The sequence below is a fragment of the Brucella thiophenivorans genome (assembly GCF_002252445.1).
GTDB classification, from domain to species: domain Bacteria; phylum Pseudomonadota; class Alphaproteobacteria; order Rhizobiales; family Rhizobiaceae; genus Brucella; species Brucella thiophenivorans.
Map to the genome: position 1 here is coordinate 57,672 of NZ_NNRJ01000052.1, position 57,671 is coordinate 115,342.

Sequence of the window (57,671 nt, forward strand, 5' to 3'; positions counted from 1 at the left end):
GGCTCCGGGCGGCATCGTTGAACTTTGGAACCGCGCTTTCAACCGAAAGCGGGCAAAATCCGAAGGCAGTGTCACAGCAACCACATCTTCAGAGGCAAACCAATGACAGCTCAGACGACTACGCCGCTGTTGCTAAGGGCTGAAGGTCTCAAGCTCCGTTTTGGCGGCATCATTGCCGCCGATGGGATCAACCTTTCGCTTTACGAAGGTGAGCATCTGGCAATTATCGGTCCCAATGGGGCGGGGAAAACCACGTTCCTCAATATCTGCACCGGTTATCTGCGCCCGCAGGCGGGGTCGGTGGTGTTTGAAGGCAAGGAAATTACAGCGCAAAAGCCGCGTTCGATCACGCGTCTCGGCATCGCACGTGCGTTTCAGATCCCGCAACTCTTTGCCGAACAGACGGTTCTGGAAAACATGCTGCTTGCGGCCTCGGTTCGCGAACGGCATTGGAACCTTCTCAGATCGCTTTATGCGATCCCTGAGCGCGGCGAAATGGAAGCGCTTCTGGAACTGGTTGGCTGCGCCGATATTCGTGACCGTTTGGCCAGCGAGCTGCCGGAAGGCAAGCGTAAGCTTGTGGATATAGCAATCGCACTTGCGCTGAAACCACGCGTGCTCCTCATGGATGAGCCGACTTCCGGTGTCGCCTCTGCCGACAAATTTGCGGTGATGGAAACACTCATGAACGCATTGCACAAAGCCAAAGTCAGTTCGGTCTTTGTGGAACACGATATGGAAATGGTCTCGCGATACGCAACCCGTGTTGCCGTCTGGGCACAAGGCGTCATCCAGACGACTGGTGACCCTAAAAGCGTACTCAATGATCCAGAAGTCATTCGCAATGTGATCGGAGGCTGACGATGCTTGTTTTCAAAAACGTAGACGCCTCAATTGGTAACATTCCCATTCTGCGCAACATCAATTTTAGTCTTGATGCTGCGGAGTCTGTGGCATTGGTTGGGCGCAATGGCGCCGGCAAAACCACGCTGTTACGCACACTCATGGGCTTTACCCGTTCCACCGGTGAAATCAGCTTCGAAGGTAATGATCTTTCGAAAGTTGCACCCTATAAGCGGCCATCTTTGGGGATCGGTTATGCGCCGGAAGACCGGCGCTTATTCTCCCGGTTCACGATCACCGAAAATATTCTGCTTCCGGCGCAAGTGGCACAATTAAGTGCAGCAGAAACCAGGCAGCGGCTGGAACGCATTTATCTCGTCATGCCGGAACTTGAAACGCTTGGCCCACGGCCTGCAGGTTCCGTGTCTGGCGGTCAGGGTAAAATGGTGGCTCTCGGACGCGCGCTGATGCTGTCTACAAAATTGCTGCTGCTGGACGAACCGTTTCAAGGGTTGGCACCTGTTCTGGCAAACCGCTACGCCGAGGCACTGGGCAAGCTGCGCGAAATAGACCCCACTCTGGCTATCATCATCACTGAATCCAATCCCCATTTGCTGCGTAATTTTGCGTCTCGCACCATCACCGTGGAGCGCGGACAAATCGACAGCGACATTGCATTCGAAAGGAACGTCGCGTGAGTTTTCATTACCCTCGTGCTAGCAAAATTCTCCCCGCCAAAGGCTGCTTCATCAACAATCGCTGGGAGAAGGTTTCCAGCGGCAAAACAGTGGATGTTGTCGCGCCTGCTGAAGGCATTGTGTTTGCCGAAATTTCTGCATCCGGAGCGGAAGATGTCGATCGTGCGGTGAAAGCCGCGCGCGCAGCATTTGAAGGCGGTGCATGGTCAAAACTGACTGCAACTGAACGTGGTCGGTTATTGTCAAAGCTTGGTGAGGCCATTCTTGCAAATGCCGATGAACTTGCGGAGCTTGAAGCGCGCGATTGCGGCAAACCTATCAAGCAAGCACGCGCAGATATTGATGCATCGGCACGATATTTTGAATTTTACGGCGGTGCCGCCGACAAGGTTCATGGCGAACAAATTCCGTTCCTCAAAGGCTATTTTGTAACGGGAGAGCGCGAGCCTCTTGGTGTGACAGGCCATATTATTCCATGGAATTATCCTGCACAGATGATCGGTCGTACACTTGGACCAGCGCTTGCAATGGGCAATGCAACTGTTCTGAAACCTGCGGAAGATGCATGTCTGACACCATTGCGCATCGCAGAGCTCGCCGCAGAAGTAGGCTTCCCTGAAGGTGCTATCAATGTCGTTCCCGGTCTGGGGCATGAGGCTGGATCAGCACTGTCCGAACATCCGGGGATTGATTTCATCGCTTTCACAGGTTCGCCACAGGTTGGCGTGCTGATCCAGACGGCTGCTGCCAAAAATCATATTGGCTGCGTACTGGAACTGGGCGGTAAAAGCCCACAGATCGTTTTCGAAGACGCAGACCTTAAAGCATGTGTTCCTGTTCTGGTGGCGGCCATCATCCAGAATGCCGGTCAGACATGTTCCGCCGGTGCACGTCTTTTGGTCCAGAAATCCATATGGGATAAGGTTATCCCACTTGTCGCGGAACGCTTCAAAGCGCTTCGTGCGGGCGCACCGCATGACAATCCTGATTTAGGGCCGGTCATCAACGCGAAACAGAAAGACCGTGTCGAAACCTTCTTCACGCGTGCGGAGACTGAAGGCGTTCCAATGCTTGCTCAGGGCAAACGTCATGAGAATGCGCCGAAAGACGGTTTCTATGTATTGCCAACGCTCTATGGCCCTGTCGCACGAGACAACCAACTGGCTTGCGACGAGGTGTTTGGACCGGTGCTTGCAGCCATGCCATTTGATGATGAAGCCGACGCAATCGCGCTTGCCAATGCCACTGAATACGGTCTGGTGGCGGGCGTATGGACACGAGATACCTCTCGCGCTGTGCGCGTAGCACGCAAGGTCCGCGCTGGTCAGGTCTATATCAATGCTTATGGCGCAGGCGGCGGCATTGAACTGCCTTTCGGTGGCGTCAAGAAATCTGGCCACGGGCGGGAAAAGGGCTTTGAAGCACTCTATGAATTCTCTGCCCTGAAGACACTTGTGATCAAACACGACTGAGGAATAACAATGACCAATCCTAAGGGGCGACTTGACGGCAAAATAGCGATTGTTACCGGTGCAGGCGGTGGTTTTGGCGAAGGGATTGCCAAGCTTTTCGCCGATGAAGGCGCGAAAGTTGGTGTGCTAGATCTGCGTGCCGATGCTGCCGAACGCGTAGCGTCAGAAATTGGAGCGAGCGCCATTGCACTCACGGCAGATGTGACATCCCGCGAGCAAATTGAACAAGCGGTCAATAAAATGGTCGATGCTTTCGGCACGCCTGATGTTTTTGTCAATAATGCAGGCTGGACCCACCGTAACAAGCCGATGCTGGACGTAACGGAAGAAGAGTTTGATCGCGTTTACGCTATTAACGTAAAATCGATCTATCATATTTCGAATGTCATCGTACCATTGATGCGCGAAAATGGTGGAGGCTCGATTGTAAACATCGGCTCCGTTGCGGGTATCAGACCCCGCCCGGGTCTGACCTGGTATAATTCGACCAAGGGCGCGGTCAATATCCTGTCGCAATCAATGGCGGTTGAACTTGCGCCGGATAAAATCCGCGTCAATGCGATTTGTCCGGTTATGGGTGAAACGGGGTTGCTGGAATCGTTTATGGGTCAACCGGACACGCCGGAAAACAGAGCAAAATTTGTCTCGACAATCCCACTGGGACGCATGTCGCGACCAGATGATATTGCGCGTGCAACCCTTTATCTCTCATCAGACGACGCCGCCTTCATCACCGGGGTTCTGCTTCCAGTTGATGGTGGACGCACCGTCTGACCCTGATAAGATCGTCGCTCAATACGACTTGCAATATGGAACAAGCTTGATGAAAACCCGCGCTGCCGTTCTCAGACATTCTCCCGTTTCGGCCCCTTATGCCCAGACCCGCCCTCTCATCATTGAAGATGTCGAACTGGACGAACCCGGACCAGAAGAACTGCTGATCAAGATCGGTGCCGCGGGTCTTTGTCATTCTGACCTGTCGGTTATCAATGGCAACCGCCCACGACAGACCCCGATGGTGCTGGGGCACGAAGCTGCCGGAACTGTGATCAAGGTAGGTTCTGCAATCAGGGATCTTGCGGAAGGTGACCGGGTTGTCATGACTTTCCAGCCCACATGCGGCCATTGTCTTCCCTGTGCGGAAGGCCGTGCTGCATTGTGTATTCCGGGAGCGGTTGCAAACGGCAATGGCGTGCTGATGTCAGGTGCAATCCGTATCCACGACTTTGCAGATGGCGAAGATATTTATCATCATTGCGGTGTCTCAGCCTATGCAGAATATGCCGTGATTTCGCGCAATTCCGTCGTGAAGGTTGATGCTGATCTTCCATTTGCTGAACTGGCACTTTTTGGTTGTGCAGTGCAAACCGGTGTCGGCGCAATTATCAACACCTGCAAGGTGCAGCCGGGGCAAAGTGTTGCAATTGTTGGCCTGGGCGGCGTTGGCCTTGCTGCTTTATTGGGTGCGGTTGCAGCGGGTGCCACTGAAATCATCGCCATCGATTTATCGAGTGAAAAGCTGGCAATTGCCGCTGAGCTCGGTGCAACCAAAACCTATCTTGCGAGCGAAGCGGGTATCGTTGAAAAAATCCGCTCCGATACGCGTGGCGGCGTTGATCATGCGGTGGAACTTGCGGGGGCCGTGCCAGCTTTCGAACTCGCTTACAAAATCACCAAACGCGGCGGCCAGACTGTGACCGCAGGTCTTGCAGCGCCAAATTCGGAATTCAAAATACCAGCCGTTAATCTGGTGGGAGACGAGCGCACCGTTAAAGGCAGCTATATGGGCTCTTGCGTGCCTCAGCGCGATATTCCCCGTTATATTGCGCTTTATAAGGCTGGGAAACTGCCCGTAAACAAGCTCTTGACCGGCGTTCTGACACTTGATGAGATCAATGAGGGTTTTGACCTTCTTGATCAGGGAAAAGCGATTAGGCAAGTGATTGTCTTTGACTAAACACTTTTTAATTAACCGGAAGAACGGGTGAGCAAATCGCTGTTAAAAGCAGCATCCAATTGGCACATAAAATCTTCCGCACAACACATATGGTCTTCCATGATCTTGGCCGCAGCTTGTTTATCATGGCGCTTGAAAGCCTCAACCAATGCGATATGGCTTGCCACATTATGATCGCCGAACAGCTCATGCTCCTTCAGGCTTTGAGACCGGAAACTCACCAGATCACGCAAAAGACTATTGAGAAAGCGGCAGATAAAAATCAGCAGCGGATTATCGGAAGCATCACATAAAATGTCATGAAATTCCGTCTCAGCAGAACGCCCGACGGCGCGGTTGCCATCTCGATTGGCATTGACACAGATGTCGATATTCTCTTCCAGTTTGCGATAATCATCATCTGTCAGTTTGCCCATCACACTCTGTGCTAATGCCACTTCTATAGATTTTCGCACTTCATAGACATTTTGAAATGTCAGTGTCTGAAAATGCATATATTGACGAAGCTGTTGCATCGCAATTTCAAGTGAAGACGGCTGAATTTCCGGCCCTCCGTTGGGGCCGGATTGCATGGCGATCAAGCCTTCAACTTCAAGTGCCTTTAAGGCTTCTCTGATAGTGCCTTTAGCGCAGCCATAATGCTCCATCAGTGCTTTTTCATTTGGCAAACGGTCACCGGGAACCATCTTTTCGCCAGCGATAGTTCGACGTAAATCCTCGGCAATCTGATCCGAGAGTTTTATGCGTTTGAACTTAACCGCCTTATCAATTTTGCCTGACATCTGATACATATTTTATCCCGTCACTGCCAGACGGCCTCATCATCCAGAGGGTAAATGGGCCTTGCTAATTTTTTGAACGAAAACAATTGGTAATTGGAACTGGTTACACCACCGCTCGCACATTCAACAACAGCTAAAGCGTGAGGTTCGAATACTGGGCGACAATACATGCGCGACTTTAATATCAGATAATCGGCTTGCAAAGCGTCAATATTGGCGCAGTTGAATACACCCAGATCCCATGGCTCATGCGGCAATTCTGAAATCAGAATTGTAGCTTCGTTCGTTTTAAATGCAACACTACGCCCCATATGGCATAACTGGCCTGTATAAATCGGCCCCGAGACAACATAATCACCATCACTGAGAGCTGTCACGGTTCCTGTCAGCTCAAGAGGCGGGTTTGGCAGAATGAAGTCATCCGCAGAGATTTTGTTGCCAAGTTTGATCGTGGTTTGTGCGCCGACGCCTGCCTTAAACAACTGATCAACAACATCAGGATCACTGAATGGACCTGCCACAATATTGGTAAGTCCCGCTTCAACGGAAGCTTGTAAAACATCCATATTTTCGCATGTACCGCCCGACATACAGTTGTCGCCATGATCAAGCATCAGGATGTAGCCCGACGAATGCTTATGACGTTCTCTCTCAGCTTCACTAACCGATGTTTCGAGCGGCGTTTCAGTATATAAAAACTCGTCACGACGCTGCCATGCAACGCCGGCAATTTCAGCCGCAACGGCTTGCGCCTGATCACTATTATCCGCAACCACTACGATGGAGAGGCCCGTTTCTTTTAAGTCAGCGATCGGAAATCCACCAAAAACCGTTACAGCATGAATGCCTTCACGTTTCTCAGCTTCCTTCGCCAGATTAATGACATCCGTCATCGCACAATCTTCATTGGTATTCATGCGTAATGTTGCCGCCAGCATCGGCGGGTGACTGAGCGCTTGTTGAGGCTTCAAACCATCATCCAACATCTTGTCGATGACGCGGGTGACATGCTCGCCGGTCGCAAACATATCAATATGCGGATAGGTTTTAAAACCAACGATACAATCGCAATTATCGAGAATAGTCTGCGTGATGTTGCCATGTAGATCAAGAGCCACACCAATCGGAGTGATCGGCGCAAGAGCCCGTACACGGCGCAACAACTCGCCCTCGCCATCATCATAAGAGCGCGTCACCATCGCACCGTGCAGATCAAGCAAAATAAGGTCGCAACCCTTTGCTACACCCTCGGTGATTGCACCACAAAGATGCTCGAACGCCTCATCCTCGACCGGTCCGCTCGGATTGGCGGTTGCGGCCAGGGGCACAATAATCTCCGCATTCTTCCGTATTGCATAATCATAAAATGCTCCCAACGCCGTATTGGAGCCATGGGCAAATTGCGCAGCATCGGCAGCAAAATGTGGGTTGAAGGAATTTAAATCTGTCACGACAGGTGAAAAGCTATTGGTCTCGTGGTTGAGACGAGCAATCAGAATTCGCATTTGTTATCCTCAAACCGCGCTTTGCTGTTCTGCGATTTTGCGGTCATAATGCATCACAGCATCAAGCAAAACCTGGACACCGGCCGTGCACTCTGTCGAGCTCGTAGCCTCTGCCTCATTGTGGCTCAAGCCACCTTCACTCGGCACAAAGATCATGGTTGTCGGCGCAATTGTTGCGGTGTGCGCTGCATCATGTCCCGCACCCGAAATCAGATCCATACTGCTATACCCGTGTTTGTCGGCAGCATGGCGAACAGATCCGATACAATCAGAATTGAACACAACAGCATCGTTTCTTGAAATGCATTCGAGCGAACCATCAAGAGCGTTCAATTCTTTTTGCTGATCGAAAATTTCAAAAATGCGAGCTTCCATTTCGTCCAGTACGGCATCATCGGGATGACGGATATCAACGGTAAAATGCACCTCACCCGGAATAACATTGGAGGAGTTCGGTGTAATTTCCATAAAGCCAATTGTGCCGACAGCGTGGGGCGCATGCTCGTGAGCAAGATCATCAACAAAAGAAATGAGACGAGCTGCACCAAGCAAAGCATTGCGGCGCATGCTCATCGGTGTTGATCCTGTATGCGCAGCACAACCGATGAGACGGCCCTCATACCAGCGCATCCCTTGAACGCCTTGAACAACGCCGATCAGCTTTTCTTGTGCTTCAAGAATTGGCCCCTGTTCGATATGCAATTCAAACATAGCGCCAAAACCAGTCTCTTGCCTCGTCGCCTCTCCGCGATAGCCGATGTCATCCAGCGCATTGCCGAATTTAATGCCCTCCACATCTTCACGATTATCGGCGTAATGACGGCTGTAAACGCCCGCATAAACGCCTGAGCCCAGCATGGCAGGTGCAAAGCGCGAGCCTTCTTCATTCGTCCAGTTGACCAGCATTAACGGTGCTTCAGTGACATAACCACTTTGATCAAGTGTACGCAGCACTTCCAATGCGCCAAGAACCCCCAAAACTCCATCGAATTTACCGCCGGTCGGCTGTGTATCCAGATGGCTGCCCATTGCAATCGGAGCGAGTGCGTTGTTCCGCCCTTCGCGAAGGGCAAACATATTACCGACTTCATCAATTTTAACGCTCATGCCCAGTTTTCCACATTGAGCTGTCAACCAGTCACGTACCTTTTTATCATGCTCGGTCAGCGTCAAGCGTGCCACGCCACCATTCGGGAGACCGCCAATTTTGGCGGTTTCCATCAGGCTGTTCCATAAGCGGTTTTCATCGACAATCATGTTAGACATTAAAAGTGCGCCTCCTTCGGCAGACACGGCATGTTAATTCGCTTTAACGCCCAGATAGCGGTCTCGCGCATCAGTATCAGCAATAAATTCCTGTGCAGTTCCGTGGTAAACAATGCGTCCCAATTCCAGAATGTAGTGACGATCAGCAAGTACCGTACAGACGGCCAGATTTTGCTCGATCAATAGAATGGGAACACCGGCAGCACGGATTTTCTTGATCTGCTCAACAATTTCCTCAACTATGACGGGCGCCAAACCTTCAACCGGTTCATCCAACATCAAAAGCTTTGGATTATTGAGCAGTGCGCGAGCGATTGAAAGCATCTGCTGCTCACCGCCCGATAGCTGACTACCACCATTTTTCCGGCGTTCTTCCAGCCGCGGAAAAATGCGGTAAATATCAGCCATCGACCAAGGTGAATTTTTACGTTGGGAAATTTGAAGATTTTCTTCAACCGTTAGCATGCTAAAGATACCCCGGTCTTCGGGAACCATCGCCAGACCTTGCTGGGAGATTTTATAAGCAGGCAATCCGGCCATATTTTTGCCTGCAACCATCACACGGCCTTTTGCGGGCGTCAGCAATCCACTGATGGATTTCAGAGTTGAGCTTTTGCCAGCACCATTTCGGCCAAGAAGAGTGACAATTTCACCTGCATTCACTTCCAGTGAAACACCCTGCACAATGTGGCTTTTACCATAATAGCTATGAATATTTTCCACTTGAAGAAAAGCACTCATGCGATATCTCCTGTGATCATATTGCCCAGATAAGCCCTTTGTACTTCCGGATCTTCACGCACGAAGGCAGGGGGTCCTTCTACCAGCTTCCGACCCGCGCGCATTACTGTCACGGTGTCGCTGATATTCATCACAATGCCCATGTTATGCTCAATAAACAGCACTGTATGATCACGTCCCAGATCTTTAATTAGGCGCTTCATTTCCTCAATATCATCGATACCCATGCCCGATGTCGGTTCATCCATCAGGATGACGAGCGGTTTCGAGGCCATTGCCATTCCAACTTCCAACCGTCTTTGCTGGCCATGGGAAAGCTCACCTGCCGCCCTTGAGCGCACATGGGCAAGATTCAGGCGTTCCATCACATGTTCAGCCGTCTCAAGCGCTTCAATATTGCTATCTGCACTCCGCCAAGGTGCAAGTGCCTGCCATGGGGTTTTGCCTTGAGCCGCAAGACGCAGGTTTTCGAAAACATCCAATGTCGGGAACAGGCTGGTAACCTGAAAAGAACGGGCAACCCCAAGCTGGACGCGCTCCTCAGCGGACGCAGAGGTAATGTCCTTGCCATAAAGATGGATCGAACCGGATGAAGCCTTTACACGACCGGTGAGTGCATGAAAAAGTGTGGTTTTCCCTGCACCATTTGGCCCGATAATGGAGTGGACACTGTTAGCCTTGATCGAAAGGTCTACATCTGCAAGAGCAACGAATTTACCATATGTGATACCGACGCCTTTTGTTTCCAAGGCAATTTTGGCTGAGAAATTTGTTGGATGAATTGCACTCATATCACTTCTCCTCCGCGGCTTCCGGTTTCGCGGTCTCTCCGCGTTTAGATGAGAGCGCTGCAACCAATTTTTCTAACAACCCCCAGAGACCTTTTTGAGCAAAAAGCGAAACAACGATCAGCGCCAGTCCGAGTAAAAGCAACCATCGCGGCCAGATTACCGACAGCCAGTCAGCCAATAGCAAGTAACTCGCAGCGCCGATAACAGAGGCGATCAAACTCGTGCTGCCGCCAATAATGGTCATAATCAAAATGACTTCACTGGTGTGGTGTTCAATATTGGTCAGCGGAGCCACACCAATTAGCATGGCATGCAGTGCACCAGCCAAAGCTGTGACGGCACCAGAAATTGCAAAAGCCGCGACTTTAAACGCTTTGATCGGATAACCAACAGCAATTGCGCGTTCTTCATTTTCACGAATTGCAATCAACGTCCGGCCGAAGGTTGATTGAATGACGCGCAAAAGCAACGCAAAGACGACAAGAAAGATGATCGCAACATAGACATAATATGACCAAGGTGATGATAGTGTCTCACCTGCAAAACTTGGGCGTGGCACATCCAGAAGACCATTATCACCACCGGTAATATCGCTGAATGTATAGGCCAAAAAGAAGAAAAGCTGCGAGAAGGCAAGCGTCAGCATAACAAAGTAGACACCTTGCCTGCGAATGGCAAACCAGCCAACGAGCGCTGCCAGGGCTGCGCCGCCGACAACTGCCAGTGGCAGCATTACGCCGGCAGGAATACCGGTGCGAGTGAGCAAAATACCGGCAATATAACTACCAGAGCCAAAGAAAATGCCCTGTCCGAAAGATAAAAGCCCGGTATAGCCCAGCAACAGATTACAAGCTGTAACCGCGAGTGCAAAAATCAAGATTTCCGTTGCCAAAATACCGGATTTCATAAGAAGCGGCATGACAAGGACGGCGACCACAGCAAGTAGAAACTGAAAATAGGGATTGTTCAGGGTTTTCATGATTTATGCTCTCCCGAACAGGCCGCGCGGCATTGAAATGATAATAAGCGCCATGCCCAGATAAATTATCAGTCGTGCACCTTCAGGCCAGATCGTGGCCATCATACTTTGGAGCACGCCAACCAGAATGCCGGCAACCAATGCCCCTGTGTAACTGCCCATCCCGCCGATTACGACGACAACAAAGGCAATGCCGAGCGCATCGATGCCCATAAACGGTTCAACACCACGGATTGGCGCGACCAAGGCACCGGCAAGGCCGGCGAGGCCTGCACCAAGGGCAAAAATAGCCGTATTGATACGCAAGGTGTTATATCCGAGCAGCGCCATGTTGTCGGAGGATTCAGAGCCTGCGCGTACAATCGCGCCAAGTCTTGTTCCTTCTAGCAACCACCACAAAAGAGCGGCCAGAATGGCTGTGAAAACGATCACGAAAATACGATATTGAGGGTAGATAAAGTCGCCCCAGATGAACACACCGCTTAACGCAGCTGGTGCCGCAACACTGCCTCCCAAGGGGCCCCAGATAATGATAACTATTTCCTGTATGGCGAGTGCCATACCAACCGTTACCAAGATGTGGAATGTATGTGGTAATTTATAAATACGCCGCAGCAACACTGCTTCCGTTATTGCTGCCAGTGCTGCCACAGTCACCGTTGCAATGGGCATTGCCACCCAAAAGCTGAAACCACGTTCAACCAGATCATAGGCCAGATAGGCGCCCAATAGATAAAATGCACCATGGGCAAAGTTTACAAACTGCAATAGTCCGAAAATAACGCTAAGCCCAACAGCGAGCAGGAAATAAAGCATACCCAGCCCGATGCCGTTCAGCATCTGGAACAAATAAATCACCAGAGTTCTCCTGAAGGTAAGAAGCAAGCACGGGCATGCCTGGATGCCCGTACATGTGAGCTGTATCAGGTCAAATAAACCCTTAAGGCTTAGCCCATTTTACAACCGGCAGCCTCGGGATCGAGGAATGATTTGCCTGATGATACGACATCAGCATAATCAATATTATCCTTCATCGCCGATTTAGCCTTACCCCTCAGCAGGTAATAATCTTTGATAACCTGATGATCGCCAGAACGGATAAGCTCTTCACCCGTGATGCCGTCATATTTCATGTCATTGAGCACTTTGGCGATGGCATCGCCGTCAGTGCTGCCTGCCTGAACCGCAGCATCAATCAGCAGTTTGGTCATCAGATATGAACCTGCGAGCGAATAGTTCGGAGCCTCACCGTATTTGGCCTGCGTCAGCTCGGCCAATACCTTATTCTCTGGTGCATCCACACCGTGCCAATATTGCGCACCGAAATAGACATCTTCACTTAAGTCAGGTCCTAAACCTTGAAATTGTTCTAGACCGGATGCCCATGCCACAACAATTTTCATACGATCTTTCAGGCCGAAGCTGATCGCCTGACGCAGCGTGTCGGAGGACTGCGCGCCAAAGTTAAGGATCAGCAACGCATCCGGCTTTGCCCCAATCGCATTGGTGAGATATCCGCTGAACTCTTTTTCCGTCAAAGAGTGATAACTGTTGCCGACATGTTCAGCACCCTTTTCCGCAAAGACGTTTTTAGCCGCATTGAGCAAGCCATCACCAAACACATATTGCGGAGTGATAGTGTACCAGCGCTTCACTTCAGGCATCTGTTCGATGATAGGGCGAACAGTCTGCTCAATCGCTCCATAAGTCGGCACACTCCAACGATAAGTTCCGGCGTTGCAATCAACACCTGTTAACTCGTCAGCACCAGCGGTAGTGAAAAGTGTGGCTTTTGCTTTGGTCGCCTCTTTGCCCATTGCGAGCGATTCAGACGAAAGAATACCGCCTGCAAACAGCTTGATACCATTTTGTTCAATGGCATCCTGCATTTTGCGAACAGCAGTGGCAGGCTTGCCTTCAGTGTCTAAATCGAATGTTTTGACTTTGATACCATGATTCTTTTCCGCCTCTTCTGCTGCCAGAATAGCTCCCATCGAGGCATATTTTCCATTGGCCGCAAATGGTCCGGAAATAGGTACAGGAATACCAATATTGATTGTCTCGTTTGCGGCCCAAGCGCTGCGAATGAGACCTGGCATAGCCAACGTGGTTCCAGCCAAAGCAGAATAAGTCAAGAATTGACGTCTTGATATCATACCAAATTGTCCCCTTTTATAACATCCCTTTAATAGAGATCGTTATAACTATACGCATAGATTATTGTAACTGTCTATAGGGAGAAGAAAGACCTTGGTTTTGAATATAAATAATTGAATTTATTATATTAATTATGTTTCTTCCAAATGAATTTTTGGATCTAGTTTAGTGTGCGCAGCATGGAAAACACATTTCATATAGCAAGATTCTTGAATGTTTTAAGGTCACTGATAACCCAGAGACCACCCCATTATGCAGGCGTTTTTGGAGGCAATGTCGCTCAAAGTTGGCCAAAGATGACACGAGCCAGATTATTTCAGGCGAAGTTAGAGAATTGCTTTTGCAGCGCTGCGCGTGGATCAAACTGCGCACGCTTGATCATTCCGAAAAGGCGTTAAGCTCCGCCGCATAATCGCTGCCGTCGAGTAGATATGTCTGTTTTGCTAAAAAATGTACGATTGTCTGAAGTCAGCACTCTTGGGACAGATTTAGGTCGCGTGGACAAAGGAGGATTTCTGGTTCATCATAACTTTCATGGATTGAAGATGAACAAGACATCCGGGACATCGGAAGACGCGGCGGACAAGCTTGTCAAGAACATCCTTCGCAAGACCCGTCAAACCTATTCGGCAGAGGAAAAAATCTGCATCGTTCTGGCGGGTATTCGAGGAGAGGAAAGCATCTCTGTGTTGTACCGCCGCGAAGTCATCGCCGAAAGCCTTTATTACAGTTGGTCGAAGGAGTTCCTGGAAGCGGGCAAGCGTCGGCTCTGAGGGGCGACACGGCACGGCAAGCTACGTCGCCGGAAGTAAAGGACCTTCGCTCTGAAGCTTTGTCGTTGAGGGACAAGATCAAGAAACTGACAATCCGCCAACGCCGCTTGCAACAAAAAAACAAGTGGCATAATCAGTCAAACAAACGAACCAGAGCCTCCAATACTCAAGCCGCTCTGATGTCCAATTTTATATAACGACGGACACCCCCGCCCCGCCAGCTCTTCCGCGTAAAATCTGTCCCATAATGCATCCCTCCAAGCTTGGGAATATAGTGCACCATCAAAACCTGGGATCAAACACCTAGAAAACGAGCGATGCATTTCGCGGATCATGGTGAGTGGACTATCCATTATCTCAAATGACCTTCATCGGTTTCCGGCAATGCTCCTGATAAAGGCCCCAAATTTAGAGGTTCCTCTTTTACGGTAATGAATTTCAAGGAAAAAAGGACGCTCGTTCTAACTCAATAAAACTGAGAGCCGCTCTAAACTTTATAGCTCGATTGGCACCGTCACCACGACCTTCAGCCCCGGATTATTGTTTAATTCTTCGAGTTCGCCACCAAGACCAATGACGATTGCGTTGAGCATCTTGCTGCCAAAACCACTGCGGTCTCGCGTCTTTCCACCGCCATTATCAGCCACGATCAGTCGCGCCTGATTAAAGTGCTGGTCCAGTATCACCTCGGTCGGACCGGGCGCACCATCGTAAGCGTATTTATTCGCATTGGTGACCAGTTCTGAATAAACCAACCCGATATTGATAGCCCGATCTGCATTGATTAACACATGCGAGAGCTTGCTCGTATGGCGACTTCTCCATTCCTCACCCATGGACTGAAACAGTTCATTCGATAGTTCTTCGAGGTATCGGGCGAGATCGACCGATCCAACATAATTATCGGAATAAAGACGCCGATGCACCAAAGCCACCGCGGCAATACGACTGCGCGCGTCGGTAAGATATTGGATAACAGTCGGATCAGTGATTTCCCGCATCTGCATGCCAAGAAATGTGGAAACAAGCTGAAGACTGTTCTGGACCCGATGATTAATTTCCTTCATGAGGAAATCCTTCTGTTCCAGAAGCTTGTCTTTCTGCTCCACAGTCCTTTGCAACTCACGATTCAGTCGATCAATACGCCGGCGCTGATAGGCTTCAGAAATGACGCGCCCAACACGGTGCATCGCGTCGATCTTGTTGAAATTCCAATAACGCGAGCGACCACGAACTTCTTCTGTCCACGCTTCAAAAGATGCGCGAGGCGTAAGTGGTTGCGCTGATGAACTTTCCGCATCCTTGTGCGGATTTCCAGCCCATTCAACAATTTGTACCTTTTCCGCCCGCGACCATATCAGGAATACATCATCATCAAGATACAGTTTGAGAACAGCAATACCGCTTGCGAGTGGCACGATATGCGAGGGCAAACTCTTATTGCGTCCAAACTCATACGAGTAAAACAAGCCATCCTTGAGCTTGTTTTCGGTCAATTGGATGATTGTATTGAGATCGGCGATATCCGGAGACGTTCCGGACTGAGCATCAAGCCTTCCATTGGCAACGACAGCGAACCCGTCTGCAATCATCATTTTTCTCAGATTGTCGGCAGATGCAGAAAAACGCTCCTCAAGAGAACTGTTGATCAGGAGCGCCTCAACCAGACGATCCTCATGCGATCGAAGACGAAGCCGCTCTCTTGCATTTTCCGCCTCGTCCTTGGCCTTCATCTGGCGTGCAAGACTTGCCGCCAAAGCGCGCGCCACAGCGCGTATTGCAAAAGGCATCACCATAGGCGTTGCATTGTGACAAGCAATCAACCCCCAGAGCACGCCATCCTTGATGATGGAAACGGACGCACTCGCGCCCACGCCCATATTCCGCAGATATTGCAGATGAATAGGAGACACACTTCTCAGCGCCACATCGCTTAGATCGAGATGCTCGACGGAGGCGCCATACCATTTTAACGGTTGTGGCTCATAGGACGAATTGGGAATAACGCGAACGCGGTTGCGCAAATAAAGAGCGCGGGCCTGCCTCGGAATATCGCTGGCAGGGAAATGATGGTTGAGAAAGGATGGGTAAACATCGTTGCGGTCTTCAGCAACAACAACGCCGGACGCATCATCAAGAAACTGGTAGATCATAACGCGGTCAAAGCCCGTGAGCGTGCGAAACACCGCAACAGCCTTCCCAAACAGGGCCTGAGTATCCGGCGCGTTTTCAAACGCATAGGCTATTGCTTCAAGACCTGAAAGTGACTGTTCGGGCGTAATATTTGCCTCAAGCGCAGGCTCGATTTCGATCAGCAGATACTGATCGAGAATATGTCCCAGCAGGTCGAAACTCTTCTCACCGACGATACGTTTGCCAAGAATGATTTCATCGGCACGCGGCGCATTTCGAGCAATTGAAAGCACATTGAGTTGCAGCAATGTATCGATGTGTTGCCCATACCATCGGTCACCGAAATAGGTTTCCAACTGCCCCGCACCACCCACAATCAGCCCCGTAGAAATTTCTGCGATCAGAAGCATCCCATGCGGCTGAATCGATCCCGGTATATGTATGGGTTCGCGATCGCAGCCGGTCTGGTCAGGCAGATTGTCTGGCGACATAGTTGAAAACCTTAAGATAATTATACTCGAGCGCACCTAACGCTGCGATGGCCGCAAACATGCAGCGCTCCTCATCATCATCGTCAAAAGGCGTTATTTCAATGAGTTTTAATGCCTGTGGCCATAAAAATAAACTGCTGGACTGTTTTATCAGATGGCGAGCACCAAAATCTCCATTAAATCCAAGTTGTGATACCAGTTCAGCACGTTGCTGAACCCCGTAAACGGTGGATTCGAGAGCATAAAGCGTACCAATCACAGTCGCCAGATCAACCGGCTGAGTGGTGCGCTTTGGTCCGACGACAAGGGGAATATCAACATCGGCAATATCGTCGATGTCGCTTAAAAGCTCTTGTTCAAGCTTGCTCTGATCCCAGCCGGAATAAAGCGCGCCAATATGGCTAACTTCCAGCATGGTTTCCAGACAGGTTCTGCTTGCAAGAGTGGCCTGTAAATACCGCTTATAGTTCTCAACCGAGCAAAACATCGACTGATTGCCATATAATTCGTCAAGTCTTTCACGGTGGGGAGCGGTAGCCGATTTCAATCGACGATACCGTCCGGACGTCACAATCTGAAACATTAAGAAAATTCGCTCCGCTTGATGTGAAGAGCGCATGCCACCAAGCCTGAATGCACTCCTCCGCGCCTAAAACGCAGCCCAACCGCCTTTGTTCCTGCAGGTGTAAAATTAAATTTGAACGCAGAAAATTGAAAGATTGGCGGTCGGCTTTTATTAGGTAGACTGATCTACCTAACTACTCTATACGGGTGCTATGAACAACCAACTTGAAAATGCATCAAAAACAGCGCGCGAACGGCTTTTAGAGGCCGCTCAGATATTGTTTTATAATGATGGCATTGCCGCCACAGGCATCGACTCGATCACACGCCGTGCGGGTGTTGCAAAGCAAAGCCTTTATAATAATTTTTCGTCCAAGGCCGACCTTGTCGCAACCTATCTAGAATTGCGACATGAGGAATGGCTGTCACTTTATGAAAAACGCCTTGAGAATGCTAAAAATCCCAAAGAGAAAATTCTGGCCGTTTTTGCGGCTTATGAGGACCATGCAGAATTTGCCTATGAACGGGGCTTTCGCGGCTGCGGCCTCTTGAATGCTGCGGCAGAATTATCGGCGGACAATCCGGGGCGTGCAACTGTGCGCAGGCACAAAGAACAGATCGAAGGCTTTCTCGCTGACCATCTTCGCGACCTCATCACCGATGACGTAGAGTTGAATTCATTTGCAAGGCACCTCTCCTTCATTCTCGAAGGTGCTATCACGCGCTCCGGTCTTGAAGGCAACGGCAGACAGATGCGTGAAGCCAAAGACCTCGTCGTTACACTATTGAAGACACTCTGATGCAATCATCAAAAGACTACCTGCTCGGCGTTGCAGCAATCCTCATCGCGTCCATCATCTGGGGCACCACAGGAACGGCGGCAACATTTGCACCCGAAGTAAGCGCTGTTGCCATCGGTGCCGCCGCAATGGGCATTGGCGGACTGTTGCAAGCATTGCTCGCTTTCAAAGGCATTTCCGCATCGCGACGGGCATTGATGGTTGAATGGCGCTATCTTTTGTTTGGCGGCGTTGCCGTTGCTCTATACCCACTGGCTTTTTACGCTTCCATGCGGATGGCTGGGGTCACTATCGGCACGCTTATTTCGTTGGGATCAGCTCCTCTTCTATCCGCACTCATTGAATATAAGCTTGATGGTCTTCGTTTATCCATGCGCTGGGCAATCGGTGCATCGATCGGCATTATCGGAATGCTGCTTCTATGTGTAGCCGAAGGCAACGGAGGACATGCATCCAGCAACTCCAATTCCGAAATCATCGGCATGTCGCTGGGGCTTGTGGCAGGTTTCACCTATGCACTTTACTCGTGGTGCGCGCGCCGCCTCATGCAGAAGAGCATTTCTTCAACAACGGCAATGGGAGCGATTTTTGGTATTGGCGGATTGCTGCTGATGCCAGTTCTGGCTTTGACCGGCGGCCCCTTTCTGGTGTCATGGAACAACGCAGCCGTTGGCATCTATATGGCGCTGATCCCGATGTTTCTGGGCTATGTCTGTTTCGGTTACGGCCTAAGCCGGGTTCAGGCGAGCGTGGCGACAACAATTACGCTCTTTGAACCCGTCGTTGCCGCATTTTTTGCAGTTCTTATCGTTGGAGAAAGATTGCCTGCGCTTGGCTGGCTTGGCGTGTTGCTGGTTGTTATATGTCTGATCGTCATCACGATGCCTGCGAAGGCTCAAAAACAACAAGCCAATACCGGTTCTCTGCCCGCGTGACAATTATTTCTTGAGGAAACGTGACCCGCAAACACTGGCGGTCAGTTTCAATTGGAGTTAATGGCCTCTCGATAAACATCTTACGAGGGGTCTATGTCCTATTTTCCAAAGTGGCGTCTTACCAATAACAGCACGGTATTGCCTGACGAACGGCTTCCGACAGCGGCCGCAGTGCCGATGGGCATTCAGCATCTGCTGGCCATGTCCGGCTCAACCATCGTCGCACCTTTGCTGATGGGTTTTGATCCAAACGTCGCAGTCTTTTTCTCAGGCATTGGAACGCTCATCTTCTTTTTGATGACTGGCGGTCGCGTGCCAAGCTATCTTGGTTCGTCTTTCTCCTTCATAGCTGTCGTGATCGCTGTGACAGCCTATTCCGGCAGCGGCCCCAATCCGAATATCGCGCTTGCTCTTGGCGGCATCATCGCCTGCGGTGCGCTTTACGCCGTGATCGGACTTGTGGTGATGGCTGTAGGTTCAGGCTGGGTCGAGCGACTGATGCCGCCCGCAGTTACCGGCGCCATCGGCGTCGCCATCGGCCTTAACCTCGCACCAGTAGCAATCGGCCAGCTCAAGGGCTCCGGCGCGCATATGACAATCGCACTGTTAACCGTGCTTTGTATGGCGATGATTTCAGCCTACGGTTCACTTGCCACCAAGCGCATTGCCGTGCTGCTGGCGCTCCTGTTCGGCTATTGCCTCGTACTGATTTTCGGCAATGGCCTTGGCTTTGTTCCGGGAATTGACTTTGCCGCTGTGGGGGCTGCTCCATGGTTTGGCCTGCCAGCCTTCACCGCACCTGTTTTCACATGGCCGGCGATCACGCTGATTGCACCGGTGGCAATCGTTCTGGTTGCTGAAAACCTCGGCCATATCAAAGCGCTTGGCTCGATCACCGGCCAGAACATGGACCGCTACATCGGTCGTGGCTTTTTCGGCGATGGTATTGCCACGATGATTTCAGGTTCTGGCGGCGGTACGGGCGTCACAACCTATGCCGAAAATATCGGCGTCATGGCCATGACCAAAGTCTATTCAACGCTGATCTTCGTCATTGCGGCTGTGGTTGCCATCGCACTTGGCATGTCGCCAAAATTCGGCGCGATCCTGCACACCATTCCGGCCCCGGTTCTGGCAGGACTGGCTGTATCGGTTTTCGGTCTGATTGCTTCGGCAATGGCACGTATCTGGGTGGTCAACAAGGTCAACTTCGCCGATCCGCGCAATCTCTTCACGGTTGGCGTCGCACTGATTTTCGGCGCTGGCGATTTCACTGTCAATATTGGAAGTTTTGCACTTGGTGGGATTGGTACATCAACCTTTGCCGCTCTGGTGCTCTATCAGCTTTTAAGCATTGGTCGTAAAAGCGACGAAGCGGCTTAAAATCATGCCGCGCAAAGCTCAGGAAAGCTTTGCGCGGCTCATCCTAAGTTAAGTCGAGATGCGTCTTCAGCGGCATATCATCATGAATTGAGACCGTTTGCCGCTCAATCATGCGATGCACCACAGGCGGCGTCGAACCTTTGTGAAGAGCAAGCAGTCTTTCTGAGACTTCTGCATCCGACTGCGTGCGCCGCTGATTGTGGCGCACATATTCCACCCATGTCGGAACATGATAGCTCTCGGTCCATGTTTCTGGGTTTTCCAGATCGCGCAGCAGCGCCCATTGCCGTGCACCATCACGAATGCGAATACGCCGTCGCAATGCCATTGCTTCCAGAAATGCGCGGACATCCTCTTGCGCGATTTTATAATCGACCATGATCATGATCGGCCCACTGCGCGAACGCAAATCAAGCCGCAATTTGGGTTCGCTGAAGCGATTGAGCGGATCGAGATTGAGCGATTCAAAATCAGGCTGCGGCAGAAGAAAACCGACCAGCGCCCCAAACAGCAAAACACCTGCCGCGACCATTAGGGCAATAGGCACACCAACTCCGTCAGCCACAGAACCCCAAAGCCAGCTGCCAGCCGCCATGCCACCAAACGTGGCAGTCTGGTAAAGTGCCAATGCGCGACCCACTACCCATCGTGGCGTGGAAAGCTGCACAGTCACGTTAAAAAGCGACAGGGCAAGCACCCATGAAAGGCCTGCGGGAAGCAGAAAAAGGCAACTCATCCATATGCTGCGGCTAACCGATAGTAACAGGCAGCTGATTGCGAATGCTGTGAAAGCACCACGCACCAGCCATTCATTGCCGAGCAATTCGCGCAGCCTTGCGCTTGAAAGCGCGCCACCAATCGCGCCCACGCCAAAAAAGCCAAGCATGATGCCGTATGTCAGCGCTGTACCGTCGACAAGATCACGCGCCACAAGCGGCAGAAGTGCGAGAATGACAATCGCCGATAGACCAAACAAAAAGCCGCGAAACATCACCTTCAAAAGGTTCGGCGACATCGATACATAACGCAGACCCGCCACCATTGCAGGCCCTAGCGTTTCGCGTGGCAATGTCGATTTGGTTGTCTGCGGCTGCCAGCGCCATAAGGCCAGAATAAGCGCAAGGTAGCTGAAAGCATTGAAGATGAAGGCAAAGGCCGCACCCGCCACCGCAACAATTGCACCGCCGATTGCCGGGCCAATGCTGCGCATCAGATTAAAGCTCATGGAATTGAGCGCCACAGCCGCTGGCAGATCGGCGCGCGGCACTATATCACCCATCGACGCCTGCCAAGACGGGTTGTGCAACGCGCCACCACAGCCAATCAGAAAGGTAAAGCCAAGCAACATCCACGGCGTCAGCATGCCAAGATAAGCGAAAGCCGCAAGCGCCACGGACACCAACAACAGCAGAATTTGCGCGGTGAGCATGATGCGGCGGCGATCGAAATTATCGGCCAGCGCACCGGCTGCCACAGAGAAAATCATCACCGGCAAAGTCGTCGAAGCCTGAACCAGCGCAACCATATCATCGGAATGCGCAATGGTGGCCATCATCCAGCCCGCGCCGACCGTTTGCACAAGCCCGCCAAGGTTTGAAAACAGCGTTGCAGACCACAAAGCGCGAAAAGTTCCATACTGAAACGGCGCGAGGGGGGAATTTCTTTGCGGCATTCAGACGACCTCCATCCTTCACCAATACTTCAGGTGATATGGAAATAGCCACCAAGGAATAATTAAATTCGTTCAAGCGCGACGCGACGACACAGTTTTAAACGACCTGCCCTGCGCACCAACCCGACGACCACGCCCACTGAAAATTGTAACCGCCAAGCCAGCCCGTAACGTCAACCACTTCACCTATGAAATAAAGACCTGCAACGCTCTTGGCCTCCATAGTCTTGGATTCAAGATCGCGTGTGTCCACACCGCCCAGCGTGACTTCCGCTGTGCGATAACCTTCGGAACCGGCTGGCTTCACATGCCAGTCATTGACCGCAGCCGCAACACGCCGCAGAACGGTATCCGACAAATCAGCAAGATTGGTTAGAGGAAAATCGGCTGCAATAAGCTGCGCCAGCTTTTTTGGAATGAAGAACGAAAGTGCTGTTTGCAATGCTTGCTTGCCATTTTTAGAACGCTGATCGCGCAGCGCTTCAAACAGATCAGTTTTTGGCAGCATCGAGATCGCAATTTCATCCCCCTCGCGCCAATAAGACGAAATCTGCAAAATGGACGGTCCGCTGATGCCACGATGGGTGAACAGCATGGCTTCCGTGAACTTCGTCTTTTTGCAGGAAACAACCGCATCGACTGCAATACCCGCCAAAGGTTTCAGGCGCTCCAGCAAATGCGGCTCAAACGTCAACGGCACCAGCCCCGGACGTGTCTCGACAAGACGCAGACCAAACTGCTTGGCAACGTCATAACCAAACCCCGTCGCACCCATTTTGGGAATGGATTTTCCGCCTGTGGCAATGACCAACGACTTTGCTGTAACACTTCCGCCGGAATGCCGGACAACAAAACCACGCTCGCTCTTGTCGACATTTTCGATGGAGGTTTCGAGTTGCAAGCGAGCGCCATAATGTTTCATTTCATCAAGCAGCATATCAATGATCTGCGTGGCCGTGCCATCGCAAAAGAGCTGTCCAAGCGTCTTTTCATGATAGGCAATGCGATGCTTTTCCACCATTTTGATAAAATCGCGTTGTGTGAAGCGACTTAGAGCAGAAATACAGAAATGCGGGTTTTGCGACAGAAAGTTTTTCGGACTTGCATAGATATTCGTGAAATTGCAGCGACCGCCGCCCGAGATACGGATCTTGTCACCGGGCTTTTTTGCATGGTCCAGAACCAGCACCGAACGACCGCGTTTTGCAGCCTCAATCGCGCACATCATGCCAGCCGCGCCAGCGCCTATCACCAAAACATCGACGCTCTGCAAAAATTCAACTCCAGTCTCACAATTAAGCGCGCACCATATTGCGGGAAATCTTAAGCGCAAGGCGTGTTTTGGAGTTTTTAAACATTAAGGGATAGAAAGAAGCAAAGTCGGTCAATTTATGCCGAACGGGGGCAGCGTTTGAAAGTTTCAGTTAGTTCAGAGCCAGACACAGAAACCGGATTTACTCGTTTTTTCGGCGGACCGATTTTCTGGATGCTGCTTGTACTGGTCGTGCTCATTGTCCTCTTGAGCCTTACGCTGACCGTTCCAATCGGCCCGATGTATTGGGATACTTATCTCTATCTCGACGCTGCTCAACGTATTAACACCGGACAGATACCTTCAGTGGATTTTTCCATCCCTGTCGGTCCACTCGGATATTATCTTTTCGCCTGGGGCATGAAGCTTTTCCCGCACGCACAATCACTGTTGCTTGTGCAATGGTCTTTGCTTGCCGTGGCCGCACCCTTGATGATCGTGGTCCTTTCAGACGTGGTGAGGAAAAGCCGGGCGCTTGCCTTTGCGCTTCTCATTCCATTTCTTGTTTTCGCAATCTTCCCCGCCAATGTGCAGACTTACACGTCCTATCCGGGACTGGATGGCTTTGGCATCTATAACCGGCAGGTGTCGCTGCTGCTTTATGTGTTGACCTGCGGGCTAATGTTCATTGCCAATGGTCGCAAGCTGGCAGCCTTTTGCGCTGTTGCGATGCTGGCACTGTTTCTGACCAAGATCACCGGCTTTCTGGTGGGCGGTCTTTTTGGCTTCACAGCTCTTCTTGCTGGTCGTATTTCGATCAAAAACATTCTGCTAGCAGCAATTATTGCACTTATCGCTCTTGGTGCGCTTGAATTCAACAATCACATGATTTCGGCCTATATTGCCGACATCCAGCAACTTCTGGCGCTCAATCAAGGTGCGCTGTTGCCGCGCTTTCTGACCGTTGTTTCCGGCAAGCTCGACGTCATTTTACCAGCCGCAATTTTAGTCCTCGTGCTGTTCTGGATTGAAATCACACAAGGCACAAATTCCATTCGCTTTTTTGACCGCAGTTCCGTTTGGCTTGCGATTATCCTGCTCGGCGGCATCATTCTGGAGACACAGAACACCGGAAGTCAGGAATTCATTTTCATCTGGCCCGTTTTGCTGATGATCTATCAGCGCGTCAAACATGTTGAAGGCAAAGCCAAAATCGCTTTCATCGTGTTTTCTGCCTTCTGCGTTATCCCGACTTTCAGCAAGGTAACGCACAGAACTCTGCGCGCGATTGCCGTAGCACCAACCTATGTGCAGCCACCCGTAACAGAGCTGAAAAACATGCGTCAGGTATCCGCCAGACCCGACATCATGGACCGTGCGAAATTATTGCCAGAGCATTATGCCGATTATTCTGCGCCTTATGAGGCGCTTGCAACACAAGGACAATTGCCAAGCTGGCGGCTTTATTCCGAGCTTGATTATCAGATGTATTGGATCATTTCGGCGGATGAAGCGGTCAAAGCCTTCAAGCAGTTTGAAGTCAGAACAGGTGCGCATCTGAACACGCTGATGACACTGGATTTCACCGATCCGTTTCCATGGCTGCTCAATCGCGAGGCAACGCGCAAAATCCAGATCGGTGCCGATCCTTTTCGCACCGTCCCTGCAATGACACCCGAAACCAAGGCCGCGGTTGAAGCAACCGACGGCGTGTTGCGCCCCAAATGCCCGATGACGACTTCGCGTCTGGCATTGCAGGAAATTTACACTGACGCGCTTAAAGATCGGGACGTGGTGCCGCTCGATGCCTGCTGGGATTTGCTGGTGCGCCCCGGCATTCTGAAAAAATAAAGGCCGGTTTCCCGGCCTTTATTTTTATGCTTTATCCTGCGCAAAATCGCTTCGCACTTTTGCTGGAAATGCTTTTAACTTTACTTGATCTGGGCTTTTACGAAATCCTTGACGATACGGACAATGCCACGCCCCAGAACTTCATCGACGGCTTTTATAAACTCATCAACATGCGCGCGGGTGCAGATCAATGGCGGCTCAAGCCGGATGACATTGCGATTATATTCCGTGAATGCCACCAGCACGCCGTGATCGCGCAACAAATGACTGCCGATAAAGCCCGGAAGCGAGCCCTTCAGCTTGTCATCCAGCATTGCCAGCACGGGGCGTAATACCATCGGCATAGTCTTTGAGAAATCGTGGAACTCCAGCCCCACCATCATGCCCTTGCCACGCACATCCTTGATCAGCGCCGGATAGCGGTCCTGCAACTCTTTCAAACGTTCAAGCAGATAATCGCCAGTTTCAGCCGAGTTATCGATCAGATGTTCATCATAAAGAACATTGATCGTTTCAATCGAGGTGATGCAAGCTTCGCCAATGCCGCCAAACGTCGCCATGGCATGGATCATTGCCGTTTTCGGCGTGCCATAGGCTTTCATGTAAACATCGCGTTTGGAAATCATCGCAGCCATTGCCGTCTTGCCGCCACCAAGCGACTTGGCAAGCGCTGTGACATCCGGGATAACACCATAATGCTCAAAGGCATAGAACTTACCAGTACGGCCAAAGCCGCACTGCACTTCATCGGCCACCCAGATCACGCCATACTGGTCACAAAGCTGGCGCAGTTTTTGCCAGAAAGCCGTATCAGCCTGAATAATGCCGCCGCCCCCCTGAACCGTTTCAAGTACAATCACGCCGATTTCAGGATCGGCGCGGAATGCATTTTCAATGGCATCAATATCACCGAACGGCACGCGCACTGTGTTATCCACCAGCTTGAACTCGCCGCGATAAAGCCCGCCATCGGTGATCGACAACACGCCCTTCGTCTTGCCGTGGAATGAATTCTCAGCATACACAATCTTCGGCTTCTTAGGGCCTGCGGCGCGCTCTGCAACCTTGATTGCCGCTTCCATGGCTTCCGAACCGGACGAGCCAAGGAACACCATGTCAAGATCGCCCGGCGAGCAGGCTGCAATGTCATAAGCCAAAGCCGCCGCATATTGCGACATGAAAGCAATAGCGATTTCGTGTCGCATTTCTTCCTGAAATTTGCGACGCGCTTCAAGAATGCGCGGATGGTTATGCCCAAGCGCCAGCGAACCAAAGCCGCCGAAAAAATCGAGTATCTTGCGACCGTTCTGGTCATAATAATACATGCCTTCGGCGCGTTCGATTTTTACCTTGTGAAAGCCGAGCAGCTTCATGAAATGCAACTGGCCCGGATTAAGATGGCCGGTAAAAAGCTCGGTCATGCGCGGCAGATCAAGCGCTTTGGCGTCTTCGACCGTCAGAAGCTTCGGCTTAGGCGTGTGATTGGCAACCGAAATCGCATTATCTATTTTCACTGTCTTTGTCATGGTCGTGTCCTCACGCTGCCTTCGCATCGGCAAGTTTCTTGCGGTATTCGGTGTAGGCTGCGATCAGCATATCCTCATCACGATATTGCGGCACCCAGCCGAGTTCCCGCTCGCCCTTCGAGACATCGAGAACGCACATTTCATCAGCAATCAGATATTGCTCGGGGTCCATCAATGGCTTGTTGAGCCAGTCGAGGAAATCCAGTGTGCGCTTGACCGCCCATGCAGGCGTCGGCACCAGAATAGATTTTGATCCGGCATGTTTGACCAGATCACCAAGCAACTTACGCACTGGCGGCGGGTTGAGCGAGCCAAGGTTATAAACCTCATTCGGCACACCGGCCTTATAAGCCGCATAGGCTGCGGATGCACAATCAAACACGGAAATGAACTGATAAGGATTCTTACCCGATCCGATCATCGGAACCGGCAGATTGTTATCGATCAGCTTGAACAGCTTTTCCAGAATGCCAAGGCGTCCCGGTCCGATGATCAGACGCGGACGAAACAGCGAGATATTCATGCCGCGCATACGCCATTCAGCGGCCAGTTCCTCAGTCTTGAACTTTGACAGACCATATTCCCCCAGCGGATTGCAGGGGTGATCTTCCTTTTGCGGCCACACATAAGTATGGCCATAGACCATGTCGGTGGTGAAATGCACTAGCCGCTTGGCACCAGCCTCATCCATCGCCTTGATGATGTTTTCCGTTCCGTAATAATTGACCGGGAAGAAGAAATCATGACGCTTGGCGCGAACTTGAATGGGTGAGAGCATTTTAGCAGAAAGATTATAGACCATGTCATCGGCGCGAATGCCAAGCTTGCGGATGGCTTCCGGGTCGGTCACATCGGTGTAAACGAAGGTCGCTTGTGCATAATGTGCAAGATCGCTTTTGACGATGTCGGCAACAATCACCTCATGCCCATCCGCCAACAACATCGGGGCCAGATAACGTCCCACAAAGCCATCGCCACCGAAAATAATATGTCTCATAATCAAGCCCCAACCTTAAAATTACGACGCTGAGCGGTCATGAACCGCTGCTTTTTGTTCGGCAGTCGACGTCTTGCCGCTCTGCGCGATCAGTACTGTTCCAATGCAAATAAAAGCGATGCCCGCGATCTTATAGACACCCAGTTCTTCCTTGAACAAAAGCCATGCGAAAACCGCCACGGCGACATAGGCAAGGCTTAGAAACGGATAGGCAAAAGACAGATCGACCTTAGACAAAACATACATGTGTGATGCCATGGAGATTACGAACATGGTCAGACCAGCGAAAACCCATGGATTAAAAAGGATCTGAAAGATGCGATAAATCAGTGTATCCGCCGTGTAACTGGCATTACTGAATGTCATCATTCCATATTTAAGCAGCAACTGTGCTGCCGCATTGGTCATGACCGTGAAGAGAATGAATGGGATATATTTCATATTCCGCCCCGTTTAATTGCTTAATGCCGTGCGCCGCCAGAAGTCGGAGCAGAATTTTGCGTCTCGCATATCTTCAAGCTGCTGCCATTCCGGAAAAGCCGTTTTAAATGTCAAAGCGCTCATGCGCTGATCCTTGTATGGATTAACGCGCCCACCTGCCTCGATTGTCATGCGATCAAGAAGCGTGAGCAGTTCAAGCGTCTTTTGTCCGCGATTAGGAAAATCCATCGTCAGCGTGTAGCCTGGCTTTGGAAATGACATTAGACCCGGCGAATGCACATCACCAAACCGCTTCAACACCGTGAGAAACGATGCCTGACCCGCTGCACGGCTCGCAGCCAACATTGCCGGAATCACACGCTCCGCTGCATCAAAGGGCATGACACTCTGATGCTGATATAGCCCGGCAGGACCATAAAGCCTGTTCCAGTTGCGCACGCCATCCAGCGGATAGAAAAAGCTGCCAAACCCCACCGGATGCTGTTCCTGCTTGCGGCGCTTGGCATTATAATAAAGTGTGTTGAATGCCGTGAGGCTTGGCCCGTTCACCATCGAAAATGGCAGGTCGAATGGCACAGAAAGCTTTGCTTCTCTTGTAATGACTGTGCGATTTCCATTAATCGCATGATTGCCGGTCAAGAGCACACCACGCCCCTCAGATCGTCCACTCGCCAACTGGTCTACCCACGCCACCGCATATTCATTATCGCGATCAGACGCCTCCGCTATGCTGAAATAATCGGCAAGGCTATCAAACGGCGTAATGCGCTCTTCAACATCGAGCGAACCCACCGGCATCAGGCGAATGCGCGCGCTCAAGATCAAACCAGTCAGGCCCATACCGCCAATGGTTGCAGCAAAAAGCTCCGGGTTTTCAGCGCTTGAACACTGGTAATGCACACCGTCAGAGCGCAGCAATTCAAAGCTTTCGACGTGGCAGCCAAATGTGCCCCGCGCATGATGATTTTTGCCGTGCACATCATTGGCGATAGCACCGCCCAGCGTCACAAAACGCGTGCCGGGGGTTACCGGCAGAAAATAACCGTGCTTTGCAACAGCCGCAATCACTTCACTGAGCAGAACACCGGATTGCGCTTCAAGAATGCCGGTATGCGCATCAAAACTGACGATGCGATTTTGCGTTCTCATCGGGACGAGTACGCCCGCATCATTATGGCAACTATCGCCATAGGAGCGCCCATTTCCGAAGGCCAGCAGGCTTTTTTCGCCTTCCAGGTTTGACCACACATCATCGAATGCGATCGCATCTCGTCGGTGTCGGTCAATGCGTCCAAAACTGTCAAATGAGCGTTGCATCAGCGTAATCCAGCAACAAACAGCAGGACCGCGCCAATCGCAATCACCACCTGACTGCGCCAATCATTGGCGAGAAAGACAACCGGATCGTCGTCCATTTCCTTGCGATGCGCCAATATCCACACGCGAATGATGATGTAGAGAACAATAGGCACCAGCGGCCAAATCAGCCATTGATAAGTGTAAAGCTCCTGTACTGCGGCCGAGTTGATATACAGCGCTAAAACCACGGCTGCGGTAAAGCCGGATGCAACTCCGCTCTGCCCGACAACATTCATATCCTCTGGCCGATAACCGCGACCAGCGATGCGGTCTTTTTCAGTAACCGTCGAGTGCTGCAACTCGACATAGCGTTTGACCATGGCAAGTGACAGGAAGAAAAACATCGCAAATGCCATCAGCCAGAATGATTGCGGAATTTCGGTTGCCGCCGTCCCGCCCAAAAGCCGCATCGCGTAAAGGGCTGCGAGGCAAATAACATCGATCAACAACATGCGCTTAAGCGCCAATGAGTAAGCAGTCGTTGCAACGAGGTAAAGACCAATGACAAGCGCGAATTCCATAGGCAGAAACAAACAACTGGCCGCTGCCAACAAAAGTAGAAAAATCGAAACTTTGAGGCCAAACGGAATGCTGAGCGCACCGCTGGCAAAAGGCCTCAATCGCTTTCTTGCGTGCTGGCGATCAAGCGGTAAGTCGATAATATCATTGAGAATATAGATCGCCGAAGCAGCCGCCGAAAATGCTACAAAAGCCAGAACCGAAGCCAGCAGTATGTCTGGATAGAAGATGGTATGAGTGAGGATCGCAGGCACAAAAACCAGCAGGTTCTTAAGCCATTGATGAACACGCAGCATTTTTAGATATGGTTTGATGCCTGACGCTTTCTCGGCAAAAAGACGGCTTCCATGCTCTTTTTGAAAACGTGCGGCAGCATAGTCAGGGGCAACGACAATCACTTCGCGGGCAGCCGTAAAGACGGCAAGATCGGCCCGGTCATTACCGGCATAATCAAAACCGTTAGGCCCAAATTTTTCGCTCAAAATCTGCGCTTTGCGATGCGAGGAAAGATTGGTTTTCCCACTCGTTGCATAAAAAGTTTCAAAAATCCCGAGCTCAGTCGCCACAGCCTTTGCGAGTGGTTCCGCGGCTGCCGTTGCCAGCACAAGCCTGCGCCCAAGCGCATGTTCTTGGCGCAGGTAATTTAGAAAATCCTGACGATAAGGCAAAAGCGCCGCATTGATGGAAACGCGGCTCGCAATCTGTTGCTTGAGATTGGCCTTGCCTGACAACAGCCAGATCGGCAGAAGAAATATAAATAGTGGGTTTTTCTTCAGAAGAACAAAGGTGCTTTCCCAGAGCAAATCTGTCGCAATGAGCGTTCCATCGAGATCCACCGCTAACGGCACATCCCGGCTTTTTAGCCGCTCATCCATGGTCCGCCCCCTCTGAAACCCTCCCGCTCATGTCGCTTTCCACGGCTTTAAACGAGACTCCGAACGAAAATACAAGTCTTTGATACAATCGATAATTGTTATTGATCAGCCCGTCTCTACCAGACCGGCATTTAATCAATCGCTACAAATTTTGGTTAATAACACGCTTCTAAACATAAGTGCTGGTTTATCTTTTTATCGCGTAATATAAGGCAGTCATTATCTGCCAATCTGTTCTGCGCATAATTGCAAGGACGCCTCAGGTTTAGAACCGAACGATGAATATTGAATCTGCCTTAAATGACGGTGCCAATGTCTTTGAACTCGCGCCAATTTCCCTGTGGCTTGAGGACTATAGCGGATTGCGTGCGCAATTCGAGCAATGGCGCAAACTCGGCGTTACTGACCTTAGAACCTTTCTCAAGGAAGATACGAGCCGTTTGCGCACCTGCACAAGCCAGATCCGTGTTCTCAAGGTCAATCGCAAGACCCTTTCTCTTTATGAAGCGCGCGACATCGATCATCTGACTGAAAATCTAGAGCGCGTATTCCGCGACGATATGGTCGACCCGCATATCGAAGAAATGGTCCAGCTCTGGAACGGCGACAACGCCTTTATGAGCGATACGATAAACTATTCGCTTGGCGGCAAGCGCTTGGACATTCAGCTCAAGGGCGTGGTTTTACCCGGCCATGAAGAAAGCTGGGATCGCGTTCTTTTGTCCATCGAAGACGTGACGGCACGCGAAGAAGCACGACGCGAGCAGAGCAAGCACAAGCAGCACGCCGAAGGTCTGTTCGAGCACTCGCCGGTTTCGCTCTGGGTCGAAGATTTCAGTCGTATCAAGCAGATGATGGACGACATCCGGGATCGCGGCATTGTCGATTTCCGCGTCTTTACCGATGTGCACCCCGAATTTGTACGCCAGTGCATGAGTGAAATTCGTGTTCTCGACATCAATCGTGAAACACTTGAACTCTTTCTTGCACCAGACAAAGCAACGCTTTTGCAAAACCTGCAAAATGTTTTCAAAGGCGACATGGAAACGAATTTCCGCGAACAACTGATTGATCTCTGGAATGGCGTTCTGTTTCAGCGCCGCGAAGTTGTCAATTATGCGCTCGATGGTAGCGAACGGCATCTGCTGCTGCAATTCTCGGTCCTGCCGGGCCACGAAAAGGACTGGTCGCTGGTTCAGGTGGCACTTGCCGACATTACAGCGCGCAAGAAGGCAGAAGCCTATCTCGAATATCTCGGCAAGCATGATGTACTGACCAAGTTGCATAATCGCGCTTTCTATGTTGACGAACTCAATCGTCTTGAGCGCAAGGGACAGCCACCTGTTTCAATTATCATAATTGATCTGAACGGCCTGAAAACCGCCAATGATCAGCTTGGACATGCCAGCGGCGATGGCCTGCTTCGCCGTATCGGTGAAGTGCTCAATGAAGCTGTGAAGTTACCCGGCCATGCAGCGCGTATCGGTGGTGACGAATTTGCAGTCGTGCTTCCATATGTGGATGAGCGTGGCGCAGATGCGGTCATGGAAGACATTCGCCGGCTGGTTGACATTAACAACCAGTATTACTCGCAACTCAAAATCGAGCTTTCGATGGGCGCTGCGACCAGCATGCCGGGCGAAAAACTGGAAACGGTGGCAAAACGTGCCGATCTTCTGATGTATGAAGACAAGCGCAAGCACTATTCGGCGGAAGCCTTGCGAAAGTCGCAACTTTCCTGATCAGAGCGGTTCCTGTTGAAACTGAAGCGTCGAAACCGCTCTATGCCTTTATTTTTACGCATTATCCTACGCAAAACCGCTTCGCGCTTTTGCTGGAAATGCTCTAATCATCAAATTTGATGGTGGTTTTGCCACGCGTAATATCGCTCACAAGACGCGCCAATTCGTCTTGTGCAGCGATCGGCATTGCACCAGCCATTTCCACACCGGTTGCTGTGAAATTTTCATTAGCAATCGCCACATGCTCAACAGCGGTCAGACGCGCTTTTATAAGCGCGTGATCGGAGAAGTCACAGGCAAATGAGAACCCGATAACAGGGATTACTTCAGTCTTTTCCGCCTGACGCAAACACATGGCTGCCGTACCGCCATAAGCGCGCATCAGCCCGCCGCTGCCCAAAAGAATACCGCCGAACCAGCGCGTGACAACAACCACGATATTATCGAGTTGTTGCCCGTCTATTGCTTGCAGAATGGGTTTACCTGCCGTACCGCTCGGCTCGCCATCATCGCTAAAACGATAATTTTGCCCGATGCGCCAAGCCCAGCAATTGTGATTGGCCGCAAGATCCGAATGCGCAGACAAAAAGTCCTTCGCCGCCTGCTCATTGGCAACAGGAGCAGCTATGCCCAAAAAGCGGCTCTTCTTGATCTCCTGCGTGACGGTTTCAATGCGGCTGATGGTGAACATGGCTATCCTGTAAGCAATATTCTGGGGCCTAGCATTTTACGTTGCGGATGACGACCCCTTATGGCTGCGTTGGCATTGCGTGCGTGCAAAGTTGGGTATAAGGCAATGAAAAATGGGCCTGCCTCCCCCGCCGCTCATCCTGCCCAAAACATGAAAGGTCCGCCGATGTTCGATTTGATTGTAAGAAACGCCAATCTTCCCGACGGACGTGAGAAGCAGGACATTCTGGTCAAGGATGGCAAGATTGCCGACATTGTGGCCTCAAATGGCGAGCATGAAGCGGCCAAAGAGATCGATGCCTCCAACCGTCTGGTGACGCCGCCTTTCGTCGATCCACATTTCCACATGGATGCGACGCTCTCGCTCGGCTTGCCCCGCCTCAACCGCTCCGGCACACTTTTAGAAGGCATTGCGCTTTGGGGTGAACTTAAGCCCATGCTGACTATTGATGCGATGGTCGAACGCGCCTTGCGCTATTGCGATCTTGCCGTCAGTCAGGGCCTGCTTGCCATCCGTAGCCATGTCGATGTCAGTGATCCGCGCCTTTTCACCGCCCAGGCGATGATCGAAGTGCGTGAGAAGGTTAAACCTTATATCGATCTGCAACTCGTGGCTTTCCCACAGGACGGCTACTATCGTTCGCCGGGTGCTGTCGATCTCGTCAACCGTTCGCTCGATATGGGCCTTAATGTTGTCGGCGGCATTCCGCACTTCGAACGTACCATGGCAGATGGCGCAGCTTCACTTGAAGAACTCTGCCGCATCGCCGCCGAGCGAGGCCTGCCGGTCGATATTCATTGCGATGAAACCGACGATCCAATGTCGCGCCATGTCGAAACATTGGCAGCGCAGACGATGCGTTTCGGTCTTCAGGGCCGCGTGTCCGGCTCGCATCTCACCTCCATGCATTCCATGGATAATTATTATGTTTCAAAGCTTATTCCGCTGATTGCGGAAGCTGAGATGAACGCTATTCCAAATCCGCTCATCAATATCACCTTGCAGGGCCGCGCCGACACTTATCCGAAGCGTCGCGGAATGACGCGTGTTCCGGAGCTGATGGCTGCTGGTGTCAATGTTGCCTTTGGCCACGACTGCGTCATGGACCCGTGGTATTCGATGGGTTCAGGCGACATGCTGGAAGTCGGCCATATGGCAGTCCATGTCGCACAAATGACGTCAATCGAAGGCAAAAAGCGGGTTTTCGATGCGCTCACCGTCAATTCCGCAAAGGCACTTGGGCTTGAAGGCTATGGCCTAGAAAAAGGCTGCAATGCAGATTTCGTGGTGCTTCAGGCACGCGACCCATTGGAAGCACTGCGTCTCAAAGCCAATCGCCTGACCGTCGTCAAGCGCGGCAAGATCATCGCAGAAACACCCCAGCGCATCAGCACTCTCAACCTTGAAGGCCGTCCGTCTTCAGTCGACGCTGCCGACTACGCACCCCTAGGATGATATTCCCACAAATATGCGACGAAAAAACGGTGCCTGTTTTTCAATCGTCTGATAAAAGCGCTTGAATTAACGGCAGATTCGTCTGAAATACGTAACGTTGCTCATAAGCCTCGCAAAAGAGGCAGAGCAAAAAGCGCGTCCCGAAAAGTGTGAAACGGTTTTCGGAAAAGATGCGCGCCAAAGCAAAAGACTACCGCGCATAATTGCACGTCTAAAAATCACCCAAGAGGGGTTCCCATGAACAGAACATCTAAATTTACCCGCCGCAGCGTTCTCGCAATGACTGCTGCACTCGGCGCAACCGCGTTATCCAGCAATGTATTCGCCGCCGATGAAAAGCTCAAAGTCGCCGGCATTCATGCTTCCCCTGTGGAAAACGCATGGAATTCACGCCTTCATGAAGCGCTGAAACAGGCCAATGACGAAGGCGTCATTGAATATGTTTTCTCGGAAGGCGTTTCAGCCAGCGACTATCCCCGCGCCATGCGCGAATATGCCGAACAGGGCATAAAACTGATCGTTGGCGAATCCTATGCTGTTGAGCGCGAAGCGCGTCAGGTGGCAGCAGATTATCCGCAGACGACTTTCATCATGGGTTCTTCCGGCAAGGAACAGGGCGATAATTTCGGCGTGTTTGGTACGTGGAATTTTGAAGCCGCATATCTTGCTGGCATGTTGGCAGGTGCAACAGGCAAATCCGGCACATTCGGTTCGGTTGGCGCGGTTCCAATTCCGGAAGTAAACATGTTGATCAATGCGTTTCAGGATGGCGTGAAGGAAACCCGCCCCGATGCGAAGTTCAACGCTTCCTATATCGGCACATTCTTTGATCCGCCAAAGGCCCGCGAAGCTGGCCTAGCGCAGATTGATGCAGGCGCAGACATTCTGTTTGGTGAGCGCATCGGCACGGCAGATGCTGCCAAAGAACGTGGCATCAAGGCAATCGGCTCACTGATTGATTACACGCCACGCTACCCGGATACGGTTTTCGCCAATGCGATGTGGTATTTCCGCCCGATCCTCAATGCTGCCATTGCGGACGTTAAGGCAGGCAATCCAACCGGTAAGGATTACACGCCTTTCAGCCTGATGAAGGAAGGCGGCAACGACATCGTTTACGTCAAAGGTGTTGCACCTGCTGAAGCCGAAGCCAAGATGGAAGCGCGCCGCGCCGAAATCAAGGCAGGCAACTTCAAGGTCGAGCCTAATCCGGCTGATCCGAAGTAACTAAACAGGCAGGACGGCATAGCATGGCTCCCGATATGAAGCAGCAAGACGCAACAGCGCTCGCGCAAGCGATTGCAAATGGCGCTTTATCTGCGAGAGAGGCCTTGGATTGTGCTATTGAAGCCGCAGAAAAATGGCGCCCGCTGGGCGCCATTGCATATGTTGATGCGGAACTTGGCCGTAAAAACGCTGCCGCTTTTGATAAAAAAGCTGCCTTCTCTGGTGTGCCATCGCTATTTAAAGATCTGGGCGGCCCTTGCGCTGGTCTTCCCATTCGTCTCGGCTCACGCGCCTGCGCCAATGCATCGACCGAGCGTGATTCAGAACTTGCCGCACGTCTGCGCAAAGCTGGTCTTAATTTCTTCGGCACGACAACTGTTCCCGAATTCGGCATGGCACTTGCAAGCGAGCCGATAGACGGCCCTCTCGCTCGCCATCCTTTTGATGAGACGCTTTCGCCTGCAGGTTCTTCCGGCGGAGCAGCGGCAGCGGTCGCGGCTGGGATTGTTTCGGTAGCGCACGCCACCGATGCAGGCGGATCAATTCGCGTTCCAGCCGCAGCCTGTGGCCTCATAGGCCTGAAACCCAGTCGCGGAGCCATGCCAGCGGGTCCATATTTCGGCAATTATCTCGCGGGCATTGCCAGTGAGTTTGCGCTTTGCCGTTCAATACGCGATGCAAAAACATTGCTGCCGCTGTTGGCCGGAAAAACAGAAAGCTTTTTGCCAGATGTCGCGCTGGTAACCTACACAAGCCCGAAAAGGTTACGTATCGGGATTATTTCCAACGATCTTATCAATTATCCGGTGAGCACAGAGCGCTTGCAAATCGTGGCCGATGCAGCACGCTTTCTGGAAGCAAAGGGCCAAACAATTTGCGACATCAATGCGCAAACACTCGCGCCGCTCGTTGATGCAAGTGCTGTAGCTTTTGACCGCATCATCTCGGCCAATCTGGCATCGGCTATTGATGCATTCTCCATTGATGAAGATAAGCTCGAAAGACTAACGCAAGCAGTGGCTTTACGTGGCCGCACGTTGACTGCCATCGAACTTTACGACGCCATGAATGGCGGTGTGGTGGTTGCGCACAAGCTCTGGCAGATTTTCCATGACATCGATGTGCTTATCACGCCGATGCTTTCAACTGCGCCACAGCCTCTTGGTTCCTATCCCGTGGATCACGACGATGTGGACGCACATTGGTATAAGATGAATGCATTTTCCCCTTATGCCGCATTGGCCAATATTTCCGGTTTTCCGGCACTTTCCATGCCATTTGGCGAGGACGCAAACGGTATGCCAGTTGCCATTCAGTTGATTGCGCCCATGGGATCGGACAATCTTCTGTTGAACCTTGGCGAGCTGATGGAAGAGGACTGTCGCTGGCAGCATAAATTTTGCGTTGCGGGGCTGAACACATGACCACCACAGTTCTTGAACTGCAAAACATCACCAAGCGGTTCGGCGCGTTAACCGCCAATGACGATATTTCGCTCAAACTTGAGCGCGGCGAAATACTCGCTTTCCTGGGCGAAAATGGTGCAGGCAAGACCACACTGATGAATATCCTGTTCGGCCATTATGTTCCGGATGAAGGCCGCGTATTCGTCAAAGGCGCTGAAATCCCGCAAGGCAAACCGCGTACCGCCATTGATGCAGGCGTTGGCATGGTGCATCAGCATTTTACGCTTGCCCCCAACCTCACGGTTCTGGAAAACATCATCACTGGCACCGAAAGCCTCTGGAAATTAAAGTCGGATCGCAGTGCCGCCCGGGCAAAAATCGCGCAGACCGCTAAGCGTTTTGGCTTGCAGGTCGATCCCGACGCGCGGCTTGGCGATCTTTCGGTCGGCGAACAGCAGCGTGTCGAAATCCTCAAAGCTCTTTATAACGACGCCGACATTCTGATCCTCGATGAGCCAACCGCGGTTCTGACCACACAGGAAGCGGAAGGCCTGTTTGCGACGCTCAAAGAAATGGCGCGTCAGGGCTTGTCGCTGATTTTCATTTCGCACAAATTGCATGAAGTCATGTCGGCTGCCGACCGTGTCGTGGTTTTGCGTGGCGGCAAACTGGTTGCAGAACGCAAAGCTTCCGAAACATCCAAGGAAGAGCTTGCGGAACTAATGGTCGGTCGCCGTGTTTCGCGCCCGTCTCGTGCGAAAGCTAGCCCTGGCGAGACTTTGCTTGAAGCCAAAAATGTGAGCGTTATCGAAGACCGTACAACACGTCTGTCAAAGCTTAACTTTCACCTTCGCGCAGGCGAAACACTCGGCATTATCGGTGTTTCGGGCAATGGACAGGCCGCACTTGGAAGGCTTGTTTCGGGCCTGAGCCAACCCGCCAAAGGCTCGCTTTTCAAGTTCGGACAGCAGGTCACAAAGTTTGACCCGCGCAGTTTCGTTTCCGAAGGCGTTGGCCGCATCCCGGAAGACCGGAATGCAGAAGGCGCAATCGGCGATCTCACACTTTGGGAAAATGCTGTTCTTGAGCGTGTGCGCGATCCGCAATTCTCCAATGGTCTGCTAGTCAATCGTCAGGCCGCGCGCGCGTTCACCAACCGCATCATCAAGGAATTCGATGTGCGCGGGGGTACGCCAGACAGCCGAATTCGCCTGCTTTCGGGTGGCAATATGCAGAAGCTTATTCTTGGCCGCAATCTTGAAACGGCACCGCGCATTCTGATTGCGGCGCAGCCGACACGCGGCCTTGATGAAGGTGCGGTTGCAGCCATTCATACCCGCATTCTGGAAGCCCGCGCCAAGGGTGCGGCGGTGCTGCTCATCTCAGAAGATCTGGATGAAATCCTCGGCCTTGCCGACCGCGTGCAGGCAATCGTCAAGGGCAAGCTGTCACCACCGATTGAGGCAGAAGAGGCCGATGCGCAACGACTGGGCCTGATGATGGCCGGCGAGTGGGGCAGAGCATGATCCCGAAAAGTGTGAAGCGGTTTTCGGATAAGATCATGCTCAAACAAAAGGAAGGGCTGAACTGATGCGTATTGAACGACGCGAAACACGGCCCATGCTTCTGGTAGCAACTGCACCCATCATCGCCGTCTTTGCAGCCTTTGTATTGGCCGGACTGCTGATTGCGAGTGCCGGAGCGCCAGTGTTTGAGGCTTTCCGCCAGATCGCCATTGGTGCCTTTGGCAACAAGCTCTCCATCACGGAAACGCTGACCCGCGCAACGCCCTTGATGCTAACGGGCCTAGCCGCCGCCGTCGCCTTCCGTTCCAAGCTCTGGAACATTGGCGCAGAAGGTCAGTTCTATATGGGTGCGCTTGCAGTGGTGGCCTTTGGCACGCAGTTGCAACTTCCGGCAGCTTTGCTGATCCCGCTGCTACTGATCGTTGGTGCGATTGCTGGCATGATCTTTCTGCTAATCCCGCTTGGGCTTCGTCTGCGTTTTGGCGTTGATGAAGTTGTGACCACCCTGCTGCTCAATTTCGTAGCCGTGCTGTTCGTCTCAATGATGATCGAAGGTCCGATGAAAGACCCGATGGCCTTTGGCTGGCCGCAGTCAGAACCTGTACCCGATGCCGCCGTTCTGCCGAAAATCATGTCCGGCATGCGTCTACATATAGGCATTCTGATTGCCATCGCATTAGCGCTTATCATCGCCTATGTGCAAAAACGCACCGTATTCGGCCTTGAAACCAAAGCCGCCGGTCTTAACCCGCAAGCGGCACGTTTTGCAGGTGTTCCGCTTGGAAAAACGCTTGTGAAGGTTGCCTGTATTTCGGGTGGTCTCGCAGGCCTTGCCGGTGCAATTCAGGTCATGGGCGTCAAAGGCTATGTCACGACCGATCTGTCGCCGGGATTTGGTTATTCCGGCATAATCGTTGCTATGCTCGCCAATCTAAATCCGATTGGCGCAATCTTTTCAGCACTGTTTGCTGCCGCCATGTTTGTGGGCGCTGACGGTATGAGCCGCGCGATTGGCATTCCAAGCTTCATCGCTGATGTGACTGTGGCGCTCTCACTGCTGACCATGCTGGTTGCCCTCTTTTTCACCCAATACAGGATCGCCCGATGAACGAGTTGATGGATATCCTGCTTTCCGCTGGCCTCTGGGTTTCAGTGCTTCGCATTGCAACACCGCTGATTTTCGGCACACTTGGCGCGCTTTATTGCGAACGCGCAGGCGTTCTCAATCTTGGCATCGAAGGCATTATGACCTTCGGCGCAATGATTGGCTGGCTGACCGTCTTCAATGGCGCTGACCTTTGGGTGGGCGTGCTTGCAGCGGCTGCATCGGGCGCTTTGTTCGGTCTGCTTCACGCAGCGCTCACCGTGCCGCTCGGCTTGTCACAGCATGTGGTCGGTCTTGGTATTACGCTGTTTGCATCGAGCCTCAGCTACTTCCTGTTCCGCCTGCTGGTGCCGCTATCATCGACCCCGCCAACAATCACACCGTTTCAGCCGCTCAATCCATCATGGCTCACTGACATTCCATTTTTGGGACAGGTTCTCGGTACACAAACCGCACTCACATGGATCGCCATTCCGCTGGCGCTGCTGCTTGCTTATATCTTGTTTCGAACGCCTATCGGCCTAGCCATCCGCATGACCGGCGAAAACCCGCATGCAGCAGAAGCACAAGGCATCAATCCAATCCGCGTGCGTATTTTCACCATCATGTTCGGCAGTGCATTGATGGCTGTTGGTGGTTCGTTTCTAACGCTCTCAGCGTTCAACTCATTCTTCCCAACTATGATGCAAGGACGCGGCTGGGTCTGTATCGCGCTTGTCGTTTTTGCGTCGTGGAAACCCGCGCGTGCGCTGCTTGGTGCGCTGCTATTCGCACTCTTTGATGCATTCCAGCTGCGCTTGCAGACCGTTTACGGTAAGCTCGTGCCTTATCAGCTTTTCCTGATGATCCCATATATCATGTCGATTGTAGCACTGATCGTCATGGCGCGCCGCGCGCGCGTTCCGCAAGCATTGATGCAACCTTACCGTCGCGGCGAGAGATAAATAATCATCAATCTGACAAAATGAAAACGGCGCCCTTCGGCGCCGTTTTTTGTTCAACCAGAGAAATCAAGCAGCGCTTGATTTGCCGCTCTTTTCAAAGCGCTTGCGCTCATTTGGATCGAGATAGAGCTTGCGCAGACGGATCGACTTTGGCGTTACTTCAACCAGTTCGTCATCCTGAATCCACGACAAAGCGCGTTCCAGCGTCATGCGGATCGGCGGCGTCAGCTTCACGGCTTCATCCTTGCCCGACGCGCGAACGTTGGTGAGCTTCTTGCCCTTCAACACGTTCACCTCCAGATCGTTGTCGCGCGAGTGAATGCCGATAAGCATACCCTGATAAACCTTGACGCCTGCGTCAATGATCATCGGACCACGATCTTCAAGGTTGAACAGTGCATAAGCAACAGCTTCGCCCTGATCGTTAGAAATCAGAACACCATTGTTACGACCAGCGATTTCGCCCTTATATGGCTGATAATCGTGGAACAGACGGTTCATGATCGCCGTGCCGCGTGTATCGGTCAGAAGTTCCGACTGATAGCCAATAAGACCACGGGTCGGTGCGTAGAAAACCATGCGAACGCGATTGCCGCCCGAAGGACGCAGTTCGACCATTTCGGCCTTACGTTCGGACATTTTCTGAACAACGGTGCCGGAATATTCTTCATCGACGTCGATGACGACTTCTTCCACAGGCTCAAGCATTTCGCCGTTGTCGCCTTCTTTCATGACAACGCGCGGACGCGAAACGCCAAGTTCAAAGCCTTCACGACGCATGTTTTCGATCAGAACAGCAAGCTGCAATTCGCCGCGACCAGAAACGAAGAAAGAGTCTTTTTCGCTCGATTCTTCGATCTTCAGAGCAACATTGCCTTCCGCTTCCTTCATGAGACGGTCACGAATAACGCGGCTCGTTACCTTGTCACCTTCGGTGCCGGCATAAGGGCTGTCATTGACGATGAAGGACATAGTTACGGTTGGCGGATCAATTGGCTGCGCTTCAAGCGGAATACTTACCGATGTATCGCAGAATGTGTCAGCAACTGTACCCTTGGAAAGACCCGCGATTGCAACAATGTCGCCTGCATGGGCTTCATCAATTGCCTGACGCTCAATACCGCGGAATGCAAGTATCTTGGAAATACGGCCGGTTTCGAGAAGCTTGCCATCCTGGCTCAGTACCTTCACAGGCTGGTTCGACTTAACCGAACCGGAATGTATACGACCAGTGATAATGCGACCGAGGAAAGGATCAGCTTCAAGGATCGTACCGATCATGCTGAATGGACCTTCCGCCACCTTTGGCGCAGGTACGTGCTTGAGCACCAGATCGAACAGCGGTGCCAGACCTTCGTCCTGCGGGCCCTCTGGATTCAGCGCCATCCAGCCATTACGGCCTGAACCGTAAAGAATCGGGAATTCAAGCTGCTCATCTGTCGCATCGAGATTTGCGAAGAGGTCGAATACTTCATTGATGACTTCTTCATGACGACCATCTGGACGATCAATCTTGTTGATCGCAACGATTGGACGCAGACCCACTTTGAGCGCCTTGCCGACAACAAATTTCGTCTGTGGCATCGGACCTTCAGCTGCGTCAACAAGCACGATAGCGCCATCAACCATCGAAAGAATACGCTCAACTTCGCCACCGAAATCGGCGTGGCCGGGTGTGTCGACGATGTTGATGCGCGTGTTTTTCCAAACGACCGAAGTCGCCTTGGCGAGAATGGTGATCCCGCGTTCCTTTTCGATGTCGTTGGAGTCCATCATGCGTTCTGCAACGCGCTGATTGTCGCGGAACGAGCCGGACTGTTTCAACAATTCATCGACCAGTGTGGTTTTGCCATGATCGACGTGTGCGATAATAGCGATATTACGCAATTCCATATGGAGATCACTTCTCTACGAGTTGGGAGCCGCGCCAGCATTGGTTGCGCGGAAAATCAATGGGGCGCTCATACAGGTTTTTTTGCGTTTTAGAAAGGGGCAGCACGAAACTGCCCCTTAATTAACCCGAAAAGCCCGGATTTAGGTGTTTATTTACAGGCCGATTGTGACAGTTTTGCCGTGTTTTCTACAGCAAAGTTCCTGAGAGGATCACCAATGCAACACTGAAATAGATCACAAGGCCTGTCACATCGACCAGCGTGGCAACGAAAGGTGCCGACGCACTGGCTGGATCAAAACCCAGCCTGCGCAGAATAAATGGCAGCATAGACCCCGTCACAGAACCAAAAGTCACGATACAGACAAGCGCCATACCAACGGTTGCTGCAACCAGCATCCAGTGTTCACCATAATCGTAGATACCGAGATTTTGCCAGATCGCAATACGCACGACACCGATGAAACCAAGGAATGCGCCGAGTGCCAAACCAGTTGGTAATTCACGAATTGCGACACGCCACCAATCTTTGAGACTAAGTTCCTGCAATGCAAGCGCACGGATGATCAGTGATGTGGCCTGTGAACCGGAATTACCACCCGATGACATAATCAGCGGAATAAACAGCGTCAGCACGAGTGCTTTTTCCAGCTCGACTTCAAAATGCTGCATCGCACTTGCGGTGAGCATTTCGCCAAGGAAAAGAATCCCCAGCCAGCCACCGCGCTTCTTGAGCATTTCGCCAAAGCCGATGCGCATATAAGGCTTATCGAGTGCTTCCATACCGCCGAAACGGTAAGCGTCTTCACTCGCATCCTCAGTCATCGCATCGAGCACATCGTCAACAGTCACGATACCAATAATATGGCGGCTGTCATCAACGACAGGCACTGCCAGAAGGTCGTGCTTGCGGAAAAGGCGCGCAACGTCTTCACGATTGGCAAGCGGAGAAATGGTGATCGGGTCATCATCACGCGCAAGCGAAAGGATCGGCTCGTCCAGCTCACGAATGATCAGACGACGCAGGCTGACTACGCCCAGAAGAACGCGGGTTTGCGGATCAACCACATAGATGGCGTAGACGGTCTCACGCGTACGCTCGACCTGACGAATGTGGTCCAGCGTTTGTCCAACATTCCAGTTGGATGGCACGGTGATGAACTCAATCGTCATCAGACTACCAGCCGTATTCGGCGGATAGCCCATGAGCTTTTTTAACGCAGCCTTGGTTTCAGGCGCAAGAATGGGGAACAGACGTGCACGATCTGCGTCTTCCATATCCTGAAAAACGTCGGTGGCACGGTCAGCGGACATGCCATCAAGCAGGAAGCTTGCGATATTTGGCGGCAAGGTTGCCAGAATTTCGGTGGCCCGTTCCAGCTCAGGCTGGTCGAGCAAACGGATAGCATCGTCGTGCGATAGCTGTGCAATAACTGCGATTGCGTCATCTGCATCGAGTTCATTGACAATTTCGACTGCGTCACCGGTACGAATATCGGCGATGCGGCTGGCAATTGCAGCAGCAGGAAGGTCGGCAACATTGAGAACTTCGGTGAAGTTGTTGTCGGTCATAGGCTTGCCTTTCTGTCGATCCGCCGTCAGAGGCAGATCGTGCAAGCCGACCGAAAGCGATCAGATCACGAACTGCCTTGACGGCTGAAACAATCGACTGTGACTGTCGCTTGGCATGAGAGAATAAAACTCCGGTTGAAATGCAGCCAAAGAGAATGCGGCTGCGAGGCTCATTTGCGCCGCGTCAGCGTCAAAGTCAACCCCCGCACCGCGTTCATGACGGCTTTTTCATATTCCTCTTAAAGCTGCCAATTGCTCTTGCCCTGCCATCATTGAAATCCTAAGTCTGATACATAGCGAATTCATTTAGCGAGAGTTTTCCGATGTCCGATACGCCCGTCTATAATCACGCATTGACCGAATGGAATGGACCTCTGGGCCTGCCGGATTTCACCGCTTTCAGGGATGATGATTTCGATGCCACTTTCGATGCAGCTCTGGCTAAAGACCTTGCGGAAGTCGAAGCTATTACCAACGACACTGCGGAACCAACCATTGAAAATACACTGAAAGCCTTACAGCTTACCGGCCAATCGCTTGATCGCGTTTCATCAATTTTCTGGATGCGCGCCGGTGCATATACCAACGATACTATTCAGGCGCTGGAACGCGAAATCGCACCAAAAATGTCGCGTCATTATTCGCGCATCATGATGGACCCAAAACTGTTTGCGCGTATTGATGCACTTTATGAAAACCGCGATCATCTTGATCTCGATATTGAGACAAAGCGTGTGCTGGAAAAGACCTGGAAGGGCTTTGTCCGCTCTGGCGCAAAGCTTGATGAAGCAGGCAAACAGGAATTGGCAGACATCAACGAGAAGCTTGCCGGACTCGGTGCACGCTTTGGTCAGAATGTACTCAAAGATGAATCAAGCTGGGCATTGTTTATCACCAACGAAGCTGACCTAGCGGGACTGCCTGACTTTCTAAAAAATGCCATGCAAAGTGCAGCAACAGAACGCGGCAAACCAGACGCGTGGGCGGTCACGCTGTCTCGGTCTATCGTTGAACCATTTCTGACATTCTCGGAAAACCGCGAACTACGCGAACAGGCTTTCAACGCATGGGGCAAGCGCGGCGAAAATGGCGGAGAAACCGATAATCGCGAGGTTGTGCGCGAAATGGTGGAACTGCGCGAACGCAAAGCGCACCTGCTCGGCTATGCTAATTTCGCAGCCTATAAGCTCGATGACACCATGGCTAAAACACCAAAGGCCGTGATGGATCTACTGGAGCCAGTGTGGGACAAGGCACGCGCCAAAGCGCGGGAAGAAGAAACTGAGCTTGAGCGCCTGATCGCAGCAGATGGTAACAATCACAAAGTGGCACCGTGGGACTGGCGTTTTTATGCTGAAAAGCTTCGCGCCGAACGTTTCGCGTTCGATGAGGCCGAACTGAAGCCCTATCTGCAACTCGAAAAAATCATTGAAGCAAGTTTCGATGTTGCGACGCGGCTTTTCGGCATTCGCTTTGAAGAGAAAAAAGGCATCTCCACATGGCACCCTGATGTAAGGGTGTTTCAGGTTTTGAATGCCGATGGCAGCGGGCGTGGCTTATTCCTCGGTGACTATTTTGCACGTACCTCAAAACGTTCAGGTGCATGGATGAGTTCTTTGCAATCAAGCCATAAGCTTGGTGCTGGGCAAAAGCCGTTCATCTATAACGTAATGAATTTCGCGAAGCCCAAGGCTGGCGAACCTGCGCTGCTATCGCTGGATGATGCCCGCACGCTATTCCACGAGTTTGGACATGCGTTGCATGGGCTTTTGTCGGATGTGACATGGCCTGCCGTATCAGGCACCGCCGTTGCACGCGACTTTGTCGAACTGCCGTCTCAACTATATGAGCATTGGTTGACCGTGCCAGAAGTGCTTGAAAAATATGCCGTGCATTATCGTACCGGTGACGCCATGCCCAAGGCACTGCTCGACAAGGTACTCGCTGCCCGCTCGTTCAATGCAGGGTTTAATACCGTCGAGTTTACATCATCCGCACTTGTCGATATGGCATTTCATACGGGCACGGAAAAGATCACTGACCCACTCGCATTTGAAGCGGCAACACTGGAAAAGCTTTCGATGCCTGATGCCATTATCATGCGTCACCGCACGCCACATTTCACACATGTCTTCTCTGGCGACGGCTATTCCGCTGGTTACTATTCCTACATGTGGTCGGAAGTGCTTGATGCCGATGCTTTCTCAGCATTTGAAGAAACCGGCGATGCTTTTAACCCTGCACTCGCTGCAAAGCTTAAACAATATATCTATTCGGCAGGCGGTAGCCGTGACCCGGAAGATCTTTACAAGGCATTCCGGGGCAAAATGCCAACGCCTGACGCGATGATTGAAAAACGTGGTTTGAATTAAAAGCATGTCTCCCAAAAGTGGTGTCCGATTTTTGGACAAAGACATGCGCAAAAAGACAAAAGGCCGGGAAACCGGCCTTTTTTATTCAATCAATAGTCGCCTAGTTTGATGTCAGGCGTATATTCGACGCCTTCGACTTCCTTGATAACCGGCTGACCGCAATGCAGCACACCCGTTGCTGCATTGAACGCATAAGTCGGCGAACCATGCAGCTGCCAGCCCTTGTTCAAAGCGGCCGTCACGCGATGACAAAATGCAGAGTCGTCTGGTCCTGTGATGAAACGATAAAGCTTCATAATTATTCTTCCTTTTTGTAATTATGCGTTTGATTTTGCGAGCAAGCGCTCGGCTATTTTCAGATGCAGGCGCTCGACCATCTGACCATCCAGCGATACGACGCCCTTATCAGCATTCTCCGGCTGCGCGAAGACAGCAACCACAGCACGGGCATAAGCCACATCGTCATCAGACGGCGAAAAAGCACGGTTTGCGGCTTCAATTTGTGAAGGATGAATAAGCGTCTTTCCATCAAACCCCATTGCCGCGCCTTGCACGCATTCTGCTTCAAAGCCCGTAGTGTCACGAAAGTCGTTATAAACACCATCCAAAATATCAATTCCACCAGCACGCGCGGCCAATAATATCTGCATCAGCCATGGGATCAGATAGGGTCGTCCTTCTAGGGGGCGTACGCCAGTTGCCAGCGCAATATCATTCGGTCCCACCACAAAACAGCCAAGCCGTGCCGCAGAGCGATGACCTAGAACAGCAATCTCATCCGCGTTCAGAATACCGCGAGGTGTTTCTATCATCGCCCAGACGCGCATTGCAGGATGGGCATCCTGGCGATCAAGCCGGCTGGCTGCATCAATCACATCCTGCGGTCGTTCAGCCTTCGGCAGCAAAACTGCATCCGCGCCAATCTTTGCCGCAGCAGTAAGATCAGCCTTATTCCATTGCGTATCAGCAGCGTTAACGCGCACAACGCGCTCAAAGCCAACCTTTGGATGCTCGGTAAAATGAGCAATCAATGCATCGCGCGCAGCAAGTTTCGCTTCCGGCGCAACCGAGTCTTCCAGATCATAAATGACGCAATCGGCTCCAAGCGTCAGTGACTTTTCAACTGCACGGCTATTGGAAGCTGGCACAAACAAAACGGAACGACGCGGGCGAGCATTTGTTTTCATGCGCAATTTGTGCACTGAATAGCGATCGTTCGCAAGCGTCCTTCCCATACATTCTAAGGCACTTGAAATCTGACTTATGACTGCTTATTTTGCATTCACGGTTGGAATGCACCTGCCGCTTGCAGCCTAAAGGCCATGGTAAAGCATTCTGAATTCAAGTTCCTGTTTCGGCCTGTTCCGGTGACGGCAGAAACGGCAATGCGGGCGCCCGTTTACGAAAATGCTGCTCACATTCAGGAGCGAACCCATGACCACAGCTATCCTTGCTGGGTACACGACAACTGACTTCAAACACCAGGCTCGCCGTTTGCGGCAGGCTTTGGGCGAAGAAGGCATAAATATCAGCCACGGAAAAGCGCTTGATCTCGTCGCCCGACAATCTGGCACACGAGACTGGAATACGCTTGCAGCCAACGGTGTGAAGGTTGAAAAAGTACAAGTTGAAGACGATACAGCGCCTTATCGCGTCAGCCAGCGCGTTTCGGGCATGTTCCATTCAACAGCATTTGAAGCCCGCATCATAGGCGTCGAGGAAACGATCAAGCCTGATCTCTGGCGGATTACGCTGCAATTCGACCCCGCGATTAATGTTGCAGTTTCGCCGAACCTATCGATGCTGCGCAGGCGATTTACGGTCATTGTCGGTGCAGATGGAAGGTCTCGCCGATTGACCGGTAGTGAAAGCGGAAACATTGCCCTAAATGTACAATAATTTCGCTTAGCACTACCTCGGCGCATGATTCCGAATTTTGAATCTAAAATTCAGACATATTCGTGTGTCGAGACAGTTGCGTATCGCCGGAGCGCCTTAAAAACGCTCCGGATGCAAGCTTATTACGATCCGAGGTTGCGACCTATTGGGCACTTGCGGCTTGAAACATTGACTCTGTGTCATGCTGATGTAAACCAGTTTTCAAATTGTAAATACAAAACTGACAGGCTCCAGATATGGATAAGTTCACCAAGCTCACGGGCGTTGCAGCCCCCCTGCCGATCGTCAATATCGATACGGACATGATTATCCCGAAGGATTATCTCAAGACGATCAAGCGCACGGGTCTGAGCAAGGGTCTGTTTGCCGAAATGCGTTTCAACGAAGACGGCACCGAAAATCCAGATTTCGTGCTCAACAAGCCCGGCTATCGCAACGCGCAGATTCTTGTAGCTGGCGATAATTTCGGCTGCGGTTCTTCGCGTGAACATGCGCCTTGGGCATTGCTCGATTTCGGCATCCGCTGCGTGATCTCGACCTCTTTTGCCGACATCTTCTACAATAACTGCTTCAAGAACGGCATCTTGCCAATCAAGGTGTCTCAGGAAGACCTCGACAAGCTGATGGATGACGCGTCGCGCGGTGCCAATGCAACGCTGACCGTTGATCTTGAAGCCAAGGAAATTCACGGCCCCGATGGCGGCACGGTTTCCTTCGACCTCGACGATTTTAAGCGTCATTGCTTGCTCAATGGTCTCGACGACATCGGCCTGACCATGGAAAAGGCAAAAAGCATCGACATATTCGAAGCAAAGAACGCCCAACAGCGTCCCTGGGCATGATGGCTTTCAGTATTAGCACGCTCATTGCCAGAAAGTCCGGTGGCCTAAACATTGAATAGGACCCGGTTAGCTGAAATGGCCCGAGAAGATCAAAGCGGCGACTGGGCGGCACGACTTTCGCCCTCCCTTGATCAAGTGGAATCTATCGCGATTGAAGCGCTTGCGCATCTGCCGCAGGATTTTCGCACGCTTTGTGGCGATATCATCATTCAGATATCCGATTTCCCCGAAGAGCAACTTGTCGAGGATATGGGGCTGGAAACGCCTTTCGATCTGCTCGGCCTGTTTGAAGGTACGGGCATTGGTGAGCGGTTCACTTTTCAAACAGGTGAAGGTCCAAACCGCATCACGCTCTTCCGCCGCGCAATTCTCGACTATTGGTCAGAGAATGAAGAGACACTTGGCGATATCATCACCCATGTTCTCATTCATGAAATTGGCCATCATTTTGGCCTTTCGGATGATGATATGGAAGCTCTGGAAGCACATGCTGATTAAAGCAATACATTATCGCCGTGCTTTATAAATACCCCCATTCTGATCTAAATTGAGACAATTTTGGTCGTTTTTGATACAATCGAATAACAGATATTGTATGCGGAGAATGCTATAAATCTGCTCAGTTCAAATTGAGTGATGATCATGAGCCTTTCGCCCGCCGCCTATCAGCTTCTTCTTGTTTACACAACCTATGTGATTGCCGCTGGAAGCCCTGGGCCAAGCAACATGCGCATCATGGGCGTTGCCATGCATCAGGGCCGCAAAGCGGGTTTGATGTTTGCAGCGGGTGTTGTGACCAGCTCCATATTTTGGGGCCTGATGGCTGCAACCGGCGTCTCAGCGATCCTAACTCAATATGCACAAGCGCTGATCATCCTTAAGATATTTGGTGGCCTTTACCTGCTCTATCTCGCATTCAAAGCCGGACGTGCAGCCATAACCTCAGATGAGAAGCTTGCCGCTCGCCCGTTTAATGGCAGTGCAACGCTTGCAGGCAGCGATCTTTATCGCCGTGGCCTCCTGATGCACCTCTCAAATCCCAAGTCTATTTTGTCATGGATAGCGCTGGTGACGCTCGGTCTAGGTACAGAGTCGTCGTGGTCCCATATGGCGGCATTTCTTGGGGGCTGTATCATCCTCAGCGTCACGATTTTCTGCGGCTATGCGATTGTGTTTTCTACCGCACCCATGGTGCGATTATATCGCCGCGCTCGACGCTGGATTGAAGGCGTACTTGCGGCAGTCTTTTGTTTCGCCGGTATCCGCTTACTTCTCTCACGCTAAACACATTCGAAAATGGCATCAAAATGAAACTTTTCAAAGGCCTCTCCGCTTTTCCGCTGACACCTATAGATACCTCGGGCAAACTCATGGAGGGTACGCTTGGCACGATTCTCACGCGCATTCATGACGCAGGCGTGGATTCAATCGGCCTGCTGGGCAGCACTGGCGGCTATGCATTTCTTACGCGGGAACAGCGTCGACATACGGTTGAAACCGCTGTGAAATATATCGGTACGAAGACGTCGTTGATTGTGGGTGTTGGTGCATTGCGCACCGATGACGCGCAGGCGCTCGCACGCGACGCCGCAGATGCTGGCGCAGATGCGCTGTTGCTTGCACCCGTTTCCTATACGCCGCTCACGCAGGAAGAAGGCTTTGAGCACTTCAAGGCTGTTGCTGAAACGACTGATCTACCGCTTTGTATCTATAATAATCCCGGCACAACCAGATTTTCCTTCAGTGTTGAACTGATTGCACGGCTTGCTCATGTGAAGAACATCAAGGCGATCAAAATGCCGCTGCCAGCGGATGAGGATTACGCTAAAGAAATAGCAAAGCTGCGTTCCTTAACACCAGACGACTTCGCTATTGGTTATAGCGGCGATTGGGGTGCCAAGGACGCATTGCTTGCAGGTGCAGATGCTTTCTACAGTGTCGCTGCGGGCCTTCTTCCAGCTCAAACATTGGCACTGGTCCGTGCCGCCCAAAGCGGCAATCGCTCAGAAGCCGAGCGCATCAATGAAGCCTTTGAGCCGCTCTGGAGCTTGTTCAAGACTTATGGCAGCTTCCGCGTCATGTATGTGATCGCCGATTTGCTCGGCTTGGCAAAGGTTGAGCCACCTAGACCTATATTGCAATTAGGTGAAGAAGCGCAAAGGCAAGTTGAGGCCGCTTTGAATGCACTGGCTGAAGTGTCTCAATAAATAAAACAAAGGCGCCCGTTTAGGCGCCTTTTGCCTATCTGACTTATGCCACGCTCAAGCGGACATCAATATTGCCGCGTGTTGCGTGCGAATATGGGCAAACGATGTGCGCGGCATTAACCAGTTCTTCCGCCTTGGCCTTATCAACGCCCGGAAGTGTAATTTCCAGAGCCACATCAAGGCCAAAACCTGTGCCATCTTCGCGCGGACCAATGCCAACTGTCGCAGTCACTGTGCTGTCAGCCGAAATTGAAACTTTCTCTTTGGCCGCAACGAATTTAAGCGCACCAAGAAAGCAGGCCGCATAGCCCGATGCGAAAAGCTGTTCGGGATTTGTGCCCTCGCCGCCCGAACCGCCCAATTCCTTTGGCGTATCGAGGACAACGCTAAGACGTCCATCAGCGGTCTTGGCGCTGCCAGTACGGCCACCGGTTGCTGTCGACTGGGTCGTGTAAAGAATTGGCATTGAAACTCTCCATTGGTGATTGCTAAACTACCGTCCCAATCAGGATTGCAAATTATTAAATTGTGCGCAATCTAATTTTGAAAAATCTATTCTCACGATTATGTGATGCACGATTTAATTGCGCATGTTGTATGATGACAATAGGAAAAGAGATCATGAGCAAAGACACACATCTGCACCTCTCAGACATGGTCTGCTTCGCACTTTATTCGACTGCGAATGCGCTCACCCGTGCCTATCAGCCTATTCTAGCCAAGCTGGATCTCACCTACCCGCAGTTTCTGGTGATGCTGGTTCTCTGGGAAAAAGACAATCAGACCGTATCGGAAATAGGTGGCAAGCTTAATCTTGATTCAGGCACCCTCACCCCGCTTCTAAAGCGCCTTGAAGCGGCAGGTCGCATCGCCCGGCGTCGTGACCCGCAGGATGAGCGTCAGGTTCGGATTACATTGACCGATGAAGGCAGCATTTTGCGCACACAAGCAGAGAGTATCCCTGAACAGGTTTTTTGCGCTCTGGGACGCCCTGTCGATGAATTGCAGGATTTGCGTGAACGGCTGCTCGATATACGCGGCAATCTCACCGAGAGCCTTCCAAACAAATAAAAAAGCGCCAGTTTCCCGGCGCTTTTGTCTTTCAAACTGCAAAGATGGTTAAGCAGCAAGCGCCTTTGGCGTGATCAGGCCGCGAGCAACCAGCAGTTCTGCGATCTGAATTGTGTTGAGAGCCGCACCCTTACGCAGATTGTCGGAAACAATCCACATAGCAAGGCCGTTTTCAACGGTAATGTCTTCGCGGATACGGCTAATGAAAGTCGCATCTTCGCCAGCTGATTCATAAGGCGTGATGTAGCCGCCGTCTTCGTGCTTATCGATAACCTGACAACCCGGCGCTTCACGCAGAATTTCACGGGCTTCTTCGGCCGAAATCGGGTTTTCGAACTCGATATTGACTGATTCAGAATGACCAATAAACACTGGAACGCGCACAGCAGTCGCCGTGAGCTTGATCTTTGGATCAAGCATCTTCTTGGTTTCGGCCACCATCTTCCATTCTTCTTTGGTGTAACCATCTTCCATGAAGACATCGATATGCGGGATCACATTGAACGCAATGCGCTTGGTGAACTTCTGCACTGACACTGGATCAGCGACAAATACCGCGCGTGACTGCTGGAACAGCTCATCCATGCCTTCCTTGCCAGCGCCAGAGACGGACTGGTAAGTCGAAACGACAACACGCTTGATCTTGGCTGCATCATGCAAAGGCTTGAGCGCCACAACGAGCTGTGCCGTCGAGCAGTTCGGATTGGCGATAATATTCTTCTTGCGGAAACCTTCAATCGCATCTGGGTTCACTTCTGGAACGATAAGGGGCACGTTCGAGTCATAACGCCACGCGGAAGAATTATCGATAACAACGCAACCCTGCGCACCGATCTTTGGCGACCATTCCTTGGAAATATTTCCGCCAGCCGACATGAGACAAATGTCGGTATCGGAGAAATCATACTGGTCGAGCGGCTTAACTTTCAGCGTCTTGTCGCCATAGGATACTTCCGTACCCTGGCTGCGACGCGAAGCAAGAGCCACGACTTCATCAGCCGGAAAGCCACGTTCTTCAAGGATGTTGAGCATTTCGCGACCGACATTTCCGGTAGCGCCGACGACTGCAATCTTAAAACCCATTTACTTGTCTCCTGTCCTCTCCTCTTCCATAAAAACCCGCGACCAGCGGGCCTTTTCCCTGGGCCGGACCCGGGGAGAGAGGGCGAGCAGGCCAAGGGGTCAGACCGTTTTGGTGGTCGTTTTAATGCAAGTGGCCATGGTGGTTTTGGAAACGGACGCCATAGGGATCAAAATGGCGATGAGGCCATTCAGTCCACACAAGCTATGTGATGCGCGACAAGCGTTCACGGAATTCTCCTTTTCCGATTGCGCTTTTAAGCCCTTTGAAAAAAGAGTCAATGATTTTGCGATTGAAAGAGCAAGAAACGTGCTCAAAATCATGGAAACCGTGCCGCTTATTACGCGACGGCTAAAATAGCCAGTCTGCATGGCAGATATGGAATGTGATATTGCGCTATGTGGCCGAGATAGCACGAATACCCAAGTTTTAATTTTTATTATTGTTTTGCACCTTTACTCAAGCGGCTTTCGCATCTGTGCGCTCATTTTGTAATTATAATTCTGGCTACCTGTCTAGCTGGGTGGAGAAACATGTGTGGGGAAGGCTTGAGGGCGATTCCAAACAAAAAAAGAGCACTTTTACACCCCATTTAAAGCCATAAAAATAGAAGCAATGGCTCAAAAGAAAGCCTAGGCCGTGTGGACGATTCTTTTTCGGAGCGTGGTATGGATGAAAATAGCACAGGTTTAGGAGCAAAGCCGAAGGTGGAGTGGTTCTCCATCAAGGTTTTGCGACGCAAAGCTGGGTTATTTTCACCATATCCCTTCGGGACGTGGTGGATTTTGTCTCTGAATGCGTCGAACAACCCCTGTGGAGAACCACTCCACGGCGGTCTGTTCTCCTGTTCAGAAACAAAATCCGTCTCACGCCACGCCCGAAAAATAATCGTCCACACGGCCTAGCAGCACGTCCTTTAACAAGGTCAAAGTCTATTTAAATATGCTCGCTCTATTTAAGGTGTTGGACTAATTTTTCTTTTGCGTTTTAACTAATGTAGTTGTTTCAAATGACGTGCGTTTTCTCGGTAAGGATTTTAGATTGAGTAAAATATTTATACAACGAACTGACGGTATCATATTGGAACTTCTCACTGTATTATCGATAATGTTTGTTATTATTAATAATACACCCAATTTCTTATTTAACATTCAGAATACAACAGCACAGCTCCTCAGCATGAAAAAATATATTAGGCCGTGTGGGGATGACTGCCGTCATTAGAGCGCGTTTCGATTTGATTGAATCAGATCGGCGCCTCATCATTTATTTTAACGCGCATCTTATCCGAAAGCCGTTTCACACCTTTCGGGATGCGCTCTAATCGCCCCTTCATGCGGTCAGTGTCGGCAACCTGACATCAAGGCTATCGAGGATAACGCACTCAAGACCTGGCAGACTGATCAAAAACCTAAATAGATGTCAGGCTTTACGCACTGCGCTGAATTATTAAGCTCATCAGAATAACGACAGACCGAATGAAGAATACAGATTGATTAGTCCGAATCAGAAAAAAATATTTTTATCATGGTTAAACAACGACGCAGCTTTTCGTAGGCGAAAATAACACCCTAATTCAGGATTTCCCGACCTTACATTGCTGTCGTGCGTACAGGCGAAGAAGATCTTCATTTTTTATTTCTGCATCAAAAATATCGGCGTTCCGAACAATGACATGAAGGAGGAAGCATGACTCATTTTGCGCAAATTAAACACCGAACAGACAAAGCGGATTGGCGCGGTTCTCTGTGGCGTGCACAGCGTACCCACATCGGAATTGTGCCACTCCCAGCCTACGTTCTTATTGTAGTGCTGATCTTTGGCTTTGTATCTATCGGTAAAGTCCCATCAGATCTGACAATGTCAATCGGCATTCTGTCGATCGGTGGCTTCATCTTCATGGAGTTGGGGAAGCGCTTTCGAATACTTGGACTGATGGGTGGTGCCGCTATTATGGCCTTCGTTGTTCCATCTGCTGCCGTGTTTTACGGGTGGATCCCAACATCAGTGGCTCAATCTGTGACGACTTTCAGCAAACAGTCCAACTTTCTTTATCTATATATCTCAGCGATCGTTGTCGGCAGTATAATGAGCATGGACCGACAAGTGCTGCTAGCTGGATTTTTAAAGATTTTCATACCGGTCACTGCCGGCTCTGTCGTAGCTTCGATTGTCGGCACAATTGTAGGGGTATCTATGGGGTTGCCCCTGACACACACTCTCTTTTTTATCGTCGCGCCCATTATGGCAGGCGGTTTGGGAGAGGGCGCAATTCCTCTTTCACTTGGATATTCTTTCATTCTAAATCAACCGCAAGACGTGCTCTTTGCCCAGATCATTCCCGTTGTTATGCTGGGCAGTTTCACTGCCGTTCTGTTATGCGGACTTCTCAATATGTTGGGCAAATGTTTGCCGCACCTTACCGGTGAAGGAAGGCTCCAGTCTGAGAAGGACAACGAGAAGTCACATCCAGTCGAAAGTTCAGAAACAGCAGATATAACAGAAATCGCAGCAGCAGGCGTTACGATCGTCAGTCTATACCTTTTCGGTGTCTTCATCCAGAATTTGACAGACTTTCCAGCACCTATCTGCATGTTGTTTCTGGTTGTTGCCGCCAAGATTGGGCGCTTGTTCGATCCCAGCATCGAAAATGGCAGCCGTCATGTTTATAAATTCTTCTCAACTATTGTCACATGGCCGCTGTTGTTTGCGATGGGTGTCGCATTTACACCCTGGAGAGAATTTGTTGCGGTGTTTACGTTACCCACTGTCGTGACGGTATTCGCTACAGTGTTCTCGCTTATTGCGACCGGCTTCTTCACTGCCAGATTGGTCAACATGTATCCAATTGATACTGCAATCGTGACAGGCTGCCATAGTGGTCAAGGTGGCACCGGTGACATCGCCATCCTAACCGCCGCAAATCGTATGACGCTCATGCCTTTTGCACAAATAGCAACACGTATTGGTGGCGCAGTCACCGTCTCGCTGGCAATTTTTACCATCAAGTATTTCGTATGAATTTGTAAATTTATGATCGAACCAGACAACAAGCAATATAGCTTTTTGGTCCGCGCGCTCATCTTCAAAGACGTTATTTAAAAATAGGCGGTGCGGACGAAACTTGGACTATCATGGAGGTAGTTCATGTATTCCTACGAAGACCGGATGCGAGCCGTTGCGCTCTACATCAAGCTGGGCAAGCGCCCGAAAGCGACTATTCACCAGTTGGGCTATCCAAGCAGGAATGCGCTGAAGGATGGTGCCTGGAATATGAGCACCATCTTGATCTGCGTTTAGGATTTGCGCCCCAAGCCCATAAGTTCAAACAGGCGCAGAAGAAAGCGGCTGTTGAGTACTACCGCACGCATGATCGTTGTGTTTCTGCAACGATGCGCGCCTTAGGCTATCCCGGTCGTGCAACGTTGACAGCATGGGTTCGTGAGGCGTTTCCCGAAACTAGCAAAGCTGTCACTGGAAGTACTGGACGTCCGCGATATCCGGAGACGTTGAAGAAGGCTGGCGTCGTCAGACTTCATAATCGGCAAGAAAGTGCGCAGGCTTTGGCCGAAAAGCTCGGCGTATGCAGACCGACACTGTATAACTGGAAAAATCAGTTACTCGGTCCAGAGGCTCCCGCAATCATGAAACGCAAGAACAACTCACCACCAGTGTCAGAGCGAAAAGCGGATCAAGATATCACTTGGCGCACGAAGCCCAATCGAATATCGAAACAGTCTTGGCATCGTGTCATAAAACCAGTCCAAGTTTTTATCCGCAGCCCCACTGTGATAAACGATGGGGATTAGGGCCAATCCTCCGCGTTATGGATGGCACTTGAGATGCAGAGCGATCATAGGGCGGGAAATAAGCATGCT

The 57,671-nt window shown here is 51.3% G+C and carries 50 protein-coding genes and 1 pseudogene (1 of these 51 only partly in view); 27 read left to right on the forward strand and 24 right to left on the reverse strand.

Going from position 1 to position 57,671, the window contains the following annotated elements; all coding sequences use genetic code 11:
- The 6 genes in view from CEV31_RS16960 to CEV31_RS16985 are tightly spaced (at most 49 nt apart) and all read left to right on the forward strand, a layout consistent with a single transcriptional unit that may run on beyond the window.
- Positions 1-106, forward strand: the final stretch of a protein-coding gene (locus tag CEV31_RS16960) for a branched-chain amino acid ABC transporter permease (protein ID WP_094508751.1). The gene continues 881 nt to the left of window position 1, outside the view; 106 of the gene's 987 nt are visible here — the last part of the coding sequence; its start codon lies off the left edge, out of view; the stop codon is at positions 104-106.
- Positions 103-861, forward strand: coding sequence for an ABC transporter ATP-binding protein (locus tag CEV31_RS16965; RefSeq protein WP_094508753.1), 759 nt, complete (start codon positions 103-105; stop codon positions 859-861). The genes CEV31_RS16960 and CEV31_RS16965 overlap by 4 nt, the downstream gene beginning before the upstream one ends.
- Before the next feature lie 2 nt (positions 862-863).
- On the forward strand, positions 864-1,541 hold the full coding sequence (locus CEV31_RS16970) for an ATP-binding cassette domain-containing protein (protein ID WP_094508755.1): 678 nt from the start codon (positions 864-866) through the stop codon (positions 1,539-1,541).
- Entirely contained in the window at positions 1,538-3,013 is a 1,476-nt protein-coding gene (locus CEV31_RS16975; protein ID WP_094508757.1) for an aldehyde dehydrogenase family protein, read from the forward strand. The genes CEV31_RS16970 and CEV31_RS16975 overlap by 4 nt, the downstream gene beginning before the upstream one ends.
- Before the next feature lie 9 nt (positions 3,014-3,022).
- On the forward strand, positions 3,023-3,787 hold the full coding sequence (locus tag CEV31_RS16980) for a glucose 1-dehydrogenase (protein ID WP_094508759.1): 765 nt from the start codon (positions 3,023-3,025) through the stop codon (positions 3,785-3,787).
- A gap of 49 nt (positions 3,788-3,836) precedes the next feature.
- Positions 3,837-4,970, forward strand: a complete 1,134-nt coding sequence (locus tag CEV31_RS16985) for a zinc-dependent alcohol dehydrogenase family protein (protein ID WP_094508761.1) — start codon at positions 3,837-3,839, stop codon at positions 4,968-4,970.
- Between the two features lie 11 nt (positions 4,971-4,981).
- Here CEV31_RS16985 and CEV31_RS16990 read toward each other — a convergent pair whose 3' ends face one another.
- The 8 genes from CEV31_RS16990 to CEV31_RS17025 all read right to left on the reverse strand — a co-directional run bounded on the left by CEV31_RS16990 (position 4,982) and on the right by CEV31_RS17025 (position 13,133).
- Positions 4,982-5,752, reverse strand: a complete 771-nt coding sequence (locus tag CEV31_RS16990; RefSeq protein WP_094508763.1) for a FadR/GntR family transcriptional regulator — start codon at positions 5,750-5,752, stop codon at positions 4,982-4,984.
- Between the two features lie 20 nt (positions 5,753-5,772).
- A complete protein-coding gene (locus CEV31_RS16995; protein WP_094508765.1) occupies positions 5,773-7,257 on the reverse strand; it encodes a M81 family metallopeptidase in 1,485 nt (494 codons plus the stop codon).
- Between the two features lie 9 nt (positions 7,258-7,266).
- A complete protein-coding gene (locus tag CEV31_RS17000) occupies positions 7,267-8,523 on the reverse strand; it encodes a M20 family metallo-hydrolase (protein ID WP_094508767.1) in 1,257 nt (418 codons plus the stop codon).
- Positions 8,524-8,556: 33 nt separating this feature from the next.
- Entirely contained in the window at positions 8,557-9,264 is a 708-nt protein-coding gene (locus CEV31_RS17005; RefSeq protein ID WP_094508769.1) for an ABC transporter ATP-binding protein, read from the reverse strand.
- A complete protein-coding gene (locus CEV31_RS17010) occupies positions 9,261-10,055 on the reverse strand; it encodes an ABC transporter ATP-binding protein (protein WP_094508771.1) in 795 nt (264 codons plus the stop codon). Before CEV31_RS17010 ends, CEV31_RS17005 begins: the two co-directional genes overlap by 4 nt.
- Before the next feature lies 1 nt (position 10,056).
- Complete coding sequence (locus CEV31_RS17015) at positions 10,057-11,034, reverse strand: branched-chain amino acid ABC transporter permease (RefSeq protein WP_094508773.1); 978 nt, start codon at positions 11,032-11,034, stop codon at positions 10,057-10,059.
- 3 nt (positions 11,035-11,037) lie between these two features.
- Entirely contained in the window at positions 11,038-11,892 is an 855-nt protein-coding gene (locus tag CEV31_RS17020; RefSeq protein ID WP_210190945.1) for a branched-chain amino acid ABC transporter permease, read from the reverse strand.
- An 89-nt stretch (positions 11,893-11,981) separates the two neighbouring features.
- Positions 11,982-13,133: an ABC transporter substrate-binding protein gene (locus CEV31_RS17025; RefSeq protein WP_235818144.1), complete on the reverse strand. Its 1,152-nt coding sequence runs from the start codon at positions 13,131-13,133 to the stop codon at positions 11,982-11,984.
- A 603-nt stretch (positions 13,134-13,736) separates the two neighbouring features.
- Between CEV31_RS17025 and CEV31_RS17030 the strand changes: the two genes are divergently transcribed.
- Positions 13,737-13,964 (forward strand): hypothetical protein, encoded by a 228-nt coding sequence (locus tag CEV31_RS17030; protein ID WP_094508777.1) that lies wholly within the window; start codon positions 13,737-13,739, stop codon positions 13,962-13,964.
- A gap of 494 nt (positions 13,965-14,458) precedes the next feature.
- On the opposite strand, the gene CEV31_RS17035 is transcribed toward CEV31_RS17030, so the two are convergent.
- The gene (locus tag CEV31_RS17035; protein ID WP_094508779.1) at positions 14,459-16,588 is read right to left on the reverse strand and encodes a histidine kinase dimerization/phosphoacceptor domain -containing protein; all 2,130 of its coding nucleotides are present in this window, start codon (positions 16,586-16,588) and stop codon (positions 14,459-14,461) included.
- Complete coding sequence (locus CEV31_RS17040) at positions 16,566-17,171, reverse strand: heme oxygenase-like domain-containing protein (protein WP_094508781.1); 606 nt, start codon at positions 17,169-17,171, stop codon at positions 16,566-16,568. The genes CEV31_RS17035 and CEV31_RS17040 overlap by 23 nt, the downstream gene beginning before the upstream one ends.
- A 193-nt stretch (positions 17,172-17,364) precedes the next feature.
- On the opposite strand from CEV31_RS17040, the gene CEV31_RS17045 reads away from it, so the two are divergent.
- The 3 genes from CEV31_RS17045 (at position 17,365) to CEV31_RS17055 (ending at position 20,270) form a co-directional block, all read left to right on the forward strand.
- Positions 17,365-17,952, forward strand: a complete 588-nt coding sequence (locus CEV31_RS17045; RefSeq protein ID WP_094508783.1) for a TetR/AcrR family transcriptional regulator — start codon at positions 17,365-17,367, stop codon at positions 17,950-17,952.
- Positions 17,952-18,887, forward strand: coding sequence for a DMT family transporter (locus CEV31_RS17050; RefSeq protein WP_094508785.1), 936 nt, complete (start codon positions 17,952-17,954; stop codon positions 18,885-18,887). The genes CEV31_RS17045 and CEV31_RS17050 overlap by 1 nt, the downstream gene beginning before the upstream one ends.
- 93 nt (positions 18,888-18,980) lie before the next feature.
- Complete coding sequence (locus tag CEV31_RS17055; RefSeq protein WP_094508787.1) at positions 18,981-20,270, forward strand: solute carrier family 23 protein; 1,290 nt, start codon at positions 18,981-18,983, stop codon at positions 20,268-20,270.
- Between the two features lie 43 nt (positions 20,271-20,313).
- Here CEV31_RS17055 and CEV31_RS17060 read toward each other — a convergent pair whose 3' ends face one another.
- Together CEV31_RS17060 and CEV31_RS17065 are read right to left on the reverse strand one after the other, a co-directional pair.
- Positions 20,314-21,942: an MFS transporter gene (locus tag CEV31_RS17060; protein ID WP_094508789.1), complete on the reverse strand. Its 1,629-nt coding sequence runs from the start codon at positions 21,940-21,942 to the stop codon at positions 20,314-20,316.
- Positions 21,943-22,039: 97 nt separating this feature from the next.
- On the reverse strand, positions 22,040-23,215 hold the full coding sequence (locus CEV31_RS17065) for a BaiN/RdsA family NAD(P)/FAD-dependent oxidoreductase (protein WP_094508791.1): 1,176 nt from the start codon (positions 23,213-23,215) through the stop codon (positions 22,040-22,042).
- Between the two features lie 138 nt (positions 23,216-23,353).
- On the opposite strand from CEV31_RS17065, the gene CEV31_RS17070 reads away from it, so the two are divergent.
- A complete protein-coding gene (locus tag CEV31_RS17070; RefSeq protein ID WP_374847131.1) occupies positions 23,354-25,045 on the forward strand; it encodes a hypothetical protein in 1,692 nt (563 codons plus the stop codon).
- A gap of 80 nt (positions 25,046-25,125) precedes the next feature.
- Here the strand turns inward: CEV31_RS17070 and CEV31_RS17075 are convergent, their stop codons facing one another.
- The 5 genes from CEV31_RS17075 to CEV31_RS17095 are packed head-to-tail and all read right to left on the reverse strand — an operon-like array spanning position 25,126 to position 30,762.
- Positions 25,126-26,571 (reverse strand): aspartate aminotransferase family protein, encoded by a 1,446-nt coding sequence (locus CEV31_RS17075; RefSeq protein WP_094508793.1) that lies wholly within the window; start codon positions 26,569-26,571, stop codon positions 25,126-25,128.
- 10 nt (positions 26,572-26,581) lie between these two features.
- Positions 26,582-27,568, reverse strand: a complete 987-nt coding sequence (locus CEV31_RS17080) for an NAD-dependent epimerase/dehydratase family protein (protein WP_094508795.1) — start codon at positions 27,566-27,568, stop codon at positions 26,582-26,584.
- Positions 27,569-27,589: 21 nt separating this feature from the next.
- On the reverse strand, positions 27,590-28,009 hold the full coding sequence (locus CEV31_RS17085; RefSeq protein WP_094508797.1) for an EamA family transporter: 420 nt from the start codon (positions 28,007-28,009) through the stop codon (positions 27,590-27,592).
- 12 nt (positions 28,010-28,021) lie between these two features.
- Positions 28,022-29,326 (reverse strand): FAD-binding oxidoreductase, encoded by a 1,305-nt coding sequence (locus tag CEV31_RS17090; RefSeq protein ID WP_094508799.1) that lies wholly within the window; start codon positions 29,324-29,326, stop codon positions 28,022-28,024.
- A complete protein-coding gene (locus tag CEV31_RS17095) occupies positions 29,326-30,762 on the reverse strand; it encodes a UbiA family prenyltransferase (RefSeq protein ID WP_094508801.1) in 1,437 nt (478 codons plus the stop codon). The genes CEV31_RS17090 and CEV31_RS17095 overlap by 1 nt, the downstream gene beginning before the upstream one ends.
- 278 nt (positions 30,763-31,040) lie before the next feature.
- Between CEV31_RS17095 and CEV31_RS17100 the strand changes: the two genes are divergently transcribed.
- Positions 31,041-32,504, forward strand: a complete 1,464-nt coding sequence (locus tag CEV31_RS17100; RefSeq protein ID WP_094508803.1) for a sensor domain-containing diguanylate cyclase — start codon at positions 31,041-31,043, stop codon at positions 32,502-32,504.
- A 103-nt stretch (positions 32,505-32,607) separates the two neighbouring features.
- Here the strand turns inward: CEV31_RS17100 and CEV31_RS17105 are convergent, their stop codons facing one another.
- Complete coding sequence (locus CEV31_RS17105) at positions 32,608-33,195, reverse strand: IMPACT family protein (RefSeq protein ID WP_094508805.1); 588 nt, start codon at positions 33,193-33,195, stop codon at positions 32,608-32,610.
- A gap of 165 nt (positions 33,196-33,360) precedes the next feature.
- Here CEV31_RS17105 and CEV31_RS17110 point away from each other — a divergent pair, with 165 nt between their 5' ends.
- The 6 genes from CEV31_RS17110 to CEV31_RS17135 all read left to right on the forward strand — a co-directional run bounded on the left by CEV31_RS17110 (position 33,361) and on the right by CEV31_RS17135 (position 40,858).
- Positions 33,361-34,650, forward strand: a complete 1,290-nt coding sequence (locus CEV31_RS17110) for an amidohydrolase family protein (protein WP_094508906.1) — start codon at positions 33,361-33,363, stop codon at positions 34,648-34,650.
- Between the two features lie 237 nt (positions 34,651-34,887).
- Positions 34,888-35,877: a BMP family protein gene (locus CEV31_RS17115; RefSeq protein WP_094508807.1), complete on the forward strand. Its 990-nt coding sequence runs from the start codon at positions 34,888-34,890 to the stop codon at positions 35,875-35,877.
- Between the two features lie 23 nt (positions 35,878-35,900).
- Positions 35,901-37,301: an amidase gene (locus CEV31_RS17120; RefSeq protein ID WP_094508809.1), complete on the forward strand. Its 1,401-nt coding sequence runs from the start codon at positions 35,901-35,903 to the stop codon at positions 37,299-37,301.
- The gene (locus CEV31_RS17125) at positions 37,298-38,809 is read left to right on the forward strand and encodes an ABC transporter ATP-binding protein (RefSeq protein WP_094508811.1); all 1,512 of its coding nucleotides are present in this window, start codon (positions 37,298-37,300) and stop codon (positions 38,807-38,809) included. Before CEV31_RS17120 ends, CEV31_RS17125 begins: the two co-directional genes overlap by 4 nt.
- A 64-nt stretch (positions 38,810-38,873) precedes the next feature.
- A complete protein-coding gene (locus CEV31_RS17130) occupies positions 38,874-39,917 on the forward strand; it encodes an ABC transporter permease (protein WP_094508814.1) in 1,044 nt (347 codons plus the stop codon).
- Entirely contained in the window at positions 39,914-40,858 is a 945-nt protein-coding gene (locus CEV31_RS17135; RefSeq protein ID WP_094508816.1) for an ABC transporter permease, read from the forward strand. The genes CEV31_RS17130 and CEV31_RS17135 overlap by 4 nt, the downstream gene beginning before the upstream one ends.
- 66 nt (positions 40,859-40,924) lie before the next feature.
- Here the strand turns inward: CEV31_RS17135 and typA are convergent, their stop codons facing one another.
- Together typA and mgtE are read right to left on the reverse strand one after the other, a co-directional pair.
- Positions 40,925-42,751, reverse strand: a complete 1,827-nt coding sequence (gene typA, locus CEV31_RS17140; protein WP_094508818.1) for a translational GTPase TypA — start codon at positions 42,749-42,751, stop codon at positions 40,925-40,927.
- A gap of 187 nt (positions 42,752-42,938) precedes the next feature.
- A complete protein-coding gene (gene mgtE, locus CEV31_RS17145) occupies positions 42,939-44,321 on the reverse strand; it encodes a magnesium transporter (protein ID WP_094508908.1) in 1,383 nt (460 codons plus the stop codon).
- A 323-nt stretch (positions 44,322-44,644) separates the two neighbouring features.
- Between mgtE and CEV31_RS17150 the strand changes: the two genes are divergently transcribed.
- Positions 44,645-46,693 (forward strand): M3 family metallopeptidase, encoded by a 2,049-nt coding sequence (locus tag CEV31_RS17150; RefSeq protein WP_094508820.1) that lies wholly within the window; start codon positions 44,645-44,647, stop codon positions 46,691-46,693.
- A gap of 89 nt (positions 46,694-46,782) precedes the next feature.
- Here the strand turns inward: CEV31_RS17150 and CEV31_RS17155 are convergent, their stop codons facing one another.
- Entirely contained in the window at positions 46,783-46,989 is a 207-nt protein-coding gene (locus CEV31_RS17155; RefSeq protein ID WP_094508822.1) for a DUF1737 domain-containing protein, read from the reverse strand.
- Positions 46,990-47,010: 21 nt separating this feature from the next.
- The gene (locus CEV31_RS17160; protein ID WP_374847137.1) at positions 47,011-47,928 is read right to left on the reverse strand and encodes an HpcH/HpaI aldolase/citrate lyase family protein; all 918 of its coding nucleotides are present in this window, start codon (positions 47,926-47,928) and stop codon (positions 47,011-47,013) included.
- Between the two features lie 199 nt (positions 47,929-48,127).
- Here CEV31_RS17160 and CEV31_RS17165 point away from each other — a divergent pair, with 199 nt between their 5' ends.
- The 5 genes from CEV31_RS17165 (at position 48,128) to CEV31_RS17185 (ending at position 51,641) form a co-directional block, all read left to right on the forward strand.
- On the forward strand, positions 48,128-48,592 hold the full coding sequence (locus CEV31_RS17165) for a glyoxalase superfamily protein (protein WP_094508824.1): 465 nt from the start codon (positions 48,128-48,130) through the stop codon (positions 48,590-48,592).
- A 236-nt stretch (positions 48,593-48,828) separates the two neighbouring features.
- Complete coding sequence (gene leuD / locus CEV31_RS17170; RefSeq protein WP_094508826.1) at positions 48,829-49,434, forward strand: 3-isopropylmalate dehydratase small subunit; 606 nt, start codon at positions 48,829-48,831, stop codon at positions 49,432-49,434.
- Positions 49,435-49,509: 75 nt separating this feature from the next.
- Positions 49,510-49,932 carry a metallopeptidase family protein gene (locus tag CEV31_RS17175; protein WP_094508828.1) on the forward strand — a complete coding sequence of 141 codons (423 nt, stop codon included), beginning with the start codon at positions 49,510-49,512 and terminating at the stop codon, positions 49,930-49,932.
- Positions 49,933-50,076: 144 nt separating this feature from the next.
- Positions 50,077-50,718 (forward strand): LysE family translocator, encoded by a 642-nt coding sequence (locus tag CEV31_RS17180; protein WP_094508913.1) that lies wholly within the window; start codon positions 50,077-50,079, stop codon positions 50,716-50,718.
- 23 nt (positions 50,719-50,741) lie between these two features.
- Positions 50,742-51,641, forward strand: a complete 900-nt coding sequence (locus CEV31_RS17185; RefSeq protein WP_094508830.1) for a dihydrodipicolinate synthase family protein — start codon at positions 50,742-50,744, stop codon at positions 51,639-51,641.
- A gap of 43 nt (positions 51,642-51,684) precedes the next feature.
- On the opposite strand, the gene CEV31_RS17190 is transcribed toward CEV31_RS17185, so the two are convergent.
- Positions 51,685-52,107, reverse strand: coding sequence for an organic hydroperoxide resistance protein (locus CEV31_RS17190; protein WP_094508832.1), 423 nt, complete (start codon positions 52,105-52,107; stop codon positions 51,685-51,687).
- A 155-nt stretch (positions 52,108-52,262) separates the two neighbouring features.
- Here CEV31_RS17190 and CEV31_RS17195 point away from each other — a divergent pair, with 155 nt between their 5' ends.
- Positions 52,263-52,712, forward strand: coding sequence for a MarR family winged helix-turn-helix transcriptional regulator (locus CEV31_RS17195; RefSeq protein WP_374847140.1), 450 nt, complete (start codon positions 52,263-52,265; stop codon positions 52,710-52,712).
- 48 nt (positions 52,713-52,760) lie between these two features.
- Here CEV31_RS17195 and CEV31_RS17200 read toward each other — a convergent pair whose 3' ends face one another.
- Positions 52,761-53,795 (reverse strand): aspartate-semialdehyde dehydrogenase, encoded by a 1,035-nt coding sequence (locus tag CEV31_RS17200; protein WP_094508834.1) that lies wholly within the window; start codon positions 53,793-53,795, stop codon positions 52,761-52,763.
- 1,687 nt (positions 53,796-55,482) lie between these two features.
- Between CEV31_RS17200 and CEV31_RS17210 the strand changes: the two genes are divergently transcribed.
- Positions 55,483-56,814, forward strand: a complete 1,332-nt coding sequence (locus tag CEV31_RS17210) for a 2-hydroxycarboxylate transporter family protein (protein ID WP_094508838.1) — start codon at positions 55,483-55,485, stop codon at positions 56,812-56,814.
- A gap of 126 nt (positions 56,815-56,940) precedes the next feature.
- Positions 56,941-57,479: pseudogene (locus CEV31_RS21345) on the forward strand (helix-turn-helix domain-containing protein); the annotation flags it as partial.
- Positions 57,480-57,671: the final 192 nt, after the last annotated feature.

Coding starts and splice junctions, on each gene's coding strand:
- CEV31_RS16965 (WP_094508753.1), top strand. CDS start 103: ATGACAGCTCAGACGACTACGCCGCTGTTGCTAAGGGCTGAAGGTCTC.
- CEV31_RS16970 (WP_094508755.1), top strand. CDS start 864: ATGCTTGTTTTCAAAAACGTAGACGCCTCAATTGGTAACATTCCCATT.
- CEV31_RS16980 (WP_094508759.1), top strand. CDS start 3,023: ATGACCAATCCTAAGGGGCGACTTGACGGCAAAATAGCGATTGTTACC.
- CEV31_RS16985 (WP_094508761.1), top strand. CDS start 3,837: ATGAAAACCCGCGCTGCCGTTCTCAGACATTCTCCCGTTTCGGCCCCT.
- CEV31_RS16990 (WP_094508763.1), bottom strand. CDS start 5,752: ATGTCAGGCAAAATTGATAAGGCGGTTAAGTTCAAACGCATAAAACTC.
- CEV31_RS16995 (WP_094508765.1), bottom strand. CDS start 7,257: ATGCGAATTCTGATTGCTCGTCTCAACCACGAGACCAATAGCTTTTCA.
- CEV31_RS17000 (WP_094508767.1), bottom strand. CDS start 8,523: ATGTCTAACATGATTGTCGATGAAAACCGCTTATGGAACAGCCTGATG.
- CEV31_RS17005 (WP_094508769.1), bottom strand. CDS start 9,264: ATGAGTGCTTTTCTTCAAGTGGAAAATATTCATAGCTATTATGGTAAA.
- CEV31_RS17010 (WP_094508771.1), bottom strand. CDS start 10,055: ATGAGTGCAATTCATCCAACAAATTTCTCAGCCAAAATTGCCTTGGAA.
- CEV31_RS17015 (WP_094508773.1), bottom strand. CDS start 11,034: ATGAAAACCCTGAACAATCCCTATTTTCAGTTTCTACTTGCTGTGGTC.
- CEV31_RS17025 (WP_235818144.1), bottom strand. CDS start 13,133: ATGCCAGGTCTCATTCGCAGCGCTTGGGCCGCAAACGAGACAATCAAT.
- CEV31_RS17030 (WP_094508777.1), top strand. CDS start 13,737: ATGAACAAGACATCCGGGACATCGGAAGACGCGGCGGACAAGCTTGTC.
- CEV31_RS17035 (WP_094508779.1), bottom strand. CDS start 16,588: ATGTCGCCAGACAATCTGCCTGACCAGACCGGCTGCGATCGCGAACCC.
- CEV31_RS17040 (WP_094508781.1), bottom strand. CDS start 17,171: ATGTTTCAGATTGTGACGTCCGGACGGTATCGTCGATTGAAATCGGCT.
- CEV31_RS17045 (WP_094508783.1), top strand. CDS start 17,365: ATGAACAACCAACTTGAAAATGCATCAAAAACAGCGCGCGAACGGCTT.
- CEV31_RS17050 (WP_094508785.1), top strand. CDS start 17,952: ATGCAATCATCAAAAGACTACCTGCTCGGCGTTGCAGCAATCCTCATC.
- CEV31_RS17055 (WP_094508787.1), top strand. CDS start 18,981: ATGTCCTATTTTCCAAAGTGGCGTCTTACCAATAACAGCACGGTATTG.
- CEV31_RS17060 (WP_094508789.1), bottom strand. CDS start 21,942: ATGCCGCAAAGAAATTCCCCCCTCGCGCCGTTTCAGTATGGAACTTTT.
- CEV31_RS17075 (WP_094508793.1), bottom strand. CDS start 26,571: ATGACAAAGACAGTGAAAATAGATAATGCGATTTCGGTTGCCAATCAC.
- CEV31_RS17080 (WP_094508795.1), bottom strand. CDS start 27,568: ATGAGACATATTATTTTCGGTGGCGATGGCTTTGTGGGACGTTATCTG.
- CEV31_RS17085 (WP_094508797.1), bottom strand. CDS start 28,009: ATGAAATATATCCCATTCATTCTCTTCACGGTCATGACCAATGCGGCA.
- CEV31_RS17090 (WP_094508799.1), bottom strand. CDS start 29,326: ATGCAACGCTCATTTGACAGTTTTGGACGCATTGACCGACACCGACGA.
- CEV31_RS17095 (WP_094508801.1), bottom strand. CDS start 30,762: ATGGATGAGCGGCTAAAAAGCCGGGATGTGCCGTTAGCGGTGGATCTC.
- CEV31_RS17100 (WP_094508803.1), top strand. CDS start 31,041: ATGAATATTGAATCTGCCTTAAATGACGGTGCCAATGTCTTTGAACTC.
- CEV31_RS17105 (WP_094508805.1), bottom strand. CDS start 33,195: ATGTTCACCATCAGCCGCATTGAAACCGTCACGCAGGAGATCAAGAAG.
- CEV31_RS17110 (WP_094508906.1), top strand. CDS start 33,361: ATGTTCGATTTGATTGTAAGAAACGCCAATCTTCCCGACGGACGTGAG.
- CEV31_RS17115 (WP_094508807.1), top strand. CDS start 34,888: ATGAACAGAACATCTAAATTTACCCGCCGCAGCGTTCTCGCAATGACT.
- CEV31_RS17120 (WP_094508809.1), top strand. CDS start 35,901: ATGGCTCCCGATATGAAGCAGCAAGACGCAACAGCGCTCGCGCAAGCG.
- CEV31_RS17125 (WP_094508811.1), top strand. CDS start 37,298: ATGACCACCACAGTTCTTGAACTGCAAAACATCACCAAGCGGTTCGGC.
- CEV31_RS17130 (WP_094508814.1), top strand. CDS start 38,874: ATGCGTATTGAACGACGCGAAACACGGCCCATGCTTCTGGTAGCAACT.
- CEV31_RS17135 (WP_094508816.1), top strand. CDS start 39,914: ATGAACGAGTTGATGGATATCCTGCTTTCCGCTGGCCTCTGGGTTTCA.
- typA (WP_094508818.1), bottom strand. CDS start 42,751: ATGGAATTGCGTAATATCGCTATTATCGCACACGTCGATCATGGCAAA.
- mgtE (WP_094508908.1), bottom strand. CDS start 44,321: ATGACCGACAACAACTTCACCGAAGTTCTCAATGTTGCCGACCTTCCT.
- CEV31_RS17150 (WP_094508820.1), top strand. CDS start 44,645: ATGTCCGATACGCCCGTCTATAATCACGCATTGACCGAATGGAATGGA.
- CEV31_RS17155 (WP_094508822.1), bottom strand. CDS start 46,989: ATGAAGCTTTATCGTTTCATCACAGGACCAGACGACTCTGCATTTTGT.
- CEV31_RS17160 (WP_374847137.1), bottom strand. CDS start 47,928: ATGGGAAGGACGCTTGCGAACGATCGCTATTCAGTGCACAAATTGCGC.
- CEV31_RS17165 (WP_094508824.1), top strand. CDS start 48,128: ATGACCACAGCTATCCTTGCTGGGTACACGACAACTGACTTCAAACAC.
- leuD (WP_094508826.1), top strand. CDS start 48,829: ATGGATAAGTTCACCAAGCTCACGGGCGTTGCAGCCCCCCTGCCGATC.
- CEV31_RS17175 (WP_094508828.1), top strand. CDS start 49,510: ATGGCCCGAGAAGATCAAAGCGGCGACTGGGCGGCACGACTTTCGCCC.
- CEV31_RS17180 (WP_094508913.1), top strand. CDS start 50,077: ATGAGCCTTTCGCCCGCCGCCTATCAGCTTCTTCTTGTTTACACAACC.
- CEV31_RS17185 (WP_094508830.1), top strand. CDS start 50,742: ATGAAACTTTTCAAAGGCCTCTCCGCTTTTCCGCTGACACCTATAGAT.
- CEV31_RS17190 (WP_094508832.1), bottom strand. CDS start 52,107: ATGCCAATTCTTTACACGACCCAGTCGACAGCAACCGGTGGCCGTACT.
- CEV31_RS17195 (WP_374847140.1), top strand. CDS start 52,263: ATGAGCAAAGACACACATCTGCACCTCTCAGACATGGTCTGCTTCGCA.
- CEV31_RS17200 (WP_094508834.1), bottom strand. CDS start 53,795: ATGGGTTTTAAGATTGCAGTCGTCGGCGCTACCGGAAATGTCGGTCGC.
- CEV31_RS17210 (WP_094508838.1), top strand. CDS start 55,483: ATGACTCATTTTGCGCAAATTAAACACCGAACAGACAAAGCGGATTGG.